Origin of the sequence: Peribacillus sp. NPDC097264 (genome assembly GCF_050277925.1) — a bacterium.
Lineage (GTDB): Bacteria > Bacillota > Bacilli > Bacillales > DSM-1321 > Peribacillus.
The window spans coordinates 1-57,671 of the sequence record NZ_JBNNSR010000003.1; the positions used below are offsets into that span (position 1 = coordinate 1).

At 41.8% G+C, this 57,671-nt stretch carries 61 protein-coding genes and 1 other annotated feature (1 of these 62 running past the window's edge); of the genes, 8 read left to right on the forward strand and 53 right to left on the reverse strand.

Annotated elements, in window-relative coordinates:
* Nucleotides 1-152 precede the first annotated feature (152 nt).
* Nucleotides 153-605 (reverse strand): DUF4190 domain-containing protein, encoded by a 453-nt coding sequence (locus ACQKL0_RS05275; RefSeq protein WP_402986271.1) that lies wholly within the window; start codon nt 603-605, stop codon nt 153-155.
* A 170-nt stretch (nt 606-775) separates the two neighbouring features.
* Here ACQKL0_RS05275 and ACQKL0_RS05280 point away from each other — a divergent pair, with 170 nt between their 5' ends.
* Nucleotides 776-1,360: a 5' nucleotidase, NT5C type gene (locus ACQKL0_RS05280; protein ID WP_402869536.1), complete on the forward strand. Its 585-nt coding sequence runs from the start codon at nt 776-778 to the stop codon at nt 1,358-1,360.
* Between the two features lie 39 nt (nt 1,361-1,399).
* On the opposite strand, the gene ACQKL0_RS05285 is transcribed toward ACQKL0_RS05280, so the two are convergent.
* The 3 genes from ACQKL0_RS05285 to ACQKL0_RS05295 are packed head-to-tail and all read right to left on the reverse strand — an operon-like array spanning nt 1,400 to nt 3,455.
* A complete protein-coding gene (locus ACQKL0_RS05285; protein WP_402869538.1) occupies nt 1,400-1,822 on the reverse strand; it encodes a Fur family transcriptional regulator in 423 nt (140 codons plus the stop codon).
* 13 nt (nt 1,823-1,835) lie between these two features.
* Entirely contained in the window at nt 1,836-2,669 is an 834-nt protein-coding gene (locus ACQKL0_RS05290) for a metal ABC transporter permease (RefSeq protein ID WP_402869540.1), read from the reverse strand.
* Nucleotides 2,670-2,690: 21 nt separating this feature from the next.
* On the reverse strand, nt 2,691-3,455 hold the full coding sequence (locus ACQKL0_RS05295; protein ID WP_402869541.1) for a metal ABC transporter ATP-binding protein: 765 nt from the start codon (nt 3,453-3,455) through the stop codon (nt 2,691-2,693).
* A gap of 206 nt (nt 3,456-3,661) precedes the next feature.
* Between ACQKL0_RS05295 and ACQKL0_RS05300 the strand changes: the two genes are divergently transcribed.
* Entirely contained in the window at nt 3,662-3,922 is a 261-nt protein-coding gene (locus ACQKL0_RS05300) for a DUF2624 family protein (RefSeq protein ID WP_402869544.1), read from the forward strand.
* 81 nt (nt 3,923-4,003) lie between these two features.
* On the opposite strand, the gene ACQKL0_RS05305 is transcribed toward ACQKL0_RS05300, so the two are convergent.
* The gene (locus tag ACQKL0_RS05305) at nt 4,004-4,900 is read right to left on the reverse strand and encodes a deoxyribonuclease IV (protein ID WP_402869547.1); all 897 of its coding nucleotides are present in this window, start codon (nt 4,898-4,900) and stop codon (nt 4,004-4,006) included.
* Between the two features lie 14 nt (nt 4,901-4,914).
* Nucleotides 4,915-6,228, reverse strand: a complete 1,314-nt coding sequence (locus ACQKL0_RS05310; RefSeq protein ID WP_402869550.1) for a DEAD/DEAH box helicase — start codon at nt 6,226-6,228, stop codon at nt 4,915-4,917.
* A 421-nt stretch (nt 6,229-6,649) separates the two neighbouring features.
* On the opposite strand from ACQKL0_RS05310, the gene vrrA reads away from it, so the two are divergent.
* Together vrrA and ACQKL0_RS05320 are read left to right on the forward strand one after the other, a co-directional pair.
* Entirely contained in the window at nt 6,650-7,345 is a 696-nt protein-coding gene (vrrA, locus tag ACQKL0_RS05315) for a VrrA/YqfQ family protein (RefSeq protein WP_402869552.1), read from the forward strand.
* Nucleotides 7,346-7,468: 123 nt separating this feature from the next.
* Complete coding sequence (locus ACQKL0_RS05320) at nt 7,469-8,416, forward strand: 4-hydroxy-3-methylbut-2-enyl diphosphate reductase (RefSeq protein ID WP_427686531.1); 948 nt, start codon at nt 7,469-7,471, stop codon at nt 8,414-8,416.
* A 44-nt stretch (nt 8,417-8,460) separates the two neighbouring features.
* Here ACQKL0_RS05320 and ACQKL0_RS05325 read toward each other — a convergent pair whose 3' ends face one another.
* The 26 genes from ACQKL0_RS05325 to rpsU form a co-directional block, all read right to left on the reverse strand.
* Complete coding sequence (locus tag ACQKL0_RS05325) at nt 8,461-9,579, reverse strand: Nif3-like dinuclear metal center hexameric protein (RefSeq protein WP_402986284.1); 1,119 nt, start codon at nt 9,577-9,579, stop codon at nt 8,461-8,463.
* Complete coding sequence (locus ACQKL0_RS05330) at nt 9,576-10,283, reverse strand: tRNA (adenine(22)-N(1))-methyltransferase (protein WP_427686533.1); 708 nt, start codon at nt 10,281-10,283, stop codon at nt 9,576-9,578. Before ACQKL0_RS05330 ends, ACQKL0_RS05325 begins: the two co-directional genes overlap by 4 nt.
* A gap of 193 nt (nt 10,284-10,476) precedes the next feature.
* Nucleotides 10,477-10,845 (reverse strand): cytochrome c550, encoded by a 369-nt coding sequence (gene cccA, locus ACQKL0_RS05335; protein WP_427686535.1) that lies wholly within the window; start codon nt 10,843-10,845, stop codon nt 10,477-10,479.
* 235 nt (nt 10,846-11,080) lie between these two features.
* Complete coding sequence (locus ACQKL0_RS05340) at nt 11,081-11,611, reverse strand: hypothetical protein (protein WP_427686537.1); 531 nt, start codon at nt 11,609-11,611, stop codon at nt 11,081-11,083.
* Between the two features lie 167 nt (nt 11,612-11,778).
* Nucleotides 11,779-12,912 (reverse strand): RNA polymerase sigma factor RpoD, encoded by a 1,134-nt coding sequence (rpoD, locus tag ACQKL0_RS05345; protein ID WP_402869563.1) that lies wholly within the window; start codon nt 12,910-12,912, stop codon nt 11,779-11,781.
* A gap of 35 nt (nt 12,913-12,947) precedes the next feature.
* Nucleotides 12,948-14,756 (reverse strand): DNA primase, encoded by a 1,809-nt coding sequence (gene dnaG, locus ACQKL0_RS05350; protein ID WP_427686539.1) that lies wholly within the window; start codon nt 14,754-14,756, stop codon nt 12,948-12,950.
* 31 nt (nt 14,757-14,787) lie between these two features.
* Nucleotides 14,788-15,372 (reverse strand): YaiI/YqxD family protein, encoded by a 585-nt coding sequence (locus tag ACQKL0_RS05355; protein ID WP_427686541.1) that lies wholly within the window; start codon nt 15,370-15,372, stop codon nt 14,788-14,790.
* Nucleotides 15,373-15,751: 379 nt separating this feature from the next.
* The gene (locus ACQKL0_RS05360) at nt 15,752-16,573 is read right to left on the reverse strand and encodes a pyruvate, water dikinase regulatory protein (RefSeq protein ID WP_402869568.1); all 822 of its coding nucleotides are present in this window, start codon (nt 16,571-16,573) and stop codon (nt 15,752-15,754) included.
* Between the two features lie 16 nt (nt 16,574-16,589).
* Nucleotides 16,590-17,228, reverse strand: a complete 639-nt coding sequence (locus ACQKL0_RS05365; protein WP_402869892.1) for a helix-turn-helix transcriptional regulator — start codon at nt 17,226-17,228, stop codon at nt 16,590-16,592.
* 145 nt (nt 17,229-17,373) lie between these two features.
* Nucleotides 17,374-19,443, reverse strand: coding sequence for a glycine--tRNA ligase subunit beta (glyS, locus tag ACQKL0_RS05370; RefSeq protein WP_427686543.1), 2,070 nt, complete (start codon nt 19,441-19,443; stop codon nt 17,374-17,376).
* On the reverse strand, nt 19,430-20,326 hold the full coding sequence (glyQ, locus tag ACQKL0_RS05375; RefSeq protein ID WP_402869572.1) for a glycine--tRNA ligase subunit alpha: 897 nt from the start codon (nt 20,324-20,326) through the stop codon (nt 19,430-19,432). The genes glyS and glyQ overlap by 14 nt, the downstream gene beginning before the upstream one ends.
* Before the next feature lie 116 nt (nt 20,327-20,442).
* Nucleotides 20,443-20,618: a binding site (T-box leader), on the reverse strand.
* A gap of 57 nt (nt 20,619-20,675) precedes the next feature.
* On the reverse strand, nt 20,676-21,428 hold the full coding sequence (recO, locus tag ACQKL0_RS05380) for a DNA repair protein RecO (protein WP_402958417.1): 753 nt from the start codon (nt 21,426-21,428) through the stop codon (nt 20,676-20,678).
* Nucleotides 21,429-21,462: 34 nt separating this feature from the next.
* Nucleotides 21,463-21,606, reverse strand: a complete 144-nt coding sequence (locus ACQKL0_RS05385) for a YqzL family protein (protein WP_402869576.1) — start codon at nt 21,604-21,606, stop codon at nt 21,463-21,465.
* Nucleotides 21,607-21,710: 104 nt separating this feature from the next.
* Nucleotides 21,711-22,640: a GTPase Era gene (gene era, locus ACQKL0_RS05390; RefSeq protein ID WP_402958415.1), complete on the reverse strand. Its 930-nt coding sequence runs from the start codon at nt 22,638-22,640 to the stop codon at nt 21,711-21,713.
* Complete coding sequence (locus ACQKL0_RS05395) at nt 22,633-23,031, reverse strand: cytidine deaminase (protein ID WP_402958413.1); 399 nt, start codon at nt 23,029-23,031, stop codon at nt 22,633-22,635. Before ACQKL0_RS05395 ends, era begins: the two co-directional genes overlap by 8 nt.
* Before the next feature lie 38 nt (nt 23,032-23,069).
* A complete protein-coding gene (locus ACQKL0_RS05400; protein ID WP_402958411.1) occupies nt 23,070-23,447 on the reverse strand; it encodes a diacylglycerol kinase family protein in 378 nt (125 codons plus the stop codon).
* On the reverse strand, nt 23,425-23,901 hold the full coding sequence (gene ybeY, locus ACQKL0_RS05405) for an rRNA maturation RNase YbeY (protein ID WP_402958409.1): 477 nt from the start codon (nt 23,899-23,901) through the stop codon (nt 23,425-23,427). Before ybeY ends, ACQKL0_RS05400 begins: the two co-directional genes overlap by 23 nt.
* A complete protein-coding gene (locus ACQKL0_RS05410; RefSeq protein ID WP_402958407.1) occupies nt 23,898-26,048 on the reverse strand; it encodes an HD family phosphohydrolase in 2,151 nt (716 codons plus the stop codon). Before ACQKL0_RS05410 ends, ybeY begins: the two co-directional genes overlap by 4 nt.
* A gap of 180 nt (nt 26,049-26,228) precedes the next feature.
* Nucleotides 26,229-27,191 (reverse strand): PhoH family protein, encoded by a 963-nt coding sequence (locus ACQKL0_RS05415; protein WP_402869587.1) that lies wholly within the window; start codon nt 27,189-27,191, stop codon nt 26,229-26,231.
* A 3-nt stretch (nt 27,192-27,194) separates the two neighbouring features.
* Nucleotides 27,195-28,382: a sporulation protein YqfD gene (gene yqfD / locus ACQKL0_RS05420; RefSeq protein ID WP_427686546.1), complete on the reverse strand. Its 1,188-nt coding sequence runs from the start codon at nt 28,380-28,382 to the stop codon at nt 27,195-27,197.
* 15 nt (nt 28,383-28,397) lie between these two features.
* On the reverse strand, nt 28,398-28,682 hold the full coding sequence (yqfC, locus tag ACQKL0_RS05425) for a sporulation protein YqfC (RefSeq protein ID WP_402869591.1): 285 nt from the start codon (nt 28,680-28,682) through the stop codon (nt 28,398-28,400).
* A 123-nt stretch (nt 28,683-28,805) separates the two neighbouring features.
* A complete protein-coding gene (locus ACQKL0_RS05430; protein ID WP_427686548.1) occupies nt 28,806-29,306 on the reverse strand; it encodes a hypothetical protein in 501 nt (166 codons plus the stop codon).
* Between the two features lie 22 nt (nt 29,307-29,328).
* Entirely contained in the window at nt 29,329-30,306 is a 978-nt protein-coding gene (gene floA, locus ACQKL0_RS05435; protein WP_402958446.1) for a flotillin-like protein FloA, read from the reverse strand.
* 41 nt (nt 30,307-30,347) lie between these two features.
* Complete coding sequence (locus ACQKL0_RS05440) at nt 30,348-31,670, reverse strand: NfeD family protein (RefSeq protein WP_427686550.1); 1,323 nt, start codon at nt 31,668-31,670, stop codon at nt 30,348-30,350.
* A gap of 271 nt (nt 31,671-31,941) precedes the next feature.
* A complete protein-coding gene (locus ACQKL0_RS05445; protein ID WP_402869597.1) occupies nt 31,942-32,385 on the reverse strand; it encodes a GatB/YqeY domain-containing protein in 444 nt (147 codons plus the stop codon).
* A gap of 14 nt (nt 32,386-32,399) precedes the next feature.
* Complete coding sequence (rpsU, locus tag ACQKL0_RS05450; RefSeq protein WP_028391853.1) at nt 32,400-32,573, reverse strand: 30S ribosomal protein S21; 174 nt, start codon at nt 32,571-32,573, stop codon at nt 32,400-32,402.
* 223 nt (nt 32,574-32,796) lie between these two features.
* On the opposite strand from rpsU, the gene ACQKL0_RS05455 reads away from it, so the two are divergent.
* Nucleotides 32,797-33,738: a Na/Pi symporter gene (locus tag ACQKL0_RS05455; protein WP_403079296.1), complete on the forward strand. Its 942-nt coding sequence runs from the start codon at nt 32,797-32,799 to the stop codon at nt 33,736-33,738.
* A gap of 17 nt (nt 33,739-33,755) precedes the next feature.
* On the opposite strand, the gene deoC is transcribed toward ACQKL0_RS05455, so the two are convergent.
* The 13 genes from deoC to gpr all read right to left on the reverse strand — a co-directional run bounded on the left by deoC (nt 33,756) and on the right by gpr (nt 48,922).
* Nucleotides 33,756-34,427 (reverse strand): deoxyribose-phosphate aldolase, encoded by a 672-nt coding sequence (deoC, locus tag ACQKL0_RS05460; RefSeq protein WP_403079295.1) that lies wholly within the window; start codon nt 34,425-34,427, stop codon nt 33,756-33,758.
* Between the two features lie 154 nt (nt 34,428-34,581).
* Nucleotides 34,582-35,919 (reverse strand): tRNA (N(6)-L-threonylcarbamoyladenosine(37)-C(2))-methylthiotransferase MtaB, encoded by a 1,338-nt coding sequence (gene mtaB / locus ACQKL0_RS05465; protein WP_402958395.1) that lies wholly within the window; start codon nt 35,917-35,919, stop codon nt 34,582-34,584.
* A 6-nt stretch (nt 35,920-35,925) separates the two neighbouring features.
* Entirely contained in the window at nt 35,926-36,678 is a 753-nt protein-coding gene (locus tag ACQKL0_RS05470) for a 16S rRNA (uracil(1498)-N(3))-methyltransferase (RefSeq protein WP_427686553.1), read from the reverse strand.
* A gap of 149 nt (nt 36,679-36,827) precedes the next feature.
* Entirely contained in the window at nt 36,828-37,769 is a 942-nt protein-coding gene (gene prmA, locus ACQKL0_RS05475; RefSeq protein WP_402869603.1) for a 50S ribosomal protein L11 methyltransferase, read from the reverse strand.
* Between the two features lie 36 nt (nt 37,770-37,805).
* Nucleotides 37,806-38,927: a molecular chaperone DnaJ gene (gene dnaJ / locus ACQKL0_RS05480; RefSeq protein WP_427686555.1), complete on the reverse strand. Its 1,122-nt coding sequence runs from the start codon at nt 38,925-38,927 to the stop codon at nt 37,806-37,808.
* A 272-nt stretch (nt 38,928-39,199) separates the two neighbouring features.
* Nucleotides 39,200-41,041 (reverse strand): molecular chaperone DnaK, encoded by a 1,842-nt coding sequence (dnaK, locus tag ACQKL0_RS05485; RefSeq protein ID WP_402869607.1) that lies wholly within the window; start codon nt 41,039-41,041, stop codon nt 39,200-39,202.
* Between the two features lie 39 nt (nt 41,042-41,080).
* Nucleotides 41,081-41,677: a nucleotide exchange factor GrpE gene (gene grpE, locus ACQKL0_RS05490; protein WP_402869898.1), complete on the reverse strand. Its 597-nt coding sequence runs from the start codon at nt 41,675-41,677 to the stop codon at nt 41,081-41,083.
* A 94-nt stretch (nt 41,678-41,771) separates the two neighbouring features.
* A complete protein-coding gene (hrcA, locus tag ACQKL0_RS05495) occupies nt 41,772-42,800 on the reverse strand; it encodes a heat-inducible transcriptional repressor HrcA (RefSeq protein WP_402869608.1) in 1,029 nt (342 codons plus the stop codon).
* 125 nt (nt 42,801-42,925) lie between these two features.
* A complete protein-coding gene (gene hemW / locus ACQKL0_RS05500; RefSeq protein WP_402986311.1) occupies nt 42,926-44,077 on the reverse strand; it encodes a radical SAM family heme chaperone HemW in 1,152 nt (383 codons plus the stop codon).
* 82 nt (nt 44,078-44,159) lie between these two features.
* A complete protein-coding gene (lepA, locus tag ACQKL0_RS05505) occupies nt 44,160-45,995 on the reverse strand; it encodes a translation elongation factor 4 (protein ID WP_427686558.1) in 1,836 nt (611 codons plus the stop codon).
* 177 nt (nt 45,996-46,172) lie between these two features.
* The gene (locus ACQKL0_RS05510) at nt 46,173-46,496 is read right to left on the reverse strand and encodes a YqxA family protein (RefSeq protein ID WP_402958389.1); all 324 of its coding nucleotides are present in this window, start codon (nt 46,494-46,496) and stop codon (nt 46,173-46,175) included.
* Between the two features lie 19 nt (nt 46,497-46,515).
* Nucleotides 46,516-47,718, reverse strand: a complete 1,203-nt coding sequence (gene spoIIP / locus ACQKL0_RS05515) for a stage II sporulation protein P (RefSeq protein WP_427686560.1) — start codon at nt 47,716-47,718, stop codon at nt 46,516-46,518.
* Nucleotides 47,719-47,803: 85 nt separating this feature from the next.
* Nucleotides 47,804-48,922, reverse strand: coding sequence for a GPR endopeptidase (gene gpr, locus ACQKL0_RS05520; RefSeq protein WP_402869619.1), 1,119 nt, complete (start codon nt 48,920-48,922; stop codon nt 47,804-47,806).
* A 271-nt stretch (nt 48,923-49,193) separates the two neighbouring features.
* On the opposite strand from gpr, the gene rpsT reads away from it, so the two are divergent.
* Entirely contained in the window at nt 49,194-49,460 is a 267-nt protein-coding gene (rpsT, locus tag ACQKL0_RS05525) for a 30S ribosomal protein S20 (protein WP_402869621.1), read from the forward strand.
* A gap of 82 nt (nt 49,461-49,542) precedes the next feature.
* Here the strand turns inward: rpsT and holA are convergent, their stop codons facing one another.
* Entirely contained in the window at nt 49,543-50,556 is a 1,014-nt protein-coding gene (gene holA, locus ACQKL0_RS05530; RefSeq protein WP_403079291.1) for a DNA polymerase III subunit delta, read from the reverse strand.
* A gap of 324 nt (nt 50,557-50,880) precedes the next feature.
* On the opposite strand from holA, the gene ACQKL0_RS05535 reads away from it, so the two are divergent.
* Nucleotides 50,881-51,015: a YqzM family protein gene (locus ACQKL0_RS05535; RefSeq protein WP_402869625.1), complete on the forward strand. Its 135-nt coding sequence runs from the start codon at nt 50,881-50,883 to the stop codon at nt 51,013-51,015.
* A gap of 68 nt (nt 51,016-51,083) precedes the next feature.
* On the opposite strand, the gene ACQKL0_RS05540 is transcribed toward ACQKL0_RS05535, so the two are convergent.
* From ACQKL0_RS05540 to ACQKL0_RS05550, 3 genes are all read right to left on the reverse strand, one after another.
* Entirely contained in the window at nt 51,084-53,390 is a 2,307-nt protein-coding gene (locus ACQKL0_RS05540; protein WP_427686562.1) for a DNA internalization-related competence protein ComEC/Rec2, read from the reverse strand.
* A gap of 21 nt (nt 53,391-53,411) precedes the next feature.
* Nucleotides 53,412-53,969, reverse strand: coding sequence for a ComE operon protein 2 (locus ACQKL0_RS05545; RefSeq protein ID WP_402958381.1), 558 nt, complete (start codon nt 53,967-53,969; stop codon nt 53,412-53,414).
* 83 nt (nt 53,970-54,052) lie between these two features.
* A complete protein-coding gene (locus tag ACQKL0_RS05550; protein WP_427686564.1) occupies nt 54,053-54,697 on the reverse strand; it encodes a helix-hairpin-helix domain-containing protein in 645 nt (214 codons plus the stop codon).
* A 109-nt stretch (nt 54,698-54,806) separates the two neighbouring features.
* Between ACQKL0_RS05550 and comER the strand changes: the two genes are divergently transcribed.
* Nucleotides 54,807-55,637, forward strand: coding sequence for a late competence protein ComER (comER, locus tag ACQKL0_RS05555; RefSeq protein WP_402958376.1), 831 nt, complete (start codon nt 54,807-54,809; stop codon nt 55,635-55,637).
* A gap of 112 nt (nt 55,638-55,749) precedes the next feature.
* On the opposite strand, the gene ACQKL0_RS05560 is transcribed toward comER, so the two are convergent.
* The 4 genes in view from ACQKL0_RS05560 to ACQKL0_RS05575 are tightly spaced (each overlapping or abutting the next) and all read right to left on the reverse strand, a layout consistent with a single transcriptional unit that may run on beyond the window.
* Entirely contained in the window at nt 55,750-56,493 is a 744-nt protein-coding gene (locus ACQKL0_RS05560) for a class I SAM-dependent DNA methyltransferase (RefSeq protein ID WP_427686566.1), read from the reverse strand.
* On the reverse strand, nt 56,490-56,846 hold the full coding sequence (gene rsfS, locus ACQKL0_RS05565) for a ribosome silencing factor (RefSeq protein WP_402869637.1): 357 nt from the start codon (nt 56,844-56,846) through the stop codon (nt 56,490-56,492). The genes ACQKL0_RS05560 and rsfS overlap by 4 nt, the downstream gene beginning before the upstream one ends.
* Nucleotides 56,846-57,418 carry a bis(5'-nucleosyl)-tetraphosphatase (symmetrical) YqeK gene (yqeK, locus tag ACQKL0_RS05570; RefSeq protein WP_402958372.1) on the reverse strand — a complete coding sequence of 191 codons (573 nt, stop codon included), beginning with the start codon at nt 57,416-57,418 and terminating at the stop codon, nt 56,846-56,848. The genes rsfS and yqeK overlap by 1 nt, the downstream gene beginning before the upstream one ends.
* Nucleotides 57,408-57,671 carry the end of a nicotinate-nucleotide adenylyltransferase gene (locus tag ACQKL0_RS05575; RefSeq protein WP_402869641.1) on the reverse strand. The gene runs 306 nt beyond the window's last position, so the window shows 264 of its 570 coding nt (coding positions 307-570); its start codon lies beyond the right edge, outside the window; the stop codon is at nt 57,408-57,410. Before ACQKL0_RS05575 ends, yqeK begins: the two co-directional genes overlap by 11 nt.

Sequence of the window (57,671 nt, forward strand, 5' to 3'; positions counted from 1 at the left end):
CATTTTACTAAAAAGGGCGATTTTTTTGTGCATAAATTTCATAAAAAAAGGGTTGCCCTAAAAGTCATTTTCCTGACTTTTGGGACAGCCCCTTTTTTGTTTCCACAAAAAAGCTGTCTCCGCTACAAACGGAAACAGCAAAAACATGCTCCTTAAAAGAACGGCAGGATGAATATGCCCACAATGATGGAAACTGCACTTATACCTATAGCCCATGAGCCCATGCTCGATCCCCTTTTACGGGCTGAAAAACCAATAATGATCCCAAGGATCCCCAATATAAAGGGCATCATGAACAACGAGAGAATGGAAATGATTAACGCAATGGCCCCTATACCTGTTCCACCCGATGCTTTACCAGAAGCATCCGACCGTCCATTCATTTTACTTTCATTAGGAATGGTGGAAATCTCGGCAGAAGTTTCTTCCTGATAACGACTATCCTGGACTGAAGTATCGTTTCTTTTTTGATAAGCCCTTTGCTCTACCGCATTTTCTTCTGTATAGTACCGCTCATGATGTTCATCATCCACGACAACCACTGGATCTTTTCCCGCTTCAGTTGAATGATCCTTGTCAATAATGGAGTATTGATCTTCTTCCATTGATCCATCACTCACTTTCGTTTTTAGGAGCATTTATAGTATATGTATAATAGCGAATAACCCTCATGATAAAGGTTGCATGTCTTGGTTTAAATATGTATTGTTTCCAATGGCTTGTTTGAATATGATACACTAAAATAACTGTTGCTGAAAATGAGGAGAGAGTCATCATGAAAAAAAGATTTGGTATCGATATTGACGGGACCATAACAAGACCCGATACCCTAGTTCCCTATTTAAATAAAGCTTTTCAATTAAATTTAGCTTATGAAGACATTAATGAATATGATTTATTCCCTTTCGTCAATGTACCCAAAGAAGACTTCACAAAATGGTTCATCGAAACCGAACCGACCATTTATTCGGAATCCTTAATGGCTGAAGGGGCAAAGGACATTCTCGAGGACTGGATGAAGCACGCTGATTTATATTTCATCAGTGCCAGGAGTGACCGCCTTCTTGATGTAACAAAAGACTGGTTTACGAAGAACCAGGTCCAATACAGTCATCTGGAGTTAGTCGGTTCCCATGATAAAGTCGCCACAGCCAAAAAATACGCCGTGGATCTCTTTCTAGAGGACAAGTATGACAATGCGGTCGCCATTTCTGAAGAATGTAATATCCCTGTCCTTTTATTCAATACACCATATAATCAAGGACCGGTACCAGAAAGGGTTTTCAGGGTGGATAACTGGATGGAAGCTTCTCAGTGGGTCAACCATTGGCTCCCCGATAAGCCGTTAAGCTTAAAATAGGATCGTAAAAAAACCATTGACAGGAGTCAATGGTTTTTTTTACGATCCTACCGATATACAGACGGGACAACGACCATAAATTTCGAATTTATGACCTGAAACCTCATAGTCCTTCAAACTTTCCTGAAGCTCCTGCATCGGGCATACTTCGATTTCCTTTGTCTTACCACAATTCAAACAAATGAAATGGTGATGATGGGAAGAATGTCCACAAGTGAAGCGAAAATGCTTTTCACCTTCCAATTCAGTTGTCTCAAAGATTCCAAGCTCGACAAACAAGGAAAGATTTCGATAAATTGTATCGAAGCTTAAGCCAGGATAATCTCGCTTCATATTCTCCAGTACATCTTTAGCGGTTAAATATTTATCACTTGAAGAAAAAAGAGCCAGCATTTCCTCTCTTTTTCCTGTATGTTTAAACCCTTTATCTTTAAGTAATTGCATGGCAGTTGTTACGTTCAAAAAATCACCCCACCTATCGATTTTTCCACTTATCCAATAAAATTGATAAGACAAGTATTAGCACTGCGATAATCACGATCGTTCCTCCTGGAGCAAGATCCATATTATAGGATATGAATAGTCCTCCCACGACAGAAATTTCCCCGAATATGACGGAAAAGGCAATCATCTGCTTAAAGCCTTTTGCAAAGCGAAGGCTTGCTGCCACAGGCAATGTCATAAGTGAAGATACCAGTAATATCCCGATAATCTTCATCGATGCAGCAATCACCAATGCCACCATCACGATAAAAATAAAATGAATGGCTTGATATGGGATACCTGAAGCCTTGGCATGTTCTTCATCAAAGGATAGTAAAAATAATTCTTTATATAACAAGGCTAACATCAAAGCGACTGCAATGCCCACTCCCATGATGAGATACAAGTCTGTACGGCTTACTGCACTGACACTTCCGAATAAATAACTGTATAAGTCCGTATTAAAACCATCTGCAACGGAAATGAAAATGACGCTAAGCCCCATGCCGCCAGCCATGATGATGGGTATGGCAAGCTCTTGATAATGCTTGTACACCCCTCTTAACTTTTCAATGAATAACGATCCTCCAACAGAAAAGGCCATCCCTATATAAAGCGGATTCAATCCGGCAAGAGAAAGAAAACTTTTCTGAAGCAATAAACTGAATGCAATTCCTGCTAGCGCTACATGACTAAGTGCATCGGAAATCATCGACATCCGTCTTACCACGACAAAAACGCCTACAAGTGGCGCAATCGCTCCGATGATGATCCCAGTCAAAAAAGCGTTCTGCAGAAATTCAAATTGCAATATCCCCGATATCATTGGGCTATCCTCCAAAACTTATTAATGATTATGGTTTAAAAACTGAACGCCATGTCCGTAAATGGAAGACAATTCTTCCTCATTCAGGCCATTGTATTCGACGGCATCGCCATGAAAATGAAGCACCTTGTTCAAACAGGCAACATGTGTGACTTTATCGGTCACAGTGCCGACATCATGTGTAACCAATATTAGGGTAATCCCCAATTTTTTATTTAGCATCTCAAGCATTTCGTAAAACTGATGGACATTTTTTGAATCAACACCAACAGTTGGTTCGTCCAAAATCAACAATTCAGGCTCACTGACAATTGACCGCGCAATAAACACCCTCTGCTGTTGACCTCCGGATAATTCACCGATGTTTCGGTTTTGATACTCGAGCATATCCACTGATTCCAGAGCATCCTTCACCTTTTTCTTGTCTTCTTTGCTTGCAAATTTGAACAGGCCGATTTTTTTTGTCAAACCGCTTTGAACCACTTCAAAAACGGTAGCAGGAAAACCGGAATTGAAGGAATTTGCCTTTTGAGAAACAAACCCTATCTTTTGCCAATCCCTAAAGCGTCGGATATCTTCCCCAAATAAATTAATTTTTCCTTTTTGGAGTTTAAATACACCAAGTAACAACTTCAACAGAGTGGATTTACCGGATCCATTCGGACCGACGATAGCTAAAAAGGCCCCTTTAGGTATTTCAAGTGATACATGCTCCAGCACTAAATCTTTTGTATATTTGTAAGATATATCTTCTAATTTAACGATGGGGTTGATTACATTGTCCAAAACTATCACCTTTTTTTTAAGAATCATTACGATTAACAAAGGTTAGTATAAATCAAAGATGTTCAGAAGTAAAGAATTCGCTCCAGACTTCACATGGTCTAACTGTTTAACAAAAACCATACATCCGTAAATTTCCAACAATCCGTGAACTTTCGAGTTCACATACCCTATCTTTCTTCATATGTTTTAAAGGAGGAGGAGATCGTATGAAATTATTCGAAATGATGGTCAACCATAAAATAAATCAGATACGCCCGGATGAACTACTTTCCCTTGCTAAACAACATCAGATTAGTCTAACACAAAAACAGGCAAGTGATATTACTGCACTGCTGGCCGGTAGAAACATCAATATATTCGATATTCGCCAAAGGCAAAACGTTCTTGGTCAAATCACCCAAGTGGCAGGAGCGAATACGGCCCGGGCAATCGAAACCCTTTTCAACAACCTTACAGCCAATATGTAAACAAGGGTAGCCGGTATCATCTAATTTCCTATGTAAAATAAGGGACGATTCATCGACATGCCGATGGATCGTCCCTTCTACTTACATTTGCAACATGATTTTTTCCAGTACACCCTCGTCGAATTGCTGGTTCTTAAGCATATCGATTTCGAATTTATACGGAGCCTTTTTATCCTTCTTGTCTTCTCCTACATAAGGAGTTTCCAGGATTTTTGGAACTTCGCTTAACTGAGGATGATGGACAATGTAATTCAACGCTTTAAAGCCGATATGTCCAAAACCAATATTCTCATGACGGTCCTTATGCGCACCACGGACATTTTTGCTGTCGTTGATATGGAGCACCTTGATTCGTTCAACGCCGATCAACTTATCAAATTCATTCAGGACTCCATCGAAATCTTCGACGATATTGTATCCAGCATCATGTGTATGACACGTATCGAAACATACAGATAGCTTATCGTTATGGATTACACCATCCATGATCATTGCCAATTCTTCGAAAGAACGGCCACATTCCGTACCTTTCCCTGCCATCGTTTCAAGGGCAATTTGCACTTTGTCATCTGCAGAAAGAACCTCATTTAAACCTTCAATGATTCTTTTAATTCCGATTTCAGTGCCTGCACCGACATGGGCACCAGGATGAAGGACGATCTGACCCGAACCGATTGCTTCCGTCCGATCGATTTCACTGCGCAAAAAATTGATTCCCAAGTCGAAAGTAGCTGGATTTGTGGTATTGGCAATATTGATTATATATGGAGCATGTACAACAATATCCGTTATCCCATTCTCCTCCATATGCAGTCTACCTGCTTCAATATTCAAATCCTCTATTTTCTTGCGTCTTGTATTTTGCGGGGCTCCTGTATAAACCATGAATGTATTGGAACCATATAAAGCCGCTTCCTGACTCGCAGCAAGTAGCATATTTTTCCCGCTCATTGAAACATGCGACCCAATCTTCAGCATCTAATTACTCCCTTTTATTTCTTTCTTTGTATGCGGCGTTCGCGTTTTTTAAAGTTTTCCACGTCACGTTGAATTTTCTTCTTGTAACCAGGTTTAACTTTAGACGGCTTCTTAACATGCCTGCTTGCCTTTACATCTATCTCTGATTTTTGTTTCTTACGATTTTTCCGTTTGTTACGTTCGTCTATATCTACCCAATCGCCATTTTGAATATCGGCATCATGGAATTCAATCCCCATCTTTTCAAGGCGGTTCAATGCATCTTCATCAGATGTACCATATATCGTTGCTGCAATTCCTGAGTATCCGGCGCGGGCAGTTCTTCCCGTTCTATGAATGTAGAAGTCCAGGTCCGTCGGTAATTCATAGTTAATGATATGACTGACACCTTCAATATCAATTCCGCGAGAAGCCAAATCAGTAGCGACAATGAATTGATACTCCAGATCATTGATTTGCTTCATCATTTTCTTACGATCACGAGGCGATAAATCTCCATGGATCCGGCCCACTTTCAATCCCTTTTCAATCAGGGAGTTGGCTACATGATCCGCCATTTTTTTCGTATTGGTGAAAACGATAGCCAAATACGGATTATAACGAACGATGATATCATGTAATAACTGCTCCCTGTTACGGTGACGAAGAGGTATCAGAACATGTTCAATCTTTGCGGCTGTCGCCTGTTTCGGATTAACTTGAACATATTTCGGGTTTTCCATATATTTATTCAAGAATGGCTTTAACTTTTCCGGAATGGTTGCCGAGAAAACAAGCATTTGAATTTTTTCCGCCATACGGGAAGCAAATTGGTCAACATCTTCAAGGAAGCCCATATCGAGCATAAGGTCCGCTTCATCAACAACAAGCATCGTAGCCGTATATACCTGAAGGGCTTGAGCCTCAACCAAATCCTTGATTCTTCCTGGAGTCCCAATGACCAACTGTGGCTGGGTCTTCAATTTATCGATCATACGCTGTTTATCGGTACCACCGATATAGCAACGTACTTGAATTTGCTCATCTTCAGGGAAATGGTCCGCAATTTTCAAAGCTTCTTTGTAGATTTGATTCGCTAACTCACGGGTTGGTGCGGAAATAATCGCTTGAACTTCATTTTTCCCAGCATCAAGCTTGTTCATAATCGGCAGCAAATAGGAATGAGTCTTCCCTGTACCTGTCTGCGACTGTCCAATTAAGCTACTTCCCTTTAAAAGCGACGGGAGCACGCGTTCCTGTATTTCCGTCGGCTTATCGAACCCTAAAGTACGAACTGCATCTAGAATGTAGCTTTTCAAATTAAATCGTTCAAATTGGTTTTGTTTCATCAAATATCTCCTTTATTCTTGTCTTTCATTAGACACGTCTTATTATTATAATAAATTTTATACAAAAAGCGCAAGCGTCTTGGTAGCTCGTGAAGAAAATAGGGATTGGCCCATAAGGCGCTTTTTGCCTTATGTGGTCCATCATCTTTTTCACAGCGAGCTAGACGCTGGAGCTGGATTATACAAAAAGCGCAAGCGCTTTGGTCAGTTCTCTTAATGGACTCTTGCAAAAGAAAAGCACCTGTCCTGGTCATAGCGTATCCCCCGCAGACATGGAGCAAAAAGACTACCGTTACCATCTTACCTTCTTTCCGACCACTTCACAACATTCCATCTATCCTTTCCTCAAACCTTTTTTACCATGCTGCATAATTTATAGGGAAGAACACATCAATACCTAAACCATAAAGAGGTGAAACCTATGTTCCAAGATAGAAACCGTTCCCCCGGTCCTGGATTCCAGCAACCTAATAATGGCCCAAGGATGCAGCAACCTAGACCCTTCAGGGGACCACAGTACCCAAACAGCAACCCTTTTCAGCCAATGAGGCCGCCTCAAGGAAGACCACAAGGACCACCGGGACCCCAACAAGGCTTCCGGGGAGGAGCCCCCTTCAATCAACAACAAAGACCAGAACAGCAACTTCCTAAGAAAGAAGGGATTTTAGCCAAGCTTCTAGGTAGGTCCAAACAACAAAATGCCGCTCCCCCAAACTTATTCGCACCAGCCAATTCCACTACCACTAGTTCTTCAAGAAGTAGTGGCGGCGGCATCCTGGAGAACTTAACCAAACCCGATTCACTCAACAATATGCTAAACAACACCCAAAAGGTATTGCAAGCGGCCGAGCAATTCACGCCAATGGTGCAGCAGTATGGGCCAGTAATTAAAAACCTCCCCTCCATGTGGAAGGTGTTCCGCAGCATATCATCAAGTGAAGAAACGGAAAAACCAGCAGAGGAAAACACCAATTTAACCACTTCTCCCAAGATTCAGGAACCCGAACCCGCTGTGAATAGCGATAAGCCAAAAATCGAATTAAACGTAGAACCGGCTGCCGAGGCTCTCCCCAAAAAGACAAGGAATCGATCATCCGGACCTAAACTTTATATTTAAACCATTATAAAATTGCGCCCGTGGCATCATTCATGAAATACGATATTTTGTAAAATCATCTATGGTCTTATATAATAGAAGGGAATACGCGTAAGTTTCTTGCCTTTGAAGGAGGACACATAGATGAAAGTAAATAAAATCTCCCCGCGGGGCTATTGCTATGGAGTAGTTGATGCCATGGTTATTGCCAGGAATGCGGCTTTAGATAAAACCTTGCCACGCCCTATTTACATTTTAGGAATGATCGTTCATAACAAGCACGTTACCGATGCTTTTGAAGAAGAGGGGATCATAACGCTAGATGGCAGTAACCGAAATGAAATCATCAATCAGGTGGAAACGGGAACTGTCATCTTTACCGCTCACGGCGTTTCCCCTGAGATTCGGAAGATTGCGAAGGAAAAAGGCCTTGTCACCCTTGATGCTACTTGTCCTGACGTTACCGCTACACATGACTTGATCAGGGAAAAAGAATCGGAAGGGTATCAAATCATCTATATCGGCAAAAAAGGACATCCTGAGCCAGAGGGAGCAGTTGGGGTAGCCCCTGATGTCGTTCACCTCGTGCAAAATGCTGAAGATGTCGAAGCCTTATCATTGAATAGTGAAAAGATCATTGTGACCAATCAAACGACAATGAGTCAATGGGATGTCCTGGACATCATGGAGAAGGTGAAGGAAAAGTTCCCCCATTCTGAGGTCCATAAAGAAATCTGTTTAGCCACACAGGTCCGTCAAGAGGCCGTAGCCCAACAAGCTGGAGAAGCGGATGTCCTTATCGTCGTTGGTGACCCAAAAAGCAATAACTCCAATCGGCTTGCACAAGTATCCGAAGAAATTGCAGGAACCACGGCTTATCGCATAGCCGATATTTCCGAACTGAACCTCGAATGGTTAAAAGATGCCAAAACGGTGGCTGTCACTTCGGGAGCTTCCACGCCTACTCCTATAACGAAAGAGGTCATTAGATTCCTTGAACAATATGAACCTACTGACGAATCGACATGGGATACGGAAAAGAAAACACCCTTGCATAAAATCTTACCTAAAATCAAAATAAAGAAAGCCTGAAAAAAGGCAGCCACAAATGGAAGTGGCTGCCTTTTTCTGTCCTTCTATATAAATGTAAAAGGATCTGTATTGAGCTCAGAAGGTATGAATTCTACATCCAAATTTTTATTGACGCACATCTCATTCAAGATTCGAGCTACACCTTTTTTCATCACTTTCTCAACATTATGACCCGGATCCACGATATTCAATCCAATCATCATGGCATCGTGAGCCGTATGATAATACATATCACCCGTTACATACACATCGGCACCTTTAAACTTAGCGGTCGTGAAGTATTTATTTCCATCACCGCCAAGAACGGCAACTTTTTTTATGGTACTGTTCAGGTCTCCAACTACACGGACATTCTCCACTTCGAGAGTCTCTTTAACATGCTCGGCAAATTGTCCAAGGGACATTTCTTCTGCAAGAACCCCGATTTTGCCTAGCCCCAAGGATTCGCCTTTGTTTTCCAACTTATAAATATCATAAGCCACTTCTTCATATGGATGGGCTTTGATCATCGCAGAAAGTATTTTTTTTTCAATGGGTTCGGGGAATATGGTTTCAATTCGTACTTCTGAAACCCTTTCAATCTTGCCTCGTGTACCAATCGACGGTTCACTGCCTTCCCCGGGTAAAAACCTGCCTGTACCCTCAACTGTAAACGAACAGTAGCTGTAATTCCCTAGCGAACCGGCTCCTGCTTTACCCAAGGCATCCCTTACCTTTTGTTCGTCCTCTTTTGGTACATATACCACTAATTTTCTTAGAGGGATTTCATGGGTAGGGACAAGGACCTCTGTATTTTGTAATTGCAATGCATCAGCAAGTAAATCATTTACACCGCCCTTGGCTACGTCCAAGTTAGTATGTGCGGCATAAACGGCAATATCATGCTTGATCAATTTCTCGATGATTCGGCCACTAGCCTGAGCTGTATCTATTTTCTTCAACGGCCGATAAATCAAGGGATGATGGGCAATGATCAGTTCGACACCTTTTTCTATCGCTTCATCCACCACTTCTTCCAGGACATCAAGTGCAATCATCACTTTTGAAACGGGCTTATTCAATTCCCCGACATGTAGTCCAATTGGATCCCCCTCCATTGCGTATCGTTTCGGAGAGAACTGTTCGAACATTTCAATAATCTGCATACCATTAGCTGTTTTCATCGTTTAAGCACCTCCTCAATGAATGAAATTTGCACTTCCATTTCCTTGCGCTTCGTTTCTAAGCCACTTCGGCCACTCGCATCCAATTGCTCAATGATTCTTTCGAAGTGCGCCTTCTCATGCTGCCATTTCTTTATGAAAGTATCACTGAATTTCTTTAACAGGAATGGCCCGAACATAAGCCCAACTTGCTTATTTTCATGATAGGGCTGAAGAGGGTCCCCTTTTTTCGCAATCAAGATTTCATAGATCTTTCCATCTTCCTCCAGGATATCTTCATCGATTAATTCCCAACCGTTATCGATTAGCCAATTACGAACGTTTAGGGCTCCTACATTGGGCTGAAGAATGAGTCTCTCCACCTTCTCCAACTTTTTTTTCCCATTTTCCAATATACTAGCGATTAATGTACCGCCCATTCCTGCGATAGTAACACATGTAGCTTCATCCGGTTTTAATACCTCAAGCCCATCGCCTTTACGGACTTCTATGAGGTCCTCTAATCCCGTTCCCTTCACTTGTTTAAGGGCAGACTGATAGGGACCTTCCACAACTTCACCCGCTATCGCACGGTCACAGAGCCCATTGGCTACAGCATAGCAAGGCAGGTAAGCATGATCGGAACCGATATCGGCCAGAATGCTCCCTTTCGGTATATGTAATGCGACATTTTCTAATCTCTTTGATAATTTCTCGTGATTCATTATACTATCAACTCTCTTATTTCAAATTCATATTTATATCATTTCATTTCCCATTCGATTATAACAAGTTCCAAGGAAAAATTACAGAACGAGGACAAACATGGGGGGATCCATCAGGGAAAAGGAGGAGAATACCGAATATAAAAGAAAAGCTGATTCAAAAACGAATGTACGTTTTGAATCAGCTTCCTGCTTATTTTAATCCGTGAATATACTTTGCCATGGCATCGAGGTTCGATTCGTCAACTAAACCAGGAGGCATAGCTCCTCGTCCATTAGCGATGACTTCTTTGACTTCATCTTCGGATAGACGGTCGGCAACGCCCTTAAGGGCAGGTCCGACTCCACCTTGATAGGCATCACCATGACATGAAATGCAATTCTGTTTATAAATGTCTTCAGGTGAGGATGAGGCACTTTCCGTTTCCTCTGTTTTTTCACCGCCTTCTTTTTCTTTAGCAAGATCTTTGGCATCTCCTAAACCTTTGAATGAAAGTAAAAACATAAGTCCAATACCAAAAACCATGATAATAATAAAAGGCATAACTGGATTGCGATTCATAGTATTTCCTCCTCTATGTAGAACCTAAACTTACCATATTTAATATTATATACAAATTACTATATATTATTTTACTTGAAAAGAGTTTCAAGTAAAACCCCAAAAATAGAAGATATTATATTTTTTCTCAAATTTGTCAAAAATTTATGTGTATTTACGAATAATTTTGACTTTTCTTGGATTATTTCCATAATACCCCTATTCATGATAAAACAAACAAGCAATCTGTTTTTAATTATATCAATAAAAAGTAAGATATTACAACTAATCCCAAAATTCCAGATATCGAAAAATAGAGCAGCTTATATTTTTGGCCAATCCATAACCATAACCCACAGTTGAAAAATAAGCCTATATACAGGATACTCCTCTTTCCAGCAGCGATTAGCTCGGTTACTTGCACTGTTTCCACTAACAATAACAATAACAATCCTATTAAAGATAATACTAAAAGGAATTTCGTGTTCTTGAAGCGTCGAAGAAAGAAAAGAAAAGCAAGGATGGAGAAAGTTGTCACGACTATTTGCATTGTGTTGGATATTTCAGTAAAATAATTCAAAAATATATTAATTAAAAAAAGAGCACCCATTACAATCCCGTTCGTCCATTCTTTTTTACGGCTTTTGCTTTTCTGAGGGGTAACAGGTAGTGCCTCCCCCTGGCTATATAAGGCTAGTAAGTAATTGCAATATTGTTCTGGGAGCATGCGACTTTGCTTCCAAGAGTTAATTTCTTGAATGATGATTTTCTTTCTTGTTTCATCCATGAATACACTTCCTCATGCGTACTGTGCTTTTTTATTTTTCGGTTAATCCTGCCTGTCGGATTTGGTGTTGATTTCCTTTAAAGGATTATTCTCCACACCAATGGCTGAAAAAAAGAGCCACTCCCGAACGCTGGGCATTCAAAGAGGGCTCTGTAAAGGGCGTTATTCTATTCTAGGAAATCTTTCAAGCGTTTACTGCGGCTTGGATGTCTAAGCTTTCGCAGTGCCTTAGCTTCGATTTGACGGATACGCTCGCGGGTAACGCCAAACACCTTACCTACCTCTTCAAGAGTGCGTGTACGACCATCATCAAGTCCGAAGCGAAGTCTCAAGACATTCTCTTCACGATCAGTCAGTGTATCTAACACATCTTCAAGTTGTTCTTTCAACAATTCGTATGCAGCATGTTCAGATGGAGAAGTCGCATCTTGGTCTTCAATGAAATCACCTAAGTGTGAATCATCTTCTTCACCAATTGGGGTTTCCAAGGAAACAGGCTCCTGAGCAATCTTCAAGATTTCACGAACCTTTTCCGGAGTTAAATCCATATCCTCTGCAATTTCCTCTGGAGATGGTTCACGTCCAAGATCTTGAAGAAGCTGTCTTTGTACCCTGATTAATTTATTGATGGTCTCAACCATATGCACCGGTATCCTGATCGTTCTTGCTTGGTCAGCAATCGCACGAGTGATGGCCTGACGAATCCACCAAGTTGCATAGGTACTGAACTTGTACCCTTTGCGGTAATCGAATTTCTCTACCGCTTTGATAAGACCCATATTTCCTTCTTGAATCAAGTCAAGGAAAAGCATACCGCGCCCTACGTAACGCTTGGCTATGCTGACTACCAGACGTAGATTGGCTTCGGCTAGACGGCGTTTTGCCTCTTCGTCCCCTTCCTCGATTCGCATCGCTAAAGAGATTTCCTCTTCTGCAGATAAAAGGTCGACCCGACCGATCTCTTTCAAGTACATCCGGACAGGATCATTGATCTTAACACCAGGAGGAACACTTAAGTCATTTAAGTCAAACTCTTCTTCTTTAGCAAGTTTTTTGGAATCCGGATCATCTTCATCCTCTTCTTCCTCACCATCCGTGAGAATCTCGATTCCATTTTCAGCTAGCACCTCATAGAACTCATCCATTTGATCGGAATCTAATTCGAAACCGCCAATTTTTTCGGCAATTTTTTCTAAGGTCAAAGAGCCTCTTTTCTTACCTAGCTCTATTAATTTTTCTTTAACCTGCTCAAGGCTAAATTCATTATCAACTTGTTTGGAACGTGCTGGTTTTTCAGCCATTAGTTCCCCTCCTTCCAGGTCTTACACCTAAACAACTACAACATTTTTCGCAACTTAATGATTTCCATTGCAATTCTGGCGGCAGCTTTAGGATCGCTGCGTCTCACTGCATCTTTTTCTTCAGCCTGTTTTTCTTTTATCTTTAACATCTTTTCATATTTCAACACTTGATTTATACAATCAGTCAGTTCTTTATCGGAAACTTCCTCATTAACTGACATCATTTCTATTTCCGAAACGATCCTTCTCAAGTTTGGATCCGGCAAATAAGTAAGGAAAAAGCTTGGATCAGGCTCGTGTCCATCTTCATAGAAAGCATATAAATAGGTGATGATGGCCTGATGTTCATCTACATGAAAGAGTGTTTGTCCAAGCAACTGTTGAATCTTATAAGTCATTTCCCTGCTTTTCAGCATATGGGCCATCAACTTAATTTCAGCATTGTGATGAGCAGGTTTTAATTTATGCTCATACTGAAGGGTCATTTTCTTTTGAGCAGCAGGTTGTGGCAGTGTACCCTTTTTACGTTCCGCAAAAAATACCTGTCGTTGCTGCTGTTCAAGCGCATCCAACGAAAGTGTAAACTCGGAGGATAGCTGCCTAAGATAATGATCCCGCTCCACTGCATTTGGCAAACGAGAAATTTCTTTAAGGACTTCTTCGATATATTGAATTCGATCTCCTTCATTATTTACATTTTTTCCTCGACGTAAATAATGCATCTTGAATGCCATGTAGGTTAAACTGGCCCCTATTACCTCAGAAACAAAGCTTTTCTCACCAAATTCCTTTATGTAGTCATCGGGGTCCATATTATCAGGCATAAGTGCTACCTTAACGGTAAAATCCGTTTCCTGTAGCATGTTAACTGCGCGGTTAGCTGCATTCAAACCAGCCGAATCCGAATCATAACAGATTAAAACCTGGTCCGTATTTCTTTTTAAAAGCTGAATGTGCTGATCGGTTAGAGCGGTCCCCATCGTAGCAACCGAATTCTCCACTCCGGCACGGACTGCGGAAATACAGTCGGCAAAACCTTCGAAAATTACAACTTGTTCCTTCTTGCGAATGTGCGGTCTTGCTTGATGGAAATTATATAAAGTTTTACTTTTATTAAAGATTGGGGTCTCGGGGCTATTCAAGTATTTGGGCTCATCGTCCCCCATTGCTCTACCCGAAAACGCAATCGTATTCCCTTGATGATCCATAATCGGAAACATGACTCTATTTCTAAAACGGTCAAAGTATGACTCATCTTTTTCCCTGTAAATAATCAACCCAGCCTGTTCCATAAATTCTGGCGGGAAACCCCTTTTTAAAAGAAACTTGGAAACAAAATCCCAAGAATCCAGTGAGTAACCAATTTGGAACTTTTCAATCGTTTCTTCGGTAAATCCTCTATTAAGGAGATACTCCAAAGCTTCTTGGCCTTCCTTGGTATTTACAAGAAGATGATGGTAAAACTTTCGAAGCAAGTCATGGGCTTCAAGCATCTGTTGAGAACCAGCCGGCATATTAGACCGTTGGGAGTCCTTATTTATTTCAACGTCCAAAGGTATATTCCCTTTTTCAGCCAGGACCTTTGCAGATTCCACAAAATTATATCCTTCGATATCCATTAAGAAAGTGAAAATATTCCCACCTGCACCACAGCCAAAACAATGGAAAATCTGTTTTTCCGTGGAAACAGAAAATGATGGTGAGTTTTCACCATGGAAAGGACAAAGCCCAAAATAATTCCGTCCTTGCTTCTTCAGCTGGACATATTCTCCAATTAAGTCGACGATGTCCACTGCTTCTCGGATCTGATTTATCTTTTCATCTTCTATACGACCATTTGTCATTTTTTCACCTTGCGATTTTGGTGATAGTTTTTTAATTCGATATTGAATCCTGATTCCCTGCAAAATTCGACAAAATTTTCAAAAGTTTATTTGTAAAACATATTTTGTCATCCTTTGTAAAGGCTTTCGGTCCTTTCGTATGCTTCCCCTGCCTGCGAAGTTTCGCTGACTGGTAGCGCATATCGAGAAGCATGAAAATATTTTCATTTGTATATTCTTTTCCCCTCGGAGATAGAACATAAACGCTTTTAGGAAGCAGGGTACCAGCTAATCCAATATCAGCAGTAATAACAATATCACCCTTTTTTACAGAATTCACTATATAAAGATCTGCTGCTTCTTTATCTGCATCGACGTATACCCATTTGCCTTCAGGGTTGTTCATCATATTTTTATATGATGCAACAAAACAGACATCGATATCGTATTGTCTTGCACAATGAAGAATCTCATCTTTCACCGGACATGCATCGGCGTCAACATGTATTATTGGTTTATTTATCATACCTTTTAATTCTACATCATTCTGCATAATCCTTTTTTCTCCCCTAAACTTTATCGAGATATAATGAAACTTCCAAACACTTATCCTGAAGTCATTCGCAAGAATATACAAACGGTATCCTCTAAACAAGTGTTACACCCTATTTTGCCTCATCAATTATACTGAATGTGTCGAATTTTCTTATGATAAAAAACTTGACTTCTTATAATCCTTAGTTTATTCCTTAATAACCAAGTCTAAACCTCAAGATTACTTTTTTCTCACAATTTTTTATTATAATCTATTTTTTAAAAAGATGCTACCAATTAGATTCTGAATTTCAAACATCTAAAAAGTGGGTTGTGAATTGTTTAACAAAAGAGGAATTATGTAAGTGTCATCCATGTTTTACATTTAAAACCCAATAAACCTTGAGCATGAAAATGTGAGCCGACACTAAAAGTGTCCAGCTCACATTTTGATTAATCTCAATTTTAAGAATAAGAGAAATCTACCGATTTTTATTTTGAAGAATATTCATAATTAAGTTGGCCGTTTCTTCGACAGCTTTATTCGTAACATCAATGATTGGGCAGTCGAGCCTTGAAATAATTTTATCAAAGTATGTCAACTCTTCTTTGATTCGTTCCACATTCGCATATATAGCATGATCATTGAGTCCAAGTGACTTCAATCGCTCTTTTCGAATATGATTTAACTTTTCAGGACTTATTTTCAACCCAATGCATTTTTCAGGCGGGACCAGGAACAGTTCTTCTGGCGGCTCTACCTCTGGTACTAAAGGAACATTGGCCACTTTATAGCGTTTATGAGCTAAATATTGGGACAAAGGTGTTTTGGACGTGCGAGAAACACCAACCAACACGATATCCGCACGTAAAATCCCACGTGGATCCCGTCCATCGTCGTATTTTACAGCAAATTCAATGGCTTCCACACGTTTGAAATAATCATCGTCAAGTTTTCTTACGAGCCCCGGCTCATTAAGAGGTCCTTTAGATGTTCTTTCCTGAAGGATATCCATGAGCGGTCCTAAAATGTCATAAGCAGACAGGTTTTCTTTTTCCACCTGTGCTTTCATGTAGTCTCTAATAGCAGGCTTCACAAGAGTGTAGGCGATGATCGCCCCATCTAATTTGGCCAGTGAAATTACTTCATCCACGTTATGTTCATCTTCAATATACGGAATTCGTTTAATAGTAAAAGCGGAACTAGAAAACTGACTAGCCGCAGCTTTAGTAACTAACTCCGCTGTTTCCCCAACTGAATCCGATACAACATATATAATAGAACCGTTCATATTCTCCGTCATTCCTTTGCAAGCCCCCCTAATAGCCTTCATCAGCTAAAGCTACGAATGCTTTTGTTATATTGGTTTTCGTCACTCTTCCAATTACCTCATAGCCTTTTTCTGTTTCTTTGACGACAGGTAATGAATCAATTTGTTTCTCAATCAATTTTTTGGCAACATCGATCAATAAATCTTCTTTAGTACACATTGTAATGTTAGGCATCCTTGTCATGATGATATTGACCGGGATGGAATTCAGTTCTTGTTTCCCAATACTTGCACGGAGCAAGTCTTTCCTGGACAGTACCCCAACGAGTAATGCATGCTTATCCACTACGAACATAGTGCCGACATCTTCTAAAAACATCATGACAATCGCATCGTAAACAGATATACCCTCATCCACAACGACAGGGATCGATTGATGGTCACGAACATACAGATGGTTCAGACTATCCGTCAATAGCTGTGTACCCGAGCGACCTGTATAGAAATACCCGACACGTGGACGTGCATCTAGAAAACCGGCCATCGTTAAGATAGCCAAATCCGGACGAAGCGTCGCCCTCGTTAAGCTTAACCTATCTGCAATATGCTCTCCAGTAATCGGTCCATTCTCTTTAACAATTTGTAAAATCTGTTCCTGACGTTTATTCAATTGAATTGTAATCACCACCCTACTGCTTTTCGCAGAGTAAAGTAACAAAGGATCTTCATATAACGATTATATACTATATCATTTGATAAAAGCAGTTTTCATCTCTATTAGTTGTAATAATCGGAAACCCTTCATAAAAAGGGTCCCGATCATTTTCATTGGATTAAGAAAGGATTATTTTGTTCACAGCCCCAAAGCTGGAAACTAAATCACTAATTTCTTTCATAAGGGATAAACGATTATTACGTACGGCTTCATCTTCCGCCATGACCATTGTATGCTCGAAATAAGCCTCGATTTCGCTTTGAAGCGATATTAGCTGTTCGAAATGCTCCATCTCATCATTCGTTTCGGCATAGGCTGAAGCAACCGTTCCAAATTTCTCATACAACGCTTTTTCTTCTTCATTTTCAAAAGCACTCGGGTTCACTGTCACCTTATTATCGCATTTCCCAGCGATATTCATGACACGGCTTAACGCCTCAAGACTTTCTTTAAAGCCAGCTTCCTCTTTCTTCGCTTCTAATACCTGGGAGCGTTCAACAACAGAATGGATATAACCAATTTCATTAGCCAAAACAGCATCGATTAAATCATAGCGAATGTGTAGTTCCTGAAGCAAATGCTTCACACGGGCTTTAAAGAATGTATGCATATCCGCTTTTACATCATCCATGTCACGTTTCAAGAGGCCTTTTGCTTCAAGTCCTTTAAGACCCAAAGTGATAAGTTCCTCCAGTGTGATATCCCACTTTTTCTCCGCTAGAATTTGAACGACTCCACTTGCTTGTCTTCTTAAAGCATATGGATCTTGAGAACCGGTAGGGATCACTCCGATGGCGAAGAATGATGCCAGTGTATCAATTTTTTCCGCTACGCTCACAAGTGCCCCGATTAAGGATGGAGGTACATCGTCATCTGCATGCCGTGGCATATAATGTTCATTGATCGCTGTTGCCACTTCTTTCGCTTCACCTTTTAGAAGGGCATACTTTTCACCCATGTACCCTTGTAATTCAGGGAACTCATAAACCATATGACTCACTAAATCAAACTTGGCTATTTTTGCAGCACGTAGCGCCAATTCTTTATCCACTTTCAGTTTCAAGGCATCCACCAATGCTCCGGTTACCTCTGTTACACGTTCAGTTTTCTCGGCTAGAGTACCGATTTCTTCATGGTAAACGATGCTATCCAGCTTTTTCAAAGCATCAGCAATCTCTTTTTTCTGATCTTCTTTGTAGAAGAAAGCTGCATCCGATAAACGGGCACGCAATACTTTTTCGTTCCCTTTCGATACCATATCCAGGTGACGGTCATCCCCATTTCGAACGGTCACGAAGAAAGGAAGCAACTTTCCATCTTGATCTTTTACAGGGAAATACCGTTGATGTTCCTTCATCGATGTAATCAGCACCTGAGAAGGCAATTCAAGGAATTCTTCTTCAAAACGGCCAAATAACACCGTTGGATATTCAACCAAGTTATTTACCTCTTCCAGAAGATTTTCATCGACCGGGATGATCCAGCCATTCTCCTGTTCCAGGTTTTTGATTTGATCTAAGATCACGGTACGGCGTTTGTCTGGATTGACCATGACAAATTGTTCGTTAAGTGACTTTTCATACTGGTCAGGAGTTTCGATAACTGTACTTTCACCTAAAAAGCGATGACCTTTCGTTTCTCGGCCTGTTTCTACTTCAGCTATGGTAAAAGGTACTACTTCTTTACCAAACAAAGCAATTAACCATTTAATCGGACGGACGAAGCGAAGGTCCTGATTGGCCCAACGCATATTTTTCGGGAAGGTCATGCCAGTTATGATTTCTTGTAGTTCCGCCAATAACTGAGCCGTCGGTTGCCCCTTGATGAATTTATTCACATGGACATATTCCACACCTTTAAGTTCTTTGAAATAAATATCCTCAGCCGTCATGCCTTGTCCTCTTACAAAACCTAACGCTGCTTTAGACCAGTTGCCTTCGGCGTCCAAAGCGATCTTCTTAGCCGGTCCTTTTGCTTCTTCTTCAATGTCCTTTTGTGATTCCGCAACATCTTTTACCAATATCGCCAAACGTCTTGGTGTTGAAAATGCTTCGACTTCACCAAATTCAATCGCTTTTTGTGTCAACCACTTTTGTACTTTGTCGGATAACTGTTTCATAGAAGCTGTAACAAATCGAGCCGGTAGCTCCTCCAACCCAATTTCCAATAACAAATCACGCTTGCTCATTTGTTTTCTCCCCTTTCACTTTCAGGATCGGGAAGCCTAATTTTTCCCGCTCTTCATAAAAAGTTTTGGCAACCTTACGCGCTAAATTACGACAACGGGCAATATAACCCGTTCTTTCCGTTACTGAAATGGCACCTCTGGCATCCAGCAGATTAAACGTATGGGAACACTTCAATACATAGTCATAAGCCGGATGTACAAGACCTTCCTCCATTTGACGATGAGCTTCCTTTTCATACATCGTGAAAAGCTCGAACAGCATATCAAGGTTGGATGTCTCGAATGTATATTTCGAATGCTCGTATTCCGGTTGACCAAAGATGTCACGAACAGTAAATCCATCCGTCCATTCAAGTTCAAAGACATTTTCTTTGTCTTGGATGTAAGAAGCCAAACGTTCAATTCCGTATGTAATTTCGACGGAGACTGGTTTACACTCTAGTCCACCAACTTGCTGGAAATAGGTGAATTGGGTAATCTCCATTCCATCCAACCATACTTCCCATCCTAGACCCGCACAGCCAAGGGATGGATTTTCCCAGTTATCCTCAACAAAGCGAATGTCGTGCTCCAATGGATTGATGCCTAGCTTCCGTAATGACTCCAAATAAAGTTCTTGAATATTATCCGGAGAAGGCTTCATGATCACTTGAAATTGATGATGTTGATAAAGACGGTTAGGATTCTCTCCATACCGGCCGTCTGCAGGACGTCTTGAAGGCTCCACGTAAGCAACACTCCAAGGTTCTGGCCCAATTGCTCTAAGGAAGGTATAAGGACTCATCGTCCCGGCACCTTTTTCGACATCATAAGCATTCATTAAGATACAGCCTTGCTCAGACCAATGCTTTTGCAAAGTTAAAATCATATTTTGAATATTCATCGTACACCTCCAGATTATTTAAAGCGGCTTACTAAATTTCAGATTCAGGGGCGGGAAGTATCTTTTGCCTAGGATTCCTCAAGGCAAACAAAAAACTCCCGTCCCTATGCGTAATGCATAGGGACGAGAGTTTACCCGCGGTTCCACCCTAATTGCCGTTATGAAACGGCCTCTTTTCAAACCTAATCATGCTCCGGAACGCCCTTCCCTGTGTCTTCATATCCCGGCTTGCACCATCCCGGGTTCGCTTTTATGAATTAAAACAGGTACTCTCTTCCATCGACGCATTCTTCTTATTTTGATGATTAAAATTTTATACAAACAAAACCGGAATGTCAATAGTTCGAACCTAAAACATATCTTTCATCGAATCAATCTGTTTGAGAAACTTTTTGGACTTCAGATGTAACCCTGAATATTCCTCATAATAGGCATCAATGATTTTTGACAATTCCCTTTTAGTTTCCGGTTTAACAGATATGTTACCAAGCCTGGATAAATCAAAATAATAAAAGATCCTCAGAAGTTTCACCGCAGAAGGAGAAATTTTATAATGATAAGGGTCCTTGTCCAAACATCGGTGACAAATAAACCCGGCTTCCCTTAGGGAGAAAGCAAATTCCCCTTCGGTCTCCCCACAAACGGCACATTGGTTCAAAACCGGGTTGATTCCATTTACAGGAAGCATTTTCATTTCAAAAATGAATTTCAAAACCTCAGTGTCGTATTCTTCATTTATGTAATGTAAAGTTTGTGAAAGCAATTCAAACAGATATGGATTTGGTTTTTTATCGTCCACACTCTTATCGAGCAATTCGACGATATAGGAAGCATAGGCAGTGGCGAAAAGATCCTCCCTGATAAAACGAAGCGAGTCAACCATTTCCCCCTGCTGAAGGCTTCCAAGTCCACTAGATGTCGAAACAAGGAAATACCCGGAGCAAAAAAGCTGGGTCACGGCGGCAAGCCTGCTATTTGGCTTGCTCGCACCTCTAGCCATGACCCCTATTTTCCCTAGCTCTCGGGTATAAATCGTTATAATTTTATTGTTTTCTCCATATGCCGTCCTTCTAATGACAATGCCTTCACATTTCTGAAGCATAAAAGACACCACCCATACTCGCCTTAGCTAATCCTTAAGAAACAGGAAAATCAATATCAGCTAGCTCTTCATTCGATACTAATGGTCTTTCCTGCCTTTCGACTTCTATCTCCTTATAAAGTAAATAGGTGTCCACATTACCTGTCTCACTAAATAACTCCCAGGTAAAATCCAACATATAAAGCCCACCCTTCATTATGACTAGCAATATCAGATAAATATCCGTCCTTAATGATTAGCTTGACCGTTTTTCACACTTTCATGAAGCGTAAAATTTGTTAATTAATATTCTTTCTCATCAAATCCAAAATCACGAAGCTGACTTGCTTTATTACGCCAATCTTTCTGGACTTTGACCCATAGCTCAAGGAAAACCTTAGAGCCCAATAGGTTCTCAATGTCGACTCTCGCGCGGCTACCGACTTCTTTCAGCATTTTCCCTTGCTTACCGATGACAATTCCTTTTTGGGAATCCCTCTCGACAATGATGGTCGCCATAACATTGATTGTGTCACTGTTATCCATTTTTTTGATTGAGTCAATCACAACAGCCACGGAATGTGGAATCTCTTCACGAGTTAAGTGCAGAACCTTTTCGCGGACCAATTCAGAAATGATGAAACGCTCCGGATGATCCGTTACTTGATCGGCTGGGTAAAACTGCGGCCCTTCAGGAAGATGTTCCTTGATTTGGGCGAGCAATGTATCGACATTATTACCTTCAAGAGCTGAAATAGGCACCACTGCTGCAAAAGGATACAGCTTTTGGTACTTTTCAATGATGGGCAGAAGGTCATCAGGATGCATCGTATCAATTTTATTGACTACAAGGAAAACGGGTGTTTTAACCGATTGTAGCTTTTCAATGATAAACTCATCTCCACGACCGTAGCCCTCTTCAGCATTAATCATGAATAGAATCAGATCGACCTCTTTCAAGGTATTCGTCGCAACCTTCATCATAAAGTCCCCAAGCTTATGCTTAGGTTTATGAATGCCCGGTGTATCAATGAAGATCATTTGTGAATCATTTTGTGTAAGTACACCTTGAACTTTATTTCTTGTCGTTTGAGGCTTGTCGCTCATGATTGCGATTTTTTGACCGATTACACGGTTCAAAAACGTGCTCTTGCCGACATTTGGACGGCCGATGATGGATATAAATCCTGATTTATATCCTTTTACCTGTGTATCGCTAACTAATTTATTCATTTAAATCCTCCGGTGAAAAAGCTCCTGGAAGCAATTCCTGTACTGTTAATTCTTTAGTATCACCATTCAAGTTGGTTAAAACAACCATCATATCCGGTTCACATAGTTCTGAAATGACTTGTCTGCAGGCTCCGCATGGGGATACCGGTCGGTCCGTGTCCGCTACGACCGCAAGTTTGCTAAACTGCTTGTCATTATGCGCATAGGCACTGAATAATGCAGTTCTTTCCGCGCAGTTGCACATGCTGTATGCTGCATTTTCAATATTACAGCCATGATATACCTTACCATCGGCAGTCAATAAAGCAGCTCCCACTTTAAACTTTGAATAAGGGACATAAGCCTTTTCTCTAGCTTTTTTAGCTTCTTCAATCAATTCATTCGTATTCATTATACAATTCCCCCTCTACATTGGATGAATAAAAGAACCTACATACCCAACTTTGGCAAAAAAATAATCAATCCAACTATTATAGAAAATATAGCATATATGAATACAGCCCCGGCTGCAATATCTTTTGCCTGCTTGGCAAGAGGATGGATTTGGTCTGTCACTAAATCAACAACCCGTTCAATGGCCGAATTCACTAGTTCTAATGCAATCGTACCAGCAATTGCCGTCAAAATAAACAACCATTCCATTCCGTTCAATGAAAAATACCAACCAAAGAACACGACGGCTGCCATCACCACGAAATGGATCTGTATGTTTCGCTCGGTCCGTACCGCTTCCAAAATCCCTTGACAAGCAAATGAAAAGCTTTTTACGAGTGGATACCTTGGCTTACCCTTCTCTCGAGAGCCCATATTCCCCCAATATCTCCTTTTGTCTAGAAAACATCACTTTTTCATCTTCTTCAGTCATATGGTCATAGCCTAGCAAATGAAGAAAACCATGTAGGGCTAAAAAGCCAAGTTCGCGGTCAAAAGAGTGTCCATACTCCTCGGCCTGCTCTTTTGTGCGTTCAATTGAAATGATGATATCACCAAGCATACGAGGCATTTCCGCCCCGATAATCTCGACTTCTTCCTCCCCCATCTCTTCCAGTGCAAAAGAAATGACATCGGTAGCCGAATCCTTATTACGGTATTCTTTATTAATCTCCTGAATCCTTTTGTTGTCGACAAAAGTGACGGATAGTTCCGTACCTTCTTCGATATTCTCTTTATTGGCGGCAAATTGCAAAATGCTTTCAACAAGCTGCTGCCCTTTTTCCGTCACTTCGTTCGTTTCATCGATTAAATCCATTGTTAAAATCATTTTTTCACCTTCTGTCCTAATTTATCCATGTCAGGATACTCGATCCTTGAGTGGAAGATACCATTCAGCGATTCACAAAGCGAATGCTTTACGATACTTAATTCTCTCATAGTAATGTCACATTCATCAAATTGACCGTCTTGAATCCGGTCACTGATTATGAAACTTACCAGTTCCTCGATCTTCTCGGGTGTAGGATGCTTCATCGACCTGACTGCAGCCTCAACACTATCTGCAATTCCAATGACGGCCACTTCCTTCATTTTCGCCATAGGCCCCGGATACCGGTAGTCGACTTCGCGTGTCGCTTCATCTTCCTTACATGCCTTATGATAGAAAAATTTCAATAAAGTCGTCCCATGATGTTGTTCCGCTATATCCACAATTTCCTTCGGGAACTTATGGCTGCGAAGCATTTCTCCGCCATCCACGGCATGCGCAATGATAATGTCCTTGCTCGTTTCCGGTTGTAGCCTATCATGCGGATTTTCCTCATTTAACTGGTTCTCGATGAAAAAGTGCGGCCGCTTTGTCTTGCCTATATCGTGGTAATAAGATCCGACTCTTGCAAGCAACCCATTCGAGCCAATTGCTTCACATGCAGATTCAGCCAAATTGGCAACCATTACACTATGGTGGTAGGTACCAGGTGCCTCAATCAAGATTTTTCGTAATAGGGGGTGATTGGGATTGGAAAGCTCGATCAACTTCATTGAAGATAAAATCCCGAACCCCGCCTCGAAAAATGGAAGCAGCCCCATTGTCAACACAGCGGAACCAAGCCCAGATCCTATAGCCGCTGCCGCATAATATAGATACTCCACTTTTGTGTAATGGCCATCCATAATGAAAATGAGCGAATAGACGAAAGCGATATTGATCACTGACATCATGAGACCCGCTACCAGTACTCTTGATTTGAAATTGGAACGCGATAATATTATGATGGCCATCAATCCGCTAAAAATAATATAAAGCCCCATAGAGAAGTCAAGATTTCCTGGCGTATCGCCATTAAATATTATCGTACCATAAGATCCTAATAAAATTGTCATGGCAACAGCCAATTTATCATTTAATAATATCTTAATAAGCATCGCTGCCATGGCAGCAGGGAAAATATATTCTAAATTCGAATCTTTCAGTTCAGCGAATATGCTGACTGTTTTCATCGTTGCCATTGCAAAAATGAAAACAAGGCTGAAAACCAACAACTGATTGTACTTATTATCCCGTTTCGTTATGGAATAGTAAAAAAAGTAATAAAAAGCCGTAAAAGTTAAAAAAATATAAAGCAGGAGCCCTACATATGGAAAGATAGTGGACTCGGTACTTAAAAACCCAGCCAATTCAAGCTGCCTGTACACGTCCCGGTCCACTAATTGATTTTCTTCGACGATAATCTGCCCCTGGAGAATCCTGACTGGTTCCACACTTTCCACTGCTTTTCGGCGTTGTTCCTCCGTTTTATCTTTATCAAAAAAAACATTTTGAATAATCGCCGAACGGGCAAGTGATATGGAGACCTTCTTCATATCACTATTTATACTCATATAGCTCAGTTCATCTACCACTTTTTTCTTTGCATTTTCAACATCGCTGGCCGAGATCCGCTCACTCATCACATTATTTACAGCGGTTATCGTAGAGTCCCTCGCTATCTCCAGTTCATCTTCATCCGCCTGTACCAATGCCATGAAAACAGATTCTTCTATATCTTTATTGACCTCCTCCGTCAATTTTTCTTTCAAGATGGAAACCTTTTGGCCATCCGTCTTTTTAATTCCTTTTTTACCGCCCTTATTAGGATCTGTTTCTTTGTTCACTTCAATCGCAGAATCAAAAATTGAAGAGATCAAATCGACTTTATTTTTGGCATATTCCTTTTTTAATGTATAAACATCCGCCACCTGTTTTGAAATTTCTTCTTTTTCTTTCGTAGTCTTATATGTATCTTCTATAGTCTTGGTGGATCGTATCGTTTGTTCCGCTGGCTTAAAAAGCTCCACTTGGATCTTTTCAGGCTTAACGTTGGATAGCATTAACCCATATGCAAACAAACCAAGTACGACGAACAAGAGTACTTGAAAAAAGCGATGGACCAGCAGGCCTTTTATTTTGGTGAAAAATTTTTGGATACGGTTCAAAGAAGGTCCTCCTAAAAAAAGATGGTTAATATGCTAGATATGTAAAATGATAACAGTTTTCCCTCTACTTTTCATCATGTTATGATAAAACCCTTGCTTTTCACCACAATTTCACATTCCATTCATGATGGGCAAGCGAATCACCATGAAAAAATCCGCCATTTCATTGGCGGATTCCCTCTATTCTTTTGCCTGTTCATATGCGCTGATAATTTTGGCGACGAGCGGATGCCTGACTACATCACTCTGTTCAAAATACACAAATGAAAGGCCTTTGACATTCTTGAGAATCTCCTCAACCCGAATCAAACCTGACTTCATCCCTTTTGGAAGGTCGATTTGGGTACGATCTCCCGTAATGACCATTTTCGATCCAAAACCGAGCCTCGTTAAAAACATCTTCATTTGGGCTTCGGTAGTATTCTGTGCCTCATCCAAGATTACAAAGGCATCCTCGAGCGTACGTCCCCTCATATAGGCCAAGGGAGCGATTTCAATCGTCCCGCGTTCAATCATCCTTTGGGTCTGTTCCATCCCCAGTAGGTCATGAAGAGCGTCATATAACGGACGTAGATACGGGTCTACCTTTTCTTTTAAGTCCCCAGGAAGGAATCCCAAACTTTCGCCGGCTTCTACGGCAGGTCTCGTCAAGATAATTCGTTTAACCTGTCCGTTTTTCAAGGCATTGATTGCCATCACAACAGCTAGATAGGTCTTCCCGGTCCCAGCAGGACCAATCCCGAATACTAAATCGAGCTTCTTTATGGCCTGAATATAATATCGCTGGCCAATTGTCTTGACCTTAATCGATTTACCTTTAGCCGTTTTAGCAATTTCTTCTTCATATAATTCTCCGAAATATTCCAATGTTCCCTTGCGAGCCAATTCTATAGCATACATTACATCCCTAGAACTTATCGTAATCCCTTTTCTGATCACAGATAACAGCGCCTTCAGGATATCCTGTCCCATCGTCACCCGCTCTAATTCACCGGCAACGCTAATACCTTCCCCGCGGGTGATGACCGAAATGCCCAGCTCGTCTTCAAGCACTTTTACATTAGAATCTCCATTTCCCAATAAAGCGACCGCTTCATTAGGTGATTCAATTTCCAACTTGATTACCTTCACTTCATCTGCCATTCGCTAGTCTCCTTGAATGATTGGTTGTCCTACAGCAATATCTTCAATAACTTGGTAATGTATAGATAATTTCACTTTACCATTCTCCATGCTTTCGTGCAAAACTTTTTCCCCTATAATTTGGTCTTCTTCTTCAAGAAGCTTCCGTAAGTCGGCCTGGGCCATCTTCTTACCTTCCTTTATCGCTTCTTCCTTCGTATAACTCCGGACGATATCGTCTTTACTCCTTAATGTGTCGACTTTATAGGAAATGGGAAGTTCCCATTGCAGAAAATGAAACGGCCGATCAGTCGATTCTTTTTCCTGCTTTTTATAGCCCGGATCCTTAAATCCCCATATAGGTATAGATAAGCTGCTCACTTTTATATAATGCTTACTGGTTTCATTACCATTGTAAACGGAAAAATTGGTTTTCAGAGGCACTTCCACATTCGCCTTGTACCAAGTTTGCCCCATTACTTTCCCCTGTGCCGAGACAATTTCTGGTTTATCTTCTTTCCCAATTAACCCTGAAACAAGAAGTTGTCCTTTACTTACATAATCATGCACATTCACTTTAGGTTGTCCTTTTTCAATGAACATATTGGTGATGACCGCCTTTTTTGAAGCAACCAAATTTTGTGAGGAGGTTTTCTCTATTTCCTTCGGCTGCCGTTTTTCCACCACCTGAAAATGGTAGGTTGTCCCCTTAAGCTCCACACCAACCCAGGTTAGGGCACCGATGCGATCAGAGAGCTTTCGCTGAATCGTATCCACATCGTCCACTAGAAATTGCACCTTTCCAATTTTCACGCCCATTTTGTCCAATTCTTTACGGATGGCATGTTCCGTTTCCGGTTTTGCCCCTTTCACTTCTATCCCCCACACCATATTGGAGAGTACAAAAATGCAAATAAGGAAAGCAATCAAACCCGCCAAGAATCCACTATTTTTCATCACTCGCTTCATGAGAAACGGAAACCCCCTGCCTTGGAGGAACTTCACTTTACAGTCGCTTTTTCGCAGGACCTGACGCAATTTTGAAATTTCCCTGAAATCCATATGGAAAATCAGGGATTCACTTCCTACACGCTTCACATCCCAGATATGAAGCCCTCTCCTTGTCAACATATTGATTAGCCTTTCGGTTCCTCTTCCATATGCCTTCACTTTTACATAGCCTGTATAATAGTTTGTCCATTGGTTTTTCATGGAAACCTCCCGGGATCATTCATTGATAAAATATACTTTGTCAATTTTGCCCTCTAACATGATTTCCTCCGGCAAGATGGTCTTGATGACAAAGCCAGTTCCCTTTATTAGCAGCTGGCCATTTTTAAGCATTAACCTCACTTCACTGTCAGTAAAGGCCAACAAGCCACGATGATTTTCAATATATATATGTAATTGTCCGATCATGGTAATTCGCGGCAGGTCCATCATGACATCTTGCGGAAGGTCCATTGTTTTAGTCATAAGCTGTTTCACTTTTTTTCCCCAATTGCGAGCCATAAAAAAGAACCCCCTTTCATCTCAATGTATGAGATGAAAGAGGGTTCTAGCACAAAATTATAAAGGTTCAATTTCTATTTTTTCATGTTGAACGAATGAACGCGGGATACAAGTTCTTCCGAATTATCTCCTTGACCTTTGCAAACTACGCTTAGCCCTTGGAGGTCCGAGCACCTCAGACATAATGATTCCATCAATCAACTGTTTCTTAGTGAAGGAAGGACCTTTATGATAGACGGAACTGCTATCGTCAGAAATGGCTGTAGTAATTCGATCTGCCTTATCTTTTTGTTCCACACGCTCTTGCTCATATTTCTGCTGCAGCCTTCTTAGTTCAGCAATCCTTTTTTCAGCCTGTGCTTTCGTTTCATCCACAGGCCCAGCAGAGTGTACGACACGCTTCTCTGCTTTTTGGCCAGTTGCCGGAACAGGGGTTTGCCGTTGTTCCTTTTGTGGCATCTCGCCTTGAAGCTCCTGCATGATTTCCTGCCATTTCTTTTTCGGCGGGTTGTTTGGATTGTTTGGTTGCGGCTGTTTTTTCCTGCCGAACATGGATGTTGCAACAGCTATCAAGATAATCAGAAGGAATGGATTACTGAGAAAGAATTGAATGAGATCTCCCATTTAAAGGCCTCCCTTCTGGGAATTAATTGTTATCCTTGTCCTTTGGGTTATCCGATATCTTACTGATGGAATCCCGCATATCCGTATCCGCCGTGATATTTTGGATATTCATGTAATCCATTACCCCTAGATTTCCGCTCTTCAACGCTTCAGCCATAGCCAATGGCACTTCTGCCTCGGATTCTACAACCTTCGCTCTCATTTCTTGGACACGGGCTACCATTTCCTGTTCCAAGGCAACAGCCATCGCGCGACGTTCTTCCGCTTTTGCTTGGGCGATTTTCTTATCCGCTTCAGCCTGGTCAGTCTGTAGGATAGCCCCGATATTCTTCCCGATATCCACATCAGCGATATCAATCGATAGAATTTCAAATGCTGTACCTGAATCGAGACCTTTCGATAAAACGGTTCTAGAAATTAAATCCGGGTTTTCAAGGACATCCGTATGCTTTTTTGAAGCACCGATTGTCGAAACAATCCCTTCACCTACACGCGCGATGATCGTTTCTTCCCCAGCACCACCGACTAATCGTTCGATATTGGCACGAACGGTGATTCTTGCCTTTGCCTGCACTTCAATCCCATTCATCGCTACACCGGAGATGAATGGCGTTTCGATCACTTTAGGGTTAACGCTCATTTGAACCGCTTCCAGTACATCACGTCCTGCAAGATCGATGGCTGCCCCTCTTTCAAATGGCAATGCGATATTCGCACGTTCTGCTGCAATCAGTGCATTGACGACACGGTCAACATTCCCTCCTGCAAGGTAATGGCTCTCCAATTGATTCGTCGATACATTGATTCCCGCTTTGTGGGCTTTAATGAGCGGGTTAACTACCCTGCTTGGTATAACACGACGAAGCCTCATTCCCACTAATGTAAAGATACTGATTTTGACTCCAGCCGCTAAAGCTGAGATCCATAACATAACTGGTACAAATGTGAAAAATACCGATAAGATGATGATGGCCGCAATTACAGCCAACACGATAAATATTGTTCCTGAAGTTATCACCTAAACATTCACCCTTCCTATTTTCATTGATTTGATTCCGGAATTTGCCGAACGACTACTCTCGACCCTTCAGCTTTCACGACTTTGATGGATGTCCCTTTGGAAATAAAGCTTCCTTCTGTCACAACATCGACCCGTTCATCATTAATTAAAGCCGTTCCAGATGGCCTTAAGTCTGTCATTGCCTTACCTTCAACACCTAATAATTCCAAGCGATTCGGAGAACTGACATACCCTTGCTCTGTTTTTGTTGCATCGGTTAATATCATTTTTCTAAAAAAGTTCATTTTTTTACCAAGCACCTTTACAAATAGGATAGAAACCAAAATGGATGCGGTAATCGCAATTAACAAAGAAATGGTCATATGGACCGGATCTTCTGAAGCGAGAAATAAACTGCCTATAATTGCACTAAAGCCAAGCACCCCGATAATTCCTCCAGGGAGGAAAAACTCCAAGAGCACAAGGATGACTCCTAAGATGAATAGCGCTAACGACTCATAGCCCGTGATGCCTGCGACCAAATGTCCATAAAAGAACAATACGAGGCCAGTGATTCCAATAAAACCAGGAATGCCAAAACCAGGCGAAAACAACTCTACCACAATCCCGATGCCTGCTATCGTCAATAAGATGGGAATCACAAAAGGATTGGTCAAAAAGCGAGCTAACTTTTCTGGAAAGCTTTCCTCTATGGTTCGAATATCCGCATCTTCCACCCCGAGTATACTATATAACTCAGCTTTCCCCGAAACGGTCCCTTCACTGTAGCCGGCCTTTTTTGCCTGATCAGCAGTGAATGTCAGTAATTTTCCTTTTTCGGCTCCGTATTTTGGAAGGTCGATATCCTCATCAGCCATCGCTTGTGCATAAATGGGATCGCGTCCATTCTGTTCGGCTGCCGTTTTCATTGCAGCCAACCAATAAGATTCCGCTTTTTTTCCCGCTGCATTTCCCGAAGAGTCAATCACCGCAGCTGAACCCATTGTAGCACTGGGGACCATATAAATTTCATCGGCACTGAGCGAAATATAGGCACCCGCAGATAAAGCACGATTATTGACGTAAGCCACTGTTTTTACTGAGGAATTAGACAGTAACTTGGCTATCTCCCCTGCCGCATCTACGGCACCACCTGGGGTATTCACCTCGAAAATTACAAGATCTGCGTTATTCTCTTCTGCAATCGATAGTGCCCGTTGCAAAAAGGCGGCCAAACCCTTTTCCACCGTTTCTTGAATGGGAACCTGGTAAACAATCTCCTTTGCAGAAGCACCGGGCACCAAGAAAGACACCAAAAGCAGCAATCCGAATAAGAGAACAGATAGACCACGCCATATTTTCAATGGAACGCCTCCTTTCCCGTATTAAGCGCCTGTAAGCCGGTCTTTCCATTACCTAAAAGGCATATTTCACCCTTGCTAATCGAATCCACTTATTATCGTCACTTACTTAGTTAATACGTATGTATATGAAAAAGGTTTCATTTAAAAAGCAATTAATTTATATAAAACCAGTCGGCTGCCCTTTCACTAGTTACTATACGTCTAAAAGAGGCGAAATAATCACGTAAACACACAAAAACCACAGGCTAATGCCTGCGGTTAGGTTTCGAGTTTAAGATAGATGTTGTTGTACTAACTTGTTTACTAGAGAACCATCTGCTTTACCTTTAACTTTAGGCATTAAAGCTCCCATAACTCTCCCCATATCTGCTTTGGATGTTGCATTGACTTCCTCAATTGTTGATTTAACAATCTCAGAAATCTCTTCTTCTGATAGTTGCTCAGGCATATATGCCTCTACGTATCCCAATTCGGTGCGGACTTTATCCACGAGATCGGAACGACCTGCGTTTTCAAACTCCTGGAGGGAGTCTTTGCGTTGTTTTAATTCGCGAGAGAGCACTGTCAATTCTTCATCATCTGTTAAATCTTGTCTCTGTTTTAGAGCTTCGTTTTGAAGCGAAGCTTTCAACATACGAATAACAGATAGTTTGTCCTTTTCCTTGTTCTTCATCGCTTGTTTCATATCATTATTTAAACGCTCGAGAAGACTCATCTTTCCACCCTCTCTTAGAATTTACGTTTTCTTGCAGCTTCAGACTTTTTCTTACGTTTTACGCTTGGCTTTTCATAAAATTCACGCTTCCTAGCTTCCTGAAGCGATCCTGCTTTAGATACAGTACGTTTGAAACGACGAAGAGCATCTTCAAGCGATTCGTTTTTACGAACGACGGTTTTAGACATCTCTTTCCCTCCCTCCGAAAACAACACACTAACTCAAGTTGTCAACATGTTATACATGTACTAAACAATTATAATATATCATCTTTGACAGGTCAACCAATAAAACGAAACTTATTTCAAATATTATCATGTTGTTACCATATTTTTTTCTAATTGCAACTTTGAAGCTTTTTATAGCATGTCTATCCCCTATGGGCCATAGACTGTTCAAGAGGTGTTGGTCATGTACGAGTTACTTTTATTCCTTTTATTCATCACTTTATTTTTAGTGGGTATGGCCGTTTTACGCATCGGCTTATTCAACCTGTCCGGCGCTAAATTAAAATCCTTTCTATCTAAGGTGACCGATAAACCCTGGAAAGGTTTTTTTGCAGGTACGATTTTCACAGGCATCCTTCAGAGCAGTTCGGCGGTCATGGTCATGACCGTGGGTCTCGTCTCCGCCGGCAGTTTATCCTTTCCACAGACGATTGGCATCATTTTAGGAACGAATATCGGTTCGACCTTTACAGCTGAATTCATGACCTTTTCATTGGACCGCTGGATCATTCCAGGAGTCTTATGCGGTGCCGCTCTTTGCTTTATGCCCAAAATCGCATTAAAAAGCGCCGGAATGTCCCTTATAGGCATCTCTGCCATTTTCGCGGCGATGAGCGGTTTTAAGATGCTCTCCAAGCCCATCGCTGCCTATCCATCGGTTCAGCATGTACTCAGTGGCATAGAAAGCCATCTTAGTTATGCTTTGTTGGCAGGTATCCTGTTAACGGCGCTGATTCACTCTAGCTCCGCGACCATCGGAATCGCCATGAGTTTTTTAATGAGCGGGGAGCTATCCGTCTCTTCTTCCATCATCATGATGCTCGGTTCTAATATCGGTACGTGTATCACAGGCTATATGGCTAGCATCGGTTCAGGTAGACAAGCTGCCTTTACAGCATATGCACATATATGGCTGAATGTGATCGGTGTGGCTGCCTTCCTTCCTCTTGTGGACGTTCTAGAACGGACGGCTGCCTTTTTCACTGAAAATAAAGCGACCCAGCTTGCACATGCTAGTGTCATTTTTAATATTACGACTTCTTTGATCGTTTTACCTTTCGCAAGCCAATTTTCCAACTTCATTTTATTGCTGCATCGTCCTCAAAAAAATAAGCCGCATTCCTAAGAATGCGACCATGAAAATTAATAATCAGAATCAGCTGTTAAGCCTTTTACAATGGATACACCAGCACTTGCACCAATTCTAGATGCTCCTGCTTCAATGATCTTCTCAGCATCGCCCGTGTTACGAACCCCACCTGAAGCTTTAACGCCGATATTCGGTCCAACCGTTTTTCTCATAAGCGCTACATCTTCAACCGTAGCACCACCTGTTGAGAATCCTGTTGAAGTTTTAACAAAATCAGTTCCCGCTTTAACAGCTATTTCGCAAGCACGCACTTTTTCTTCCTCTGACAATAATGATGTTTCAATAATGACCTTTGAAAGGGCCTTACCAGTCGCTGCTGCGACAACGGCACGAATGTCCCGCTCAACCAATTCATCATCCTTGTCCTTCAAAGCACCGATGTTGATTACCATATCAACTTCATGCGCACCGTTGCTGATGGCATCTTTTGTTTCGAAGGCTTTAGTTTCAGGAGTGGACGCTCCTAGAGGGAAACCTATAACCGTACAAACCTTTACCTCTGAACCTTCCAATAACTCACTAGCATACTTCACCCAAGTTGGGTTCACGCATACTGATGCGAATTTATATTCTCTTGCTTCTTCACATAAAACTTTTATTTGTTCTTTCGTTGCATCCGCTTTTAATAAAGTGTGATCGATTAAACCTGCTACATTTTGTGTCATTTAGTAATCCTCCTTAATATTCATAAAAAAAACTAGTTGTCCGTACCTCTCATGATACCATAATAATTTCAAAATGACGATATATATAAACTATACCCTTATGTTCCGTTATCACTCTAAAAAGAAGAAAAAAAGACAGCGATAAATCGCCGTCTTAAAGATTAGCTGCTTGTTGTAATGGAAGATCTTTCACAATCGTAACAAACTGTCCTTCACTATGTGGATAGCCGGATTGTGTAATTTTCACTTTTACGATTTCTCCAACCATTTCTTCAGTAGCCGGGAAAATAACCTTCATATAATTATCGGAGTACCCCTCATAAAGCCCATTTTCCAATGGTGTTTCAGGAATCACTTCCAGTACTTCTCCTTCGAATTGAGAAGCATACTCTTTTGCCAGCTGATCGGACAAAGAGATCAGGCGATGAACACGTTCGTTTTTCACATCTTCATCCACTTGATCATCCATGCGTGCCGCTGGTGTCCCTGTGCGTTTCGAGTAAGGGAATACATGTAATTCAGAGAACTTATATTTCTTGATGAAATTATATGTCTCCATGAATTCTTCTTCGGTTTCTCCAGGGAAACCTACAATGACATCAGATGTAACGGCAAGGCCAGGAAGCGCCACTTTTAATTTTTCGATACGGTCTCCGAAGAAATCCATCGTATATTTACGTCTCATCCGTTTTAACACAGTATCTGATCCTGATTGAATCGGAATATGCAAATGGCGAACCACTTTTTTGGACTTCGTAAGCACTTCAATGATTTCATCCGTTATTTGACTCGCTTCAATGGAAGATATGCGGATCCGTTTAAGTCCCTCGACCTTTTCCAAATCACGCAAGAGCATGGCCAAATTATAATCCTTCAAGTCGTCACCATAACCACCTGTATGAATACCAGTCAACACAAGTTCCTTATACCCTGCTTCGACAAGCTGTTCAGCTTGATGGATAACTTCCTTTGGATCACGGGAACGCATTAAACCACGTGCCCATGGAATGATGCAGAACGTGCAGAAATTGTTACAACCTTCCTGGATCTTTAAAGAAGCTCGGGTTCTGTCGGTAAAAGCTGGTACATCCAATTCTTCGTATACACGGTTCTTCATAATGTTTCCAACTGCATTAATCGGTTCGCGTTCCACCTTAAATTGTTCGATGTATGCTAACAGTTTTCCCCTGTCCTGTGTGCCCACCACGATATCGACGCCCGGGATTGCCATGATTTCAGCAGGCGACGTCTGTGCGTAACATCCTGTTACTGCAATGACGGCATTCGGGTTTTTACGGATAGCACGACGGATGACCTGGCGGCTTTTCTTATCGCCCGTATTCGTTACCGTACACGTATTGATGACATACACATCCGATGTGTTTTCGAATTCAACACGGTCATATCCTTCTGTCTTAAATAATTGCCAAATAGCTTCTGTTTCATAATGGTTTACTTTACAGCCTAATGTATGGAAAGCGACCGTTGCCATTTTTCATCACCTCAAAAGTTCTACATGATAAGAAACAGCGGAAAGTGCATATAAAGGTGCTGTTTCAGTTCTTAATATTCTAGGTCCAAGTCCACATGCTACAAAACCGGAAGATGTTAATTTCTCGATTTCTTTTTCCGCTAGGCCCCCTTCAGGCCCAAAAACGAAAAGAATCGACTGTCCAGCCCTGATGTTTTCCAACACCGACGCTAGCACGGATGTTTCACCGCGCTTTGCCTCTTCTTCAAATGCGATTAATGAATGATCGTATTCAGAAGCAAGCTCCGTTAGTTGAGCGATTGACATCGGTTCGGTCACGGAAGGGACAACTGTACGGTGGGACTGCTCGGCCGCCTCCTTGGAAATCTTTTGGAGTCTTTCTAGTTTCTTGCCGACCTTTTTGTGGTCCCATTTTACCACCGAACGAGCCGCAATAAAAGGGATAAACTTGTAAGCGCCCAATTCCGTCCCCTTTTGAACGATATACTCCAGCTTATCCCCTTTAGGCAGACCGCTCGCTATCGTCACCTGGACGGGAAGTTCTTTTTCTTCATTCTTCCATTCTAAAATGTTTCCTATAACTGTATCATTCGTAATTTCCGAGATTTCCGTGACTGCAGCCATGCCACTGCCCTTTACAGTTATGATTCGCTCTCCAGGTTCCATTCTCATGACTCTGGCAATATGGTGAAAATCATCACCTGTAATGGTCACGGTTTGTCCCTGAAAGTCCATTTCATTAAGAAAATATCGTTGCACAGTGCCACCTACTCCGTCTAGTCTAGAAAAACTCACAGGCTAGCAGTCAAAGGCATCTTCCCTTGAATGCTTTGTGCCTTGCCAAGGTTTGAGCGTAAAAAAAGGTACTCTGATTACCTGTGGATAAGATAATCAGAGTAACTCATCATTCAATCATTTCTTTTAGCAATGAACGCAACCCAATCTTCCATCTGGATGGTTTCCACAATTATGAATCCGGAAGCTTGAATCGCTTCCTTCACATCTTGTTTTTTAGGTTGAATGATTCCAGAGGCAATGAAATGCCCACCAGGTTTCACGATTTTCGCAACATCGTCCGTAAAGCGCATAATCACTTCGGCCAAAATATTGGCTACTACGACATCCGCCCGTTCATCTACTCCATCCAATAAGTTACCTTGCGAAACAGAGACCTTTTCCTGAACATTGTTCAGTTCAACATTTTGAATGGCCGACCGAACAGCCACTTCATCCAAATCAAGTGCCTGAACTCGTTTTGCATCCAACAATGCGGACGCTATGCTCAAGACTCCAGAACCCGTTCCAACATCAACCACAAGATCACCCGGTACAACAGTACGTTCGAGGGCTTGGATACACATGACGGTTGTCGGGTGGGTACCCGTCCCGAATGCCATGCCCGGATCCAGTTCTATGATCAATTCATCACTGCTTACTGGCGTATAGTCTTCCCAAGTAGGGACAATGGTGAATCGCTCGGATATCTTGACTGGATTATAATATTTCTTCCAGGCAGTTGCCCATTCTTCCTCATTCACTTCACTGATTGAAACAAGGTTCTTCCCTAGGTCTATTTCAAATTGCAGGAGATTATTGATGGATTCCTTAATAGCATCAACCGTTTCACCAAGAAAGCTATTAACCGGCAAGTACGCCTTGATCAAAACACCTTCGTCCGGATAATCATCTGGGTTCAGGTGGTAGATTTCGCCAAAGACATTTTCACGTTCTTTGACTAATTCAAGAGGATCCTCAATGACAACACCGCTTGCACCTGCCTCATGAAGGATATTTGAAACAGGTTCAACCGCTTCATTTGTTGTGTGGATTGCAAATTCAGACCACTTCATAACCTACCAACTCCCGATCTCTTCTTTTACTTTTAGTCATCTATCTTTAAAAGCACGCTTTACCTTCGAGAAAAAGCCATCTTCTTGTTCATCAATGCCTGCTTGGCCACTGATTTCGCTGAACTCACGAAGAAGTTCTTTTTGTTTTTCCGTCAATTTCTTTGGAGTGACCACCAATACGATTACATGCTGGTCGCCTTGTCCATAGCCCCTGACATTCGAAACGCCTTTTCCTTTTAAACGGAAACGCGTACCAGTTTGTGTACCGGCAGGAATCTTCAATTTAACTTTGCCATGCAAGGTTGGGACTTCAATTTCGTCTCCTAACGCAGATTGGGCAAATGTAATCGGCATTTCGCAATAAATATCATCGCCATCCCGTTCAAAGAATTCATGAGTACGGACATGGAAGACTACATATAGATCTCCGGATGGGCCACCATTGATTCCAGGCTCCCCTTGACCGGAAACTCGAAGCTGTTGTCCGTCATCGATACCTGCAGGTACTTTGATTTGAATTTTTTTACGTTTTTGAACTTTTCCTTCACCTTTACACGTTGAACATTTATTCGGAATGATTTTACCTGTTCCTTGACAATGGTGACAAGCTCTCCGGTTAACGATACGCCCGAAAGCTGTATTTTGTTCAACATTTAACTGACCAGTTCCGTGACAGTGTGAACAGTTTTCGACTTTTGTACCAGGCTTTGCACCTGAGCCCTTACATGTATCACAATTCTCTTCACGTGGAATTTCAATCTCTGTATCTTTCCCAAATGCGGCTTCTTCAAAAGAAAGCGTCATCGTATATTGCAGATCGGCCCCTTGACGAGGTGCATTAGGATCTCTTCTACGACCTCCACCACCAAAGAAACTACTGAAAATATCTTCGAATCCGCCAAAACCACCAAAGTCTTGACCACCACCGAAGCCTTGATTCGGATCCGTATGCCCAAATTGATCATAATGGGCTTTTTTCTGTTCATCGCTTAATACTTCGTAAGCTTCCTTAATTTCCTTGAATTTATCCGCAGCATCGTCTGCTTTATTAATATCAGGGTGATATTGTTTGGAGAGCTTTCGATACGCTTTCTTGATTTCATCCTTCGAAGCACTCTTCGAAAGGCCTAACACCTCATAATAATCGCGTTTACTCATATCTAAATCCACTCCCGATTCGATTCACATAAAGATTATATTATCACTGTAGGAAGATAATAATCAACTAGAAAAGCACAAACAGTTTGAACACCCATCCATAAAAGAAGTGGGAATGTCCCCTCAAACTGTCATTTCATCTCTTTATAGCCCTATCATTCCTATATTTAGCTCCATCCATTGTAAAAAAAGCCAAAGCCAAGATAACCTGACTTTGACTTTTCTACTTCAGGCAGCATTTCACTACCCACTATTTCAGCATCCCAAAAGGGTTACTTTTTATTTTTTTCGTCTTCGTTCACTTCTGTAAATTCTGCATCAACGACGTTATCGTCTTGAGCTCCAGCTTCACCAGCACCCTCTTGGGCAGCTTGCTGTGCTTTAGCCGCTTCTTCGTAAAGCTTCATAGTTAAAGCTTGAACGATTTCGTTTAGAGCATCTTTTTTCGTACGGATTTCTTCAAGCTCATCTTTCTCGATTGCAGCTTTCAGTTCATCCTTCGCTTCGTTCGCTTTTGTTACTTCCGCTTCGTCTACTTTACCTTCTAGATCTTTAAGCGTTTTTTCCGTTTGGAAGACAAGTTGGTCGGCTTCATTACGAAGTTCCACTTCTTCTTTACGTTGTTTATCAGCATCGGCATTTTCTTCTGCTTCGCGTACCATACGCTCGATTTCTTCATCAGAAAGACCTGAAGATGATTTGATTGTGATGGCTTGCTCTTTGTTTGTACCAAGATCTTTTGCACGAACATTAACAATACCGTTTTTATCAATATCGAATGTTACTTCTACTTGAGGAATTCCACGTGGTGCAGGTGGAATATCGCTTAATTGGAAACGGCCAAGCGTTTTATTATCCGCTGACATTGGACGTTCACCTTGAAGAACATGGATATCCACAGCTGTTTGGTTATCTGCTGCTGTTGAGAACACTTGAGATTTACTTGTCGGAATCGTTGTATTACGGTCGATTAACTTAGTGAATACACCGCCCATTGTTTCAATTCCAAGGGAAAGTGGAGTTACGTCTAAAAGAACCACGTCTTTAACGTCTCCAGTTAACACGCCACCTTGAATGGCAGCACCCATCGCTACTACTTCATCAGGGTTAACACCTTTGCTAGGTTCTTGACCGATTTCCTTTTTGATTGCTTCCACTACTGCAGGAATACGAGTAGATCCACCAACAAGGATGACTTTATCGATTTCTGAAGCTGAAAGTCCAGCATCTTTCAATGCTTGACGAGTAGGTCCCATCGTACGTTCAACAAGACTTGATGATAGCTCATCAAATTTAGCTCTAGTCATCGTTACGTCCAAGTGAAGTGGGCCAGCATCCCCAGCTGTGATGAAAGGTAATGAAATTTGAGTTGAAGTTACACCTGAAAGGTCTTTTTTCGCTTTTTCAGCTGCATCTTTCAAACGTTGAACAGCCATTTTGTCTTTAGAAAGATCGATGCCATTCTCTTTTTTGAATGCTTCTACTAAATAATCAATGATTACTTGGTCGAAATCGTCTCCACCTAGGCGGTTGTCACCAGCTGTTGAACGTACTTCGAATACTCCGTCTCCAAGTTCCATGATGGATACGTCAAATGTACCGCCACCAAGGTCGAATACAAGGATGGTTTGGTCTTCTTCCGTTTTATCCAATCCGTAAGCAAGTGCTGCAGCTGTAGGTTCATTGATAATACGTTCCACTTCAAGACCAGCAATTTGACCAGCGTCTTTAGTTGCTTGACGTTCAGCGTCATTAAAGTAAGCAGGAACGGTGATAACCGCTTTTGTTACTTTTTCTCCAAGATATTCTTCAGCATAAGATTTCAAGTATTGAAGGATGATTGCAGATACTTCCTGCGGTGAATATTCTTTTCCATCAATTACTTCCTTATGGTTAGTACCCATATGACGTTTAATGGAAATGATTGTGTTCGGGTTCGTAATTGCTTGGCGTTTGGCCACTTCCCCTACTTGACGTTCCCCATTTTTAAATGCCACAACAGAAGGTGTTGTACGGTTTCCTTCTGGATTCGGGATAACTTTTGGTTCCCCGCCTTCAAGTACAGATACGCAAGAGTTTGTAGTACCTAAGTCAATACCAATAATTTTGCTCATTGTTACACTACCTCCCAATATTTATATGTAATGATTTCTTTATTCGTTTACCTTTACCATGGCCGGGCGAATCACTCGGTCCTTAAGAAGATATCCTTTTTGGAATTCTTCCACAACGATGTTCGAACCGAAGTTCTCATCTTGAACTTGCATGACGGCTTGATGCAAACGCGGATCGAATTCTTCACCGACAGAATTGATCGGTTCGATGCCTTCTTTCGCCAATGCACCAATAATGCCTTTATAGACCATTTCCATGCCTTGAAGAAGGGACTTTGTTTGCTCATTATCCGCTTCGATTTTAGTCGCTCTTTCAAAGTTATCAAGAGCCTCGACCAAATTCCCAGCAATATCTTGCACTCTATATTTTTGAGCCGCTTCCATATCAAGCTTTGCACGGCGTCTAGAATTATCGAAATCAGCTTGCAAACGAAGGTAACGGTTATCCATTTCTTCGATTTTAGCTTCTAGTTCCTGAATCTTTTCTTGAGCCAACTGTAGCTCATCTTTTTCTACCGGAGTTTCCTCCTGAGTTTCTTCCGATGAATTCACTTCTTCAGCAAAAACCGCTTCTTCCGTGCTTTCCTCGATTGTTTCATTATTTAATGTCTGTTCATTGTTTTTATTTTCCACAATCTCACCTCCCCTAAAGGATTATACAAATTTATGCTTAAGTAATAGGTTGGGCGGTGGTAACCCTTTTACCGCCACCTTACTATTACCTTTGCTCCTATTTTTGATACAGCTTTGTCATCAACGTCGTTAAATCCTTCGAGAAAAAAGAAAGGAGACTGATTACTCTCGAATATTCCATTCGAGTTGGACCCAATATTGCCAAGGTGCCCACTTGTTCCTGCCCGATTGAATACGTCGCGGTAATCAAACTACAATCCTCAAGGACTGTATTTTGATTTTCACGGCCAATCTTGACATGAATGCCAGATGGGTTTTTCGTAATGAGATCATAAAATCCTTGTTCCTGTTCGATCATGGATAAAAGTGTGCTGACTTTTGCAATGTCATGGAACTCAGGCTGCCTCAAGATATTCGTTTTACCACCGAAAAATATTTTTTCCGGTTTCGTATCCGTGAGGGTGTCCGCAAGAACGGAAACGACCGATCCATAATTATGGATGTGATGGCTCAATAAGACCGCCACTTCCTTATAGATCTTATCCTTCAGCTCGACAAGCGGTACATCCACTAACCGGGCATTTAAAATATTGACTACCTTCTCGATTTCATTGATATCGAAAGAAGGAGGCAGGGAAATCATTCGATTTTCAACATGGCCTGTGTCAGTGATGATGATCGCAATTGCCGTTTCAGGACTCAATGGAATGATTTGAATCTTTTTCAGCTTATGTTCATTGACTTTGGGGCCAAGAACGATTGCCGTGTAATTCGTCAATTCAGAGAGTATCTTAGCTGACTTTTGGACAATCTTTTCCAGTTCATAAATGCGCTCCACGAACACGGATTTCAACAATTTCATTTCATTCTTTTTTGGAGCTTGAGGAGAAAGTAAATGATCCACATAATATCTATACCCTTTTTCAGAAGGAACCCTTCCTGAAGATGTATGAGTTTTTTCTAAAAAACCCAATTCTTCAAGATCAGACATTTCATTGCGAATAGTGGCCGAGCTGAACGTAATTTCATCTTTCTTCGACAAGCTTCGCGACCCGACAGGCTGGGCTGAATGGATAAAATCCTCGATTATCACTTGCAGAATCAATAATTGACGATCAGTTAGCATGTATGATCACCTCTGTTAGCACTCTAACTTCCTGAGTGCTAATATACTAATAAATTATCAAATGAAGCTGATGATGTCAATAATGAAAACCGCTAAATTACCGTTTATAGGACAAGAGATTTCCATCAATCCGTATCAACCACTCCCAAAAACGATTGAAACACTTCATTACCAAGCAATTTGCCACGCTCAGTCAGGCTTACGAACCCGTCCTCAATCGTGAGTAACCCCTTTTTCATTTGTTCTTCGAGCGATTCCCCGAAAATCTCCTTCATTTCTACAGAAAATTTGCTTTTGAATGTTTCTAGGGAGACGCCTTTTGTTTTCCGGAGCCCCAAAAACATCTCTTCTTCCATTTTTTCATAGAGCGGCACAGGATGTTCATCTAAAACAGGCAATTCACCTTTTAGCAAAGGAGTGATGTATTTTTTTACCGGACCATGATTGGCCACTCTTTTGCCGCCCGTATATCCATGAGCTCCAGCACCGATGCCATAATACTCTTTATTGTCCCAGTATGTCAGATTATGCTTACTTTCAAAACCGGGGCGAGCAAAATTACTGATTTCATATTGATGCATTCCATGCCTCTCCATCTCTTCCATCAGCCGCTCATACATGGAAGCCTCTAGTTCCTGTGGAGGGAGATTCAATGTGCCTTTACGCATTTGATTGTAAAAGACCGTCTTTGGTTCGACGATCAAGGAATAACTGGAATAGTGAGGAAGTTGCAGGGCAAGGGCTTTCGCGAGTGTATCCTCGAAATCTTCCATAGTTTGCCCCGGTAATCCATAAATCAAGTCAATCGTAATATTGGTGAAGCCCACATCCTGAGCCAACTGAATGGTTTCATACACCTCGGATGCCCGATGTGTTCGGCCGATGCGCTTCAATAATTCGTCATTAAAGCTTTGTACCCCAAAACTTAGCCTATTCACGCCTGCTTGAAAGAGGATTTCAAGCTTTTCTCTCGAAAGGTCCCCGGGATTGGCTTCAAACGTATACTCAGCCTGTTTGGCATCGAAAGGGAGGGTCTCATTGATGGCCTCACAAAGGAAGGATAGCTGCTTTTCATCAAGTGAGGTGGGTGTTCCCCCACCAACAAAGACCGTATCCAGTTCCGTTGTCGGATATTTAGCAAGTTGCATTTCCATTTCCCTTTTCATCATCCGTAAATATTCATCAACGGGCTGCCCTTGTAAGAAAACTTTATTAAAATCACAATAGTGGCAAATATGTTCACAAAACGGGATATGCAGGTAAGCACTTTTAATCATTAAGTTCACAACCTTTATTTAATCGAATGGACCGATAGAAAAAGAGGCTAGATCCTGTCTACCCTCTTTTTTCTACTATCATTTATTTTTTTGGAGTCGTGTCATCCATTTTCAGGACAGCCATGAAGGCTTCTTGTGGCACTTCAACGGAACCAACTTGTTTCATCCGCTTTTTACCTTGTTTTTGTTTTTCAAGCAATTTACGTTTACGGGAAATATCGCCACCGTAACATTTAGCCAATACGTTTTTACGCATGGCACTAATGGAAGAACGGGCCACGATTTTTTGTCCGATAGCCGCTTGGATCGGCACTTCGAATTGCTGTCTTGGAATCAATTTCTTCAATTTTTCAACGATGATTTTTCCACGTTCATAAGCAAAGTCCTTATGGACGATGAAACTTAATGCATCGACCGTTTCGCCATTCAATAAGATATCCATTTTGACAAGTTTGGATGGCTTATATCCGATTAACTCATAATCGAATGAAGCATACCCTCTTGTATTGGATTTCAATTGATCAAAGAAATCATAGACGATTTCTGACAACGGAATCTCATAATGGATACTTACGCGCGTTTCATCCACGTATTCCATATCGATGAAATTCCCACGTTTGTTTTGGCAGATTTCCATGATGGTTCCCGTAAATTCTGTTGGTGCCATCATGGTCGCCTTAACATAAGGTTCTTCGACGTTTTCGATTTTTTGTGGATCCGGCATATTGGATGGATTATCCACCTTTATGGACGTTCCATCTGTAAGGATAACGTCATATATAACACTTGGTGCTGTCGTGATTAAATCAATTTTGAATTCACGCTCGATACGTTCTTGAATGATTTCCATATGAAGAAGGCCAAGGAAGCCACAACGGAAACCAAATCCTAACGCTTGAGAAGACTCTGCCTCGAATTGCAACGCTGAATCATTCAACTCCAGTTTTTCTAAAGCATCACGTAAATCATTGAATTTAGATGCATCAATCGGGTATAAACCGCAATAAACCATCGGATTCATCTTCCGGTAACCAGGCAAGGCTTCTGTCGCGGGATTATTGGCACTCGTAATCGTATCCCCTACAGTCGTATCACTGACATTCTTAATGGCTGCGGTCAGGAAACCTACATCCCCCACTGTCAGTTCATCAAGCATTTGGACTTTCGGATTGAAGACGCCCAATTCGGTCACATCAAATTCCTTACCAGTGGACATCATCTTGATTTTATCGCCCAATTTTATAGAACCCTCAACAACCCGGATGTAAGCTACTACACCGCGATAAGCATCAAATACGGAGTCAAAAATAAGTGCTTTAAACGGTCCGTCCGGATCACCCTGAGGTGCAGGAACCAATTCTACGACCTGTTCTAAAATATCCTCAATTCCAATTCCAGCTTTAGCTGAGCATAAAACGGCATCAGATGCATCAAGACCGATTACATCCTCGATTTCACCACGGACCCGCTCAGGGTCGGCACTTGGCAAGTCAATCTTATTGATGACAGGTAAAATTTCCAGGTTATTGTCCAATGCTAAATAAACATTGGCAAGCGTCTGGGCCTCGATGCCTTGAGCAGCATCCACGACAAGGACTGCACCTTCACACGCAGCAAGGCTTCGTGAAACCTCGTAAGTGAAATCTACGTGCCCCGGTGTATCGATAAGATGGAAGATATATTCTTCGCCATCTTTCGCCTTATATTTCAATTGAATCGCATTCAATTTAATCGTAATTCCACGCTCACGCTCTAAGTCCATAGAATCTAACAATTGACTCTTCATTTCACGTTGAGTCATGGCGTTCGTCTTTTCTATGATACGATCCGCCAATGTTGATTTACCATGATCAATATGAGCGATGATGGAAAAGTTACGAATCTTTGATTGTCTTTTTAATTTCTCTTCTCTATTCATAACGTTCACTCCCAATAGTCGACACAATACACTATTTTTCATTATATCAATAGAAAATGCAAGATTCAACAGAATAGTTACAAGGACAGTCCATTATGTAGAAGGAGATAGCAAAAAAGGCTGCATTCAATTTGAATGGAGCCTTTTTCTAGAATTTTCTACCGGATTATCCTACTACTAAATCATATTAAAGAGTGCGTTAAAAGCTGCTGATACGGTTTCACCCAGACTCTTGCCAAGGGAGGAGAAAAAATTATAAGCTTTCATTTCCTCCAGCTTTTCTTTTTTCGTCTCTATATCATGACTCGTCACTTTTTGCCCAAGGATATCCGCTTCCATTTCTCCGTGCTCCGATTGGTTAATGGTGAAAGCACTATTTAAAGCGGGGTCTTCATACCCTTTCATTTTTTTCATGCCGTCGTTTGCCTGCTGCATCCCGATAAGTACACCTAAAAACAAAATAAGTAAAACGCCCGTGCATTTCAACCAAAATCGAACCATGATAGAGGCTCCTTCCAAATTACTTTGCTTCCGATTCTCCCTTGATGCCATCCACAGCCTTAGCATCCCAATACAATTCGCTGAATACATCAGTGAATGCGTCGACCGTTAAATACATTTCCTCGAATGTATTATCGACGCCTCCAATTTCCAAAAGCATTGCATTACCCGTCAAATCTTGATTGTAAACTCCATTATTTCTTGCCCCGCCCTGTTTCATGACCCCACGCGAGATACCAGGGTATTTTTTTTCTAACGCTTTATGCATTTTATTGGCAAGTGCCGCATTTTTTTCATAATTCGGGTTGTCCCCTCCCACAACAAAAGCTATCTTGGCGTATTGTTTGCCATTAATGGTGATCGTCGTATGTTTTTTCCTTTTGGAATCACGATGGATATCGATGAGATATTCTATATCCTTATTATTCGTCATTGCCGTCTGAACGGTTTTACGTGATTCCTGGTACGCTTTTGCAAAATTCAAGCCCTTGCTATTCAAGTTCCCCATCACATCCGTTTTATTAAGAGAGGCTCCTATACCTTTATCCGCGAGATCGGCGGTCATCCGTGTTCCGAGTTTTGTAATATTGATTTCAGAATGATACGCAAGATCTGGGTCGGTGACACCCTTTAGATAAGGCAGGTACGACTCCCGATTATGGCTATGATATATTTCTACCACCTTGCGGCCATTTGTCGTTTGCTTGGGTTGATTGGGCGTTGTCTTCTTATCAGGTTCTTCTATTTCATCCAGATTTTGCAGTGATGCATCTCTTTCATCATTCATCACCTCTAAAGGTGGTGGAGATTCATACGGCATATTCGTATAGTTCGTTCCTTCACCTGCGACAAGGATCTCGTTATCAAAAATCGAGAACCCTGGTAATTCCCGACCTAGCAAACTACGGGGATCCTCCATTGAGATGTTGGTCGAAAGCTTTACTAACTGCTCCATGACAATCGATTGTTCTTTTCCTTCAGGCAAGGCACTGAAGAAGTAATGGTTTTCATTGGCCAGCATCGAAAATAGCATTTTACCTGAAAATTGGTTAGCGACAGTATGTACGGAATTCGAGGTAATGCGATATTCCGGCCGTAATGAAGTCATGACCCCGCTGACGGAAAAAACAAAAAGAAGCAAGGCTAGGATACCTAGAAACGTTTTTACAATCGTTGATCCGTGAATAGCTGTAATAATACCTGGAGATTTTCTCCTTTTCATCCGTCCACCCTCTCTATAGCTTGTCTACTAATACTTATGACTTTGCTAGAGAGGGTAGAACACCATTTTTGGGCACTAATGCCGTTTAGCGGGTGTAGAAGCCCGCATTACCTTGATTGATTGATTCATGTAACGCCGCATTCAAACCGTTGGCTATCAGATTGGCCATATCTTCAATGAATACATCGACTTCCTTTGGTGTAACCATTAAATTATGACCTAGTGGCGAGAGCACTTCATAAATCAATTTACGCTTCTCTTCATCCGGAAGCACACCGACCATTCCCAAGAAAGTTTCTCGTTCCTTCTCGCCTGGCATATCCTCATCTTTTAGCTTTTTCCTTTTTCCGAAGCTGAATCCAGCGGGGGCCAAGGCGCGTGAAGGCCGACCTCCTTCTTTCAGTTCCTTGCCAAAATGCTTCAGGATATAATCGATTGTGTCGCTCGTGATCGATACGGCATCGACGACAGTAGGGATCCCAATGGCGATAACAGGGACGCCTAATGTTTCCTGGCTCAATTCTTTGCGTTTGTTCCCTACCCCTGAACCTGGATGGATGCCCGTATCCGTTATTTGAATGGTTGAATTCACCCGGTCAATGGAACGGGCCGCCAAGGCATCTACAATGATAAGGAAATCCGGCTTGCTTTTTTCAATGACGCCTTTGATGATGTCACTCGTCTCGATCCCCGTGATTCCCATCACCCCGGGAGAAATTGCGCTGACCGGACGATATCCTTCCTTTACCGACTCCGGCTGCAACTCGAATAAATGTCTCGTAACGACCAAGTTTTCGATGACAGCCGGTCCGAGTGCATCAGGGGTGACATTCCAGTTACCCAGACCAACGACTAAGCAACCGCTTTCCTTTGTGAGCTTGTTCCTTTTCAAAAAATACGCTAACTCGTTGGCGAATACCTTTTCCACCCGTTGCTGCGTATCCGTATCCTGTTGGCGGATCCCTTGGACCTCTATCGTTAGGTAACTCCCCTCTTTCTTGCCAATCTCCTTTTCCCCTTCCGCCGTGACCTCAACTAAGGAAATCTTCAAATCATCCACTTCTTTTTCTTTAATGATCACACCTTCAATATGGGAGACATCCTTCTCTTCGACGACACCTTTCATTTCAAGGGCAATTTCTTTCGCTTCAATTGCCAGATCTGTCCGAATACTATAATTACTTAGGTCCAAATGTTTCACCATAGCGCCTCCTGCTGTTTATATGAGTCAAATCTAGTATTTTAATCATCTCTCTTAAACATTCTTTCATTTTAGCTTTTGTATTATTCATTTTTTTGGTACAATACATTATGACGAGATGAATTAATTTCAGAAATTATAATTACTTTTCGATTCTCAATCTGGAGTATTGCATAATCTTAAGCAGTCTGATAGAATATCATTTGTGCTATTTGATATGGATTTGAAAAGTCGAGTTCATATAATCTCGATTTCTTTGTAGGAGGTGAACGGAATGCCAAACATTAAATCTGCTATTAAACGTGTGAAAACTAACGACACAAAACGCGTTCATAACATTACAGTTCGATCTACTATGCGTACTACAGTGAAAAACGCTGAAGTTGCTTTAGCTGGAGAAAACGTTGAAGCTGCTAAAGAAGCTCTTTTAACAGCTGCTGTAAAATTAGACAAAGCTGCATCTAAAGGATTAATCCATAAAAATGCGGCAGCCCGTAAAAAATCTCGTTTAGCGAAAAGACTTAACGCTCTTAACGCTTAATGAAAACGAAACGACCTTCCGGGTCGTTTTTTTTATGCCCAAAAAGGGGAAAGAATCATTCCATCCCCTCCCCTTTAAGCCTTCATCTGAATTTCAGTAGTAGTAATTCTAAAGTGATTGCTTTATCAGCCTGACCAGTTTTCATCCGATAATCCGCCTCAGCCAAGTCATCTATAATGCTAAGCAGCTCTTTCTCCTGAAATTTGCCTGTCTTTTCAAGGGCCAGTTTCACCCTGTATGGATGCACCCTCAATTGTCCCGCAATTTTTTGCTGACTATACCCTTGTCGAGATAGTTCCTTCACTTGATACATGAGCCTCACTTGTCCAGCCATCACACTCAAAATCTTAATGGGCTCTTCATTTTGCCGAAGTAAATCATGGAGAATGGTCATGGCACTTTCCATTTTTCGTTGCAAGACCGAATCAACCAGGGTAAAGATATTCTGTTCAAGCGATTTAGCCACTAACTTTTCGACAACTTCCGTCGTTATCCGCTTCTCATCTTCTACATACAATGCCATTTTATCCAGTTCGTTCGTCAGCATCATCAAGTTTGTACCCGCAAGCTCCAATAGGAGTTCCGTGGCTTGATCATCGATCTGCACCTGATATTCTGCGACCCGTTCTTTGACCCATACCTTAAGCTCACGGTCGCCCAGCTTCTTCGCCTCAATGAGGACGGCCTTACGCTTCAGTTCCTTGGTGATTTTTTTCCGCTCGTCCAGCTTCTCGTAAGGGGCCGTCAAGACCACAATGGAATAAGGAACAGGGTCCGAGAGGTAGGCTTCTAATCTTTTCACATTATGTTCCACCTTGGACTTTGATTTTTCCGCTGTCAGGAAAAATGGGTTCTGCATGAAAACAAGACGCCTTTCCCCAATGAAAGGGAGGGTCTCCACGTCTTCAAGAGCCGTTTCGACTGGCGTCTCCTCTAAATCAAATTGAGAAAAGTTAAAATCCATTTCATCTTCATGAAGGACATGCTCTATCAAGAGTTGCTTCGTTTCATTAATTAAATAGGCTTCTGTTCCATATACCAAATATACGGGAGCGAATTGCCCTTTTTTTATATTCTTCCAAACGTCTAATACCAATAGAATCCGCCTCTTTTTTATGTATTCTTCTCTAATGGTATAGTGGGAGGAACCATTTGACAAGCTATAAAGGGAACTAGCCCCTAAGGTCTAGTTCCGGATCTATATGAACGCTCTCAAGAAAGGCCCTAGGAAAACTTCCTTGAAAACGATAACCATTCATGTAGAACAATTACGTGCTTGCTTTGTTTGTACTTTTATTTTGACCTCAATTAAGCAAACTATTTGTGACAACTCTTGTCAGTAAAGGAAATGAAGAATGTGACCTGTGGATTTTTTTTTGGTAATGTTTTATACTATTAGCAGAAATAGGAGGGGTAAACAATGAACGAATTCGAAAAGAATGTCCAATCGAAGACTGATGACGTCGCTGATTCCGCAATCGGATTCATCGCTTCATTTGTATTTTTCGCTGCCATGTTCACCATTGCTGTCGTCGTTAAAGCAGTAGGATCCTAATTTTCATGCACTTATTTTTCCCTGAAGGAGGCTGCTGATGCAGTCTCTTTCTTTTGGATTTCTACATACTATGGAAGAATCTTCCGAAAGGTTCCTCCCTTTTTAGTATATTTGTAAATGACGGCTCCATCTTCGTCCGTCCTGAACACCATGATTTTATTTGCTTTCATCGACTCCAACACCTGGCCGTGTGGATGGCCATATCTATTCTCCTTTCCTACGGAAATGATGGCAGCTTTAGGGTGAATTTGCTCTAGGAAGGGGATCGAAGAAGATGTTTTACTTCCATGGTGGCCCACCTTCAAAATATCTGCCCGTAGTTGTGGAAATGCATCGATGAGCTCCATTTCCCCCGGTTCACCCATATCACCCGTGAAGACCCAGGAAAGCCCACCAATCTCGGCATACAAAACAACGGAGGCCTCATTCGTATTTTCTTCCTTCTTGTGGGGATTCAACACATAAAATTTAGCTTCCCCAACGCTCCAAGAGTCGCCTCTTTTCACCATCTTGATTCTTATACCCTTGTCTCGGGCGACAGGGATAAAGTCTTTATCCCGATACTGCTCCTCGCCCCAGGTACCAATAATTACTTCCTCCACCTTGAAATTCTCGATCAACTTTTTTGCACTTCCCATATGATCAGCATCCGCATGCGTTAAAATCAGCTTGTCCAAATGATGGATTCCTTTACTTTTCAAAAGCGGGATTATAGTATCTTCTGCTGTATTATAGGTCTTTCGCTTCTTCTTCCATTCCTCCAGTGGAAATGTGATTTGCCCCCCTGTATCAATTAAATAATTCCCGGCGTTAAACGGCAGGGTAATCAAAATCGAGTCACCCTGGCCAATATCAATGATCTGCACTTCACCGAAGGGAGATAGCTTTTGAATATTGAATTGAAGAAGTAAAAGTAAAATGAACATCCCCCACCAAGCTTTACTTGCGCGAAAAGAAGTCTCCCAATTCACAAACAAGCCCAAAATCGATACAAGTAGGAACAATAGGATGATAAAGCCTGGTTTACCAAACGAGACCGAGGCCAGGGGAAAATCAGAAGCCAAGTCGGCGGCACGATTGCAGAGCGTGAAGGTCACATTAAGGAGTGTTATGAGCGGGTGGCCGAGAGCTGGCACTAAAAGATTCACAACGACCGTTATTAATGAAAATGGAAGCAATATCACGGAATAAAGAGGTACATACAAGACATTCAACAGGACACCCAGGAGGGAAACTTCGTAAAAGTGGAAAAGCAATATCGGGAGGGCCGCCAATTGACAGCTTGTGCTAATGATGAGGAGCTGCATGATCTTTTGGGGATAGTGCAAGAAGATGCCCGAGGACATGATGATGGAAAATGTGACAGCGAAGGACAGCTGAAAGCCAATGTTATAAAGCATGTTTGGCTGAAGAAATAATAAAACCAGATAAATGACGCCAATTGTGACACTCGCTGACAGCCTTTTTTTAAAGAGCATCAGGATAAAGAACAACATGGCCATCAAACAGGAACGCATGACAGAAGGACTTCCGCCGGATAATAGTGTATACATCGGCAAAAAGACCAGGATGAGGATTATCATTCTTTCGCGGGTGATGCCGATACGAATTCCCAAATAAAATAACATGCCCGTTAACAGGCTTACATGAAGCCCCGAAATTGCCAAAAGATGCACCAAACCAAGCCGCTGGTAATTGGTAAGGTCCTCTTCATCGATTTCACTCTGATCTCCAAAAATCAGGGCTGTGACAAAGCCACTCGATTCTTTAGGAAAGTGTTTTTTGATGTAGGAAATCCCTTTCATCCGAAAATTGCGAATCGAGACGACAAGAGAAGCCTTTGACATTTTACATTTTGAAAAAGAGATCGAATCGGCTTTTACTATCCAGTGGGTGTTCTGACGGGAAAGATACTGCTGGTAATCGAAGCTGTTTTCATTACGGTGTGGCTCAGGGACCTGCAAACTACCCTGTATCGGACAGGATATTCCCGTGCGCAAGTGCTGATTTAAACCTTCCTTTTCTTGTTCGGAAGCGATAGTATATCGTAAGAGGAGTTGTTCGCCTTGTTCACTTGTGACGAACCCTTTTAGCAAATTCCCATCGAGTTTTGGCTGGGAAGTAAATGTTACGAGGAAGTGAATTTCCGATCCATCATATATGGACTTGTTTCGAATTTCGGTTATGGAAGCGGAGCTTATAAAGATCCCCATGATGACAATATGAAGGATGAGGACCTTCCACTTTCCACCGCTCCAGTAAAAAAGAAAACATAAGAAAAACAAAATGCAGATTAAAAGCTTCATGCTTAAATTCGAATGGGCTGTAACGCCCAACGTGGCAGAAACCGCTAAGAAAAGAAGGTGTCTGGTCATGCCCGCCCTCCTTTTCATTTACTAATCAAATAACCGCTTGGCCTGCTTTTCCAGGTCCAAAACTACCTCTTTTCCAAGACCGTTTTGTTCCAGTTGACTTAACAAAGATAAAACAAAGTCCTGCTTCTCTTTGCCATTCACGTCGATGGCCCCTTTTGCTTCAACCTTTTCCATCTTAACTCCGGCTTGTTCGAACAATTCAATAGCATAAGGATGGTTTTTGTAATCCTCTGCATAGTAAACAGCCTTGATCCCGGCCTGTATCAGCGATTTACAGCATTGTAAACACGGAAAATGCGTCACATAAATTTCTGCTCCCGCTGTCGGCACGCCAAATTTGGCACATTGTAAAAGCGCGTTCATTTCAGCATGAATCGTTCTGACACAATGATTATCGATGACATAACAGCCATCATCGATACAATGGGTGCCACCCGCAATCGAGCCGTTATACCCACCCGCAATAATCCGGTTATCCCGCACAATCGTTGCCCCCACAGTTAGACGAGTACACGTGCTTCTTAACGCTAACAAATGGCTTTGAGCCATGAAATATTGATCCCAGCTAATCCGATTCATGTGTTGTCGTCCCCTTTGACTCAGTAAATTTCTTTCTTCAATTTTACCTTCTTCCCGTCCTTTTGTGTACCCATTCTCATTATTTATTGAACCGTAATCGAATCCTTTAACTTTTCAAACGTTTTATCCCCGATACCAGAAACGTTCTTCAAATCCTCCACCTGCTTGAATTTCCCGATTGTCTCCCTATATTCAAGGATGGCTGTGGCTTTTGACGGACCGATTCCAGAAAGCGTTTCTAAGTCCGCTTGTGTGGCTGCATTCAAGTTCACTTGACTTCCCGTACCACCAGATGCCCCTTCAGAAGCCACGGAACCAGTTGGAGCGGCAGCAACATTCGCAGGACCCTCTACATCTTCTTCGCCTATCTTCGGTACGTAAATGACCATTTGGTCCTCCACAAGCTGTGCCAGGTTTACTTTATCCTTATCAGCCTTATCCGTGAAACTGCCTGCTTCGGTAATCAAGTCAATTACCCTATCGCCAGCTTGTGCCGTAAATACACCAGGAGCCCGGACGGCCCCCTTCACATCGACTTTCATAATTCTGGGTTCCGATTCGGCTTCTGGCTTCGTTTCTTCTTCCATCTCTTCGTTTGCGGAAGCGGCAAAGATATCTTCTGTGCCAGCCGTTTCGTCTTCTGGTTGAAAAAAAAGATAAAAACCTATTACCACAATAACGATGGCAACGGCTACCACTGTTAGTTTCTTTTTGAGGATTGTCTCCATAATTAATTGAGCCCCTTCCGTATCATTTCATCATTCCATTGTCATAGGACAGGGTAAACGGCCATAGTGTTTATTGAGAAGTTGTGCTTCTTTGAAGGGAGTTGTAGTCATGAAGAAAATCGGTGTGATCGGTACCGGAAATATGGGGACGATTTTAATAGAATCGTGGCTTGAAGCGGAGGTATTGAAGCCAAAGGATTTAATCATTACCAATCGAACGCTTTCCAAAGCCTCAGTATTGAAGGAAAAGCATCCTGGCATCCAATTGGCGGCAAGTGCAGTTGAAGTCGTCCATCAAGCTGATTTTATCTTTCTCTGCGTAAAACCTTTACAAATCCATAGCCTATTGCAGGGCATCAAACATCATATAAAAAAGGAACAATTACTCATATCCATCACAAGCCCTCTCTCTGTCTCTCAGCTTGAAGCAGAAGTTAAGGGGCCATGCGCACGCTTTATTCCCAGCATAACGAACCGGGTCGGTTCAGGGGTATCGTTACTGAGCTTCAGTGAAACGTGCAGCAAGGAGATGCAGGAGTCGCTACAGAAGCTTGCCTCATCCATCTCAGAGCCAACCATCATCGATAATGACATCACCCGTGTCGCTTCTGACATAGTCAGCTGTGGCCCTGCATTCTTTAGCTATTTAGCACAGGCATTTATTGAAGGGGCGGTAGACACGACGAAAATCGATAAAAAAACGGCAACGATTTTAACGGAGAACATGTTGATAGGATTGGGGGAACTGCTGGGTAAAGGCATTTACACCTTACCGACCTTACAGGAAAAGGTGTGTGTAAAAGGCGGGATAACAGGTGAGGGAATCAAAGTTTTAGAAGCAGAAACCGGAGAGATGTTTCATCACCTTTTTCATGCAACACATGAAAAATTCGCAGAAGATCTTGAAGAAGTCGAAAAACAATTTGGCCATCCTTACTAACTATTCGAGAACCAAAATCAAAACTCCTTCCCAATAAAAAATAAAATAAGGGCCAGACCCCCTTTCGTGCATCGCCGTGCGAAAGGGGGTCTGACCCTTATTATTTCCCATATTATTTCCTGGCTACAAAAAGGATTCGTTCGGTTTCGTTAACGGGCGGTTTTTCTTCTAGGTCCGCCAGTATTTCGAGGGTTTCGAATCCTGCTTGCTGCAACCATTGTTTGTATTGTTGAATCGGATAGGTCCGCTGGTAATGTAATTCATCGAAACGGTCATATAAACCGCTTTGATCGTCCCTGACAAAAAAGCTAAGGTCATGCTCGACACTGTATGGTTCTCCCCCCGGGAAACTATCCCAAATGTAGGAGACTTCTTCATCATTGACGGCAAACGTATTATTGTGGAAGATCTCTTCCATCTTATAAATCGAATGGACATCGAACAGGAATAATCCGCCTTCCTTCAAATGATCATGAACCCGGCTGAAAGTTTTTACAATATCCGCTTCCTCGCGAAGGTAGTTCAGCGAATCACAAAAAATCGTGACACAGTCATACAGACCAAGCCCTTCAAGTTCTGCCATATTCTGTTGAAACAAAGGAATCGATAATCCTTGCTTCGCCGCTTTTTCATTGGCAACCATCAGCATTTCATCAGATAAGTCCACACCGGATACATCGAAGCCATGCTGTGCCAGTTCAACGGTAATCTCACCGGTACCACAGGCCAAATCCAGTACTTTCTTTCCTTCGATTCCATATTGCTCTAGCTTCGCCGTCAGAATTAACAACCATTTTTCATAGGGAGCATCCTTCATTAATTCATCGTATACATAGGCAAAGCGTTCGTACGTCATTGAGTCAGTTCACCCTCAAGATCTTCGAAAGGTGCATCTCCCCATAGACGTTCAAGGTTGTAATAGTTTCTTTCGTCTTTATGGAAAACGTGTGCAACCACATCACCTAGGTCAACAAGTACCCATTTCGCTTCATCAAAACCTTCAAGGCGCTTAACATTGATACCCGCTTCGTCCGCTTTGCTCTTCATTTCACGTGCGATGGCTTGTACTTGTTTTTCGGAATTACCATGACAAATCAAAAAGTAATCCGCCACCAAGGAAATTCCCTTCATATTTAAGGCAACGATATCTTCCGCTCTTTTATCGTCCGCCGCTTTTGCTGTAATTGTTAGAAGTTCACGTTCAGTCATTACATCTTCTCCTTCAAATTCATGATTAGATCATTATATGTCTTAAATGTATCAGGGTAAATGGCCTGATTTCTTTTCATTAAAAAGGCCACTGTATTTCGCAAAGCCTGTATGACAGCCTGATCCAGGTTTTCCTTGGCTGTCTGCCTCACTTCGTCGACCCCTGGGAAAGAACGCCCTGGTTCAATATAGTCGGCAAGATAGACGACCTTATCCAAAAGGCTCATTCCCACCCGGCCTGACGTGTGATAGGCGATTGCATCAAGTATTTCACGATCGGTGATCCCGGCCTCTTTTTCTACCAGGTAAGCACCAACCGGGGCATGCCAAAGCTCCATATTGTATTCCAGTAGGTCCGGTGCCATTTTTTCAGAGATGATGATTTGCTCCATTTCCTCTTTTGGACGAAATTTTGCATAATCGTGAAAAATGGCTGCGAGTTCCGCCTTTTTGACGTCGGCACCATATCGTCCTGCAAGTTCAATCGCAGACTCGACCACGCCCAAAGTATGAATATATCTACGCTCGGTGATTTGTTCTCTGACAAGCGCTAATGCTTCCTCACGATTCATATAAGTCATTCCCTTTTATATACTTCACCACTGGATCGGCTAATAAGTATTTCACGGTTTTCCCTGTCCTTAACTTCCTTCGGATCATGGAGGAGGAGATGAACATCTGTGGGACTTGAACCATCGTAATAGGGTAGTCCGTTTTTTCGTTATAGCCCGGCCGTTTCACCCCGACAAAGTTCACAAGCTTGACTAGCTCGTCAATACGATGCCATTTAGGTAAATACTCGATCATATCCGCACCAATGATGAA

Coding starts and splice junctions, on each gene's coding strand:
- ACQKL0_RS05275 (WP_402986271.1), bottom strand. CDS start 605: ATGGAAGAAGATCAATACTCCATTATTGACAAGGATCATTCAACTGAA.
- ACQKL0_RS05280 (WP_402869536.1), top strand. CDS start 776: ATGAAAAAAAGATTTGGTATCGATATTGACGGGACCATAACAAGACCC.
- ACQKL0_RS05290 (WP_402869540.1), bottom strand. CDS start 2,669: ATGATATCGGGGATATTGCAATTTGAATTTCTGCAGAACGCTTTTTTG.
- ACQKL0_RS05300 (WP_402869544.1), top strand. CDS start 3,662: ATGAAATTATTCGAAATGATGGTCAACCATAAAATAAATCAGATACGC.
- ACQKL0_RS05305 (WP_402869547.1), bottom strand. CDS start 4,900: ATGCTGAAGATTGGGTCGCATGTTTCAATGAGCGGGAAAAATATGCTA.
- ACQKL0_RS05310 (WP_402869550.1), bottom strand. CDS start 6,228: ATGAAACAAAACCAATTTGAACGATTTAATTTGAAAAGCTACATTCTA.
- vrrA (WP_402869552.1), top strand. CDS start 6,650: ATGTTCCAAGATAGAAACCGTTCCCCCGGTCCTGGATTCCAGCAACCT.
- ACQKL0_RS05320 (WP_427686531.1), top strand. CDS start 7,469: ATGAAAGTAAATAAAATCTCCCCGCGGGGCTATTGCTATGGAGTAGTT.
- ACQKL0_RS05325 (WP_402986284.1), bottom strand. CDS start 9,579: ATGAAAACAGCTAATGGTATGCAGATTATTGAAATGTTCGAACAGTTC.
- ACQKL0_RS05330 (WP_427686533.1), bottom strand. CDS start 10,283: ATGAATCACGAGAAATTATCAAAGAGATTAGAAAATGTCGCATTACAT.
- cccA (WP_427686535.1), bottom strand. CDS start 10,845: ATGAATCGCAATCCAGTTATGCCTTTTATTATTATCATGGTTTTTGGT.
- ACQKL0_RS05340 (WP_427686537.1), bottom strand. CDS start 11,611: ATGGATGAAACAAGAAAGAAAATCATCATTCAAGAAATTAACTCTTGG.
- rpoD (WP_402869563.1), bottom strand. CDS start 12,912: ATGGCTGAAAAACCAGCACGTTCCAAACAAGTTGATAATGAATTTAGC.
- dnaG (WP_427686539.1), bottom strand. CDS start 14,756: ATGACAAATGGTCGTATAGAAGATGAAAAGATAAATCAGATCCGAGAA.
- ACQKL0_RS05360 (WP_402869568.1), bottom strand. CDS start 16,573: ATGACGGAGAATATGAACGGTTCTATTATATATGTTGTATCGGATTCA.
- glyS (WP_427686543.1), bottom strand. CDS start 19,443: ATGAGCAAGCGTGATTTGTTATTGGAAATTGGGTTGGAGGAGCTACCG.
- glyQ (WP_402869572.1), bottom strand. CDS start 20,326: ATGAATATTCAAAATATGATTTTAACTTTGCAAAAGCATTGGTCTGAG.
- recO (WP_402958417.1), bottom strand. CDS start 21,428: ATGCTTCAGAAATGTGAAGGCATTGTCATTAGAAGGACGGCATATGGA.
- ACQKL0_RS05385 (WP_402869576.1), bottom strand. CDS start 21,606: ATGTTGGATTTTACCTGGGAGTTATTTAGTGAGACAGGTAATGTGGAC.
- era (WP_402958415.1), bottom strand. CDS start 22,640: ATGAATAAATTAGTTAGCGATACACAGGTAAAAGGATATAAATCAGGA.
- ACQKL0_RS05395 (WP_402958413.1), bottom strand. CDS start 23,031: ATGAATACGAATGAATTGATTGAAGAAGCTAAAAAAGCTAGAGAAAAG.
- ACQKL0_RS05400 (WP_402958411.1), bottom strand. CDS start 23,447: ATGGGCTCTCGAGAGAAGGGTAAGCCAAGGTATCCACTCGTAAAAAGC.
- ybeY (WP_402958409.1), bottom strand. CDS start 23,901: ATGATTTTAACAATGGATTTAATCGATGAAACGAACGAAGTGACGGAA.
- ACQKL0_RS05415 (WP_402869587.1), bottom strand. CDS start 27,191: ATGGCAGATGAAGTGAAGGTAATCAAGTTGGAAATTGAATCACCTAAT.
- yqfD (WP_427686546.1), bottom strand. CDS start 28,382: ATGAAAAACCAATGGACAAACTATTATACAGGCTATGTAAAAGTGAAG.
- yqfC (WP_402869591.1), bottom strand. CDS start 28,682: ATGGCTCGCAATTGGGGAAAAAAAGTGAAACAGCTTATGACTAAAACA.
- ACQKL0_RS05430 (WP_427686548.1), bottom strand. CDS start 29,306: ATGGGAGATCTCATTCAATTCTTTCTCAGTAATCCATTCCTTCTGATT.
- ACQKL0_RS05445 (WP_402869597.1), bottom strand. CDS start 32,385: ATGAGTCTTCTCGAGCGTTTAAATAATGATATGAAACAAGCGATGAAG.
- rpsU (WP_028391853.1), bottom strand. CDS start 32,573: ATGTCTAAAACCGTCGTTCGTAAAAACGAATCGCTTGAAGATGCTCTT.
- ACQKL0_RS05455 (WP_403079296.1), top strand. CDS start 32,797: ATGTACGAGTTACTTTTATTCCTTTTATTCATCACTTTATTTTTAGTG.
- deoC (WP_403079295.1), bottom strand. CDS start 34,427: ATGACACAAAATGTAGCAGGTTTAATCGATCACACTTTATTAAAAGCG.
- mtaB (WP_402958395.1), bottom strand. CDS start 35,919: ATGGCAACGGTCGCTTTCCATACATTAGGCTGTAAAGTAAACCATTAT.
- prmA (WP_402869603.1), bottom strand. CDS start 37,769: ATGAAGTGGTCTGAATTTGCAATCCACACAACAAATGAAGCGGTTGAA.
- dnaJ (WP_427686555.1), bottom strand. CDS start 38,927: ATGAGTAAACGCGATTATTATGAGGTGTTAGGCCTTTCGAAGAGTGCT.
- dnaK (WP_402869607.1), bottom strand. CDS start 41,041: ATGAGCAAAATTATTGGTATTGACTTAGGTACTACAAACTCTTGCGTA.
- hrcA (WP_402869608.1), bottom strand. CDS start 42,800: ATGCTAACTGATCGTCAATTATTGATTCTGCAAGTGATAATCGAGGAT.
- hemW (WP_402986311.1), bottom strand. CDS start 44,077: ATGATTAAAAGTGCTTACCTGCATATCCCGTTTTGTGAACATATTTGC.
- lepA (WP_427686558.1), bottom strand. CDS start 45,995: ATGAATAGAGAAGAGAAATTAAAAAGACAATCAAAGATTCGTAACTTT.
- ACQKL0_RS05510 (WP_402958389.1), bottom strand. CDS start 46,496: ATGGTTCGATTTTGGTTGAAATGCACGGGCGTTTTACTTATTTTGTTT.
- spoIIP (WP_427686560.1), bottom strand. CDS start 47,718: ATGAAAAGGAGAAAATCTCCAGGTATTATTACAGCTATTCACGGATCA.
- gpr (WP_402869619.1), bottom strand. CDS start 48,922: ATGGTGAAACATTTGGACCTAAGTAATTATAGTATTCGGACAGATCTG.
- rpsT (WP_402869621.1), top strand. CDS start 49,194: ATGCCAAACATTAAATCTGCTATTAAACGTGTGAAAACTAACGACACA.
- ACQKL0_RS05535 (WP_402869625.1), top strand. CDS start 50,881: ATGAACGAATTCGAAAAGAATGTCCAATCGAAGACTGATGACGTCGCT.
- ACQKL0_RS05540 (WP_427686562.1), bottom strand. CDS start 53,390: ATGACCAGACACCTTCTTTTCTTAGCGGTTTCTGCCACGTTGGGCGTT.
- ACQKL0_RS05545 (WP_402958381.1), bottom strand. CDS start 53,969: ATGAATCGGATTAGCTGGGATCAATATTTCATGGCTCAAAGCCATTTG.
- ACQKL0_RS05550 (WP_427686564.1), bottom strand. CDS start 54,697: ATGGAGACAATCCTCAAAAAGAAACTAACAGTGGTAGCCGTTGCCATC.
- comER (WP_402958376.1), top strand. CDS start 54,807: ATGAAGAAAATCGGTGTGATCGGTACCGGAAATATGGGGACGATTTTA.
- ACQKL0_RS05560 (WP_427686566.1), bottom strand. CDS start 56,493: ATGACGTACGAACGCTTTGCCTATGTATACGATGAATTAATGAAGGAT.
- rsfS (WP_402869637.1), bottom strand. CDS start 56,846: ATGACTGAACGTGAACTTCTAACAATTACAGCAAAAGCGGCGGACGAT.
- yqeK (WP_402958372.1), bottom strand. CDS start 57,418: ATGAATCGTGAGGAAGCATTAGCGCTTGTCAGAGAACAAATCACCGAG.